Origin of the sequence: Mycobacterium sp., assembly GCF_004298145.1 — a bacterium.
Classification (GTDB): domain Bacteria; phylum Actinomycetota; class Actinomycetes; order Mycobacteriales; family Mycobacteriaceae; genus Mycobacterium.
In genome coordinates this window covers 1-55,733 of record NZ_SCRH01000026.1, presented here as the reverse complement: position 1 = coordinate 55,733, position 55,733 = coordinate 1, and the positions used below count along the sequence as shown (strand labels likewise).

Annotated in this window: 61 protein-coding genes and 1 pseudogene (1 of these 62 running past the window's edge); 25 read left to right on the top strand and 37 right to left on the bottom strand. The window is 65.8% G+C overall.

The features are described from left to right. The 4 genes from nusB to EPN51_RS09835 all read right to left on the bottom strand — a co-directional run. On the bottom strand, positions 1-464 hold the 5' portion of the coding sequence (gene nusB / locus EPN51_RS09850) for a transcription antitermination factor NusB (RefSeq protein ID WP_293041202.1). Its footprint begins 46 nt before the window's first position; the window shows 464 of its 510 coding nt (coding positions 1-464); it begins with the start codon at positions 462-464; its stop codon lies off the left edge, out of view. Next, positions 461-1,024 carry an elongation factor P gene (efp, locus tag EPN51_RS09845; RefSeq protein WP_293041200.1) on the bottom strand — a complete coding sequence of 188 codons (564 nt, stop codon included), beginning with the start codon at positions 1,022-1,024 and terminating at the stop codon, positions 461-463. Before efp ends, nusB begins: the two co-directional genes overlap by 4 nt. Before the next feature lie 126 nt (positions 1,025-1,150). Then, complete coding sequence (locus EPN51_RS09840) at positions 1,151-1,375, bottom strand: hypothetical protein (protein ID WP_293041198.1); 225 nt, start codon at positions 1,373-1,375, stop codon at positions 1,151-1,153. A gap of 52 nt (positions 1,376-1,427) precedes the next feature. Then, positions 1,428-2,546 carry a Xaa-Pro peptidase family protein gene (locus EPN51_RS09835; RefSeq protein WP_293041195.1) on the bottom strand — a complete coding sequence of 373 codons (1,119 nt, stop codon included), beginning with the start codon at positions 2,544-2,546 and terminating at the stop codon, positions 1,428-1,430. A 33-nt stretch (positions 2,547-2,579) separates the two neighbouring features. Between EPN51_RS09835 and EPN51_RS09830 the strand changes: the two genes are divergently transcribed. Further along, a complete protein-coding gene (locus EPN51_RS09830; RefSeq protein WP_293041192.1) occupies positions 2,580-3,269 on the top strand; it encodes a B-4DMT family transporter in 690 nt (229 codons plus the stop codon). On the opposite strand, the gene aroQ is transcribed toward EPN51_RS09830, so the two are convergent. From aroQ to EPN51_RS09780, 10 genes are all read right to left on the bottom strand, one after another. Then, on the bottom strand, positions 3,266-3,724 hold the full coding sequence (aroQ, locus tag EPN51_RS09825; protein ID WP_293041190.1) for a type II 3-dehydroquinate dehydratase: 459 nt from the start codon (positions 3,722-3,724) through the stop codon (positions 3,266-3,268). The two genes, EPN51_RS09830 and aroQ, sit on opposite strands and share 4 nt — an antisense overlap. After that, a complete protein-coding gene (gene aroB, locus EPN51_RS09820; protein ID WP_293041188.1) occupies positions 3,721-4,812 on the bottom strand; it encodes a 3-dehydroquinate synthase in 1,092 nt (363 codons plus the stop codon). Before aroB ends, aroQ begins: the two co-directional genes overlap by 4 nt. Then, on the bottom strand, positions 4,809-5,330 hold the full coding sequence (locus EPN51_RS09815; RefSeq protein WP_293041186.1) for a shikimate kinase: 522 nt from the start codon (positions 5,328-5,330) through the stop codon (positions 4,809-4,811). Before EPN51_RS09815 ends, aroB begins: the two co-directional genes overlap by 4 nt. After that, positions 5,330-6,535, bottom strand: a complete 1,206-nt coding sequence (gene aroC, locus EPN51_RS09810) for a chorismate synthase (RefSeq protein WP_293041387.1) — start codon at positions 6,533-6,535, stop codon at positions 5,330-5,332. Before aroC ends, EPN51_RS09815 begins: the two co-directional genes overlap by 1 nt. Before the next feature lie 33 nt (positions 6,536-6,568). Next, a complete protein-coding gene (locus EPN51_RS09805; RefSeq protein ID WP_293041184.1) occupies positions 6,569-7,024 on the bottom strand; it encodes an A24 family peptidase in 456 nt (151 codons plus the stop codon). Positions 7,025-7,034: 10 nt separating this feature from the next. Then, on the bottom strand, positions 7,035-7,853 hold the full coding sequence (locus EPN51_RS09800) for a shikimate dehydrogenase (RefSeq protein ID WP_293041384.1): 819 nt from the start codon (positions 7,851-7,853) through the stop codon (positions 7,035-7,037). After that, on the bottom strand, positions 7,840-9,084 hold the full coding sequence (locus tag EPN51_RS09795) for an endolytic transglycosylase MltG (protein ID WP_293041181.1): 1,245 nt from the start codon (positions 9,082-9,084) through the stop codon (positions 7,840-7,842). The genes EPN51_RS09800 and EPN51_RS09795 overlap by 14 nt, the downstream gene beginning before the upstream one ends. Then, the gene (gene ruvX, locus EPN51_RS09790; protein ID WP_293041179.1) at positions 9,077-9,622 is read right to left on the bottom strand and encodes a Holliday junction resolvase RuvX; all 546 of its coding nucleotides are present in this window, start codon (positions 9,620-9,622) and stop codon (positions 9,077-9,079) included. The genes EPN51_RS09795 and ruvX overlap by 8 nt, the downstream gene beginning before the upstream one ends. Beyond that, complete coding sequence (gene alaS / locus EPN51_RS09785; protein ID WP_293041177.1) at positions 9,623-12,343, bottom strand: alanine--tRNA ligase; 2,721 nt, start codon at positions 12,341-12,343, stop codon at positions 9,623-9,625. Positions 12,344-12,474: 131 nt separating this feature from the next. Further along, positions 12,475-12,864, bottom strand: a complete 390-nt coding sequence (locus EPN51_RS09780; RefSeq protein ID WP_293041381.1) for a secondary thiamine-phosphate synthase enzyme YjbQ — start codon at positions 12,862-12,864, stop codon at positions 12,475-12,477. Between the two features lie 164 nt (positions 12,865-13,028). Here EPN51_RS09780 and EPN51_RS09775 point away from each other — a divergent pair, with 164 nt between their 5' ends. Beyond that, the gene (locus tag EPN51_RS09775; protein ID WP_293041175.1) at positions 13,029-13,649 is read left to right on the top strand and encodes an antibiotic biosynthesis monooxygenase; all 621 of its coding nucleotides are present in this window, start codon (positions 13,029-13,031) and stop codon (positions 13,647-13,649) included. Positions 13,650-13,800: 151 nt separating this feature from the next. After that, positions 13,801-14,424, top strand: a complete 624-nt coding sequence (locus EPN51_RS09770) for a hypothetical protein (RefSeq protein WP_293041174.1) — start codon at positions 13,801-13,803, stop codon at positions 14,422-14,424. 96 nt (positions 14,425-14,520) lie between these two features. On the opposite strand, the gene EPN51_RS09765 is transcribed toward EPN51_RS09770, so the two are convergent. Continuing rightward, on the bottom strand, positions 14,521-14,856 hold the full coding sequence (locus EPN51_RS09765; RefSeq protein WP_293041173.1) for a hypothetical protein: 336 nt from the start codon (positions 14,854-14,856) through the stop codon (positions 14,521-14,523). A 6-nt stretch (positions 14,857-14,862) separates the two neighbouring features. Next, a complete protein-coding gene (locus EPN51_RS09760) occupies positions 14,863-16,218 on the bottom strand; it encodes a replication-associated recombination protein A (RefSeq protein WP_293041172.1) in 1,356 nt (451 codons plus the stop codon). 144 nt (positions 16,219-16,362) lie between these two features. Between EPN51_RS09760 and EPN51_RS09755 the strand changes: the two genes are divergently transcribed. Together EPN51_RS09755 and EPN51_RS09750 are read left to right on the top strand one after the other, a co-directional pair. After that, positions 16,363-17,319 (top strand): hypothetical protein, encoded by a 957-nt coding sequence (locus tag EPN51_RS09755; protein ID WP_293041170.1) that lies wholly within the window; start codon positions 16,363-16,365, stop codon positions 17,317-17,319. 66 nt (positions 17,320-17,385) lie between these two features. Beyond that, positions 17,386-20,049, top strand: coding sequence for a circularly permuted type 2 ATP-grasp protein (locus EPN51_RS09750; protein ID WP_293041169.1), 2,664 nt, complete (start codon positions 17,386-17,388; stop codon positions 20,047-20,049). 80 nt (positions 20,050-20,129) lie between these two features. On the opposite strand, the gene EPN51_RS09745 is transcribed toward EPN51_RS09750, so the two are convergent. The 3 genes from EPN51_RS09745 to EPN51_RS09735 form a co-directional block, all read right to left on the bottom strand. Then, positions 20,130-20,798 (bottom strand): DUF6629 family protein, encoded by a 669-nt coding sequence (locus tag EPN51_RS09745; RefSeq protein WP_293041168.1) that lies wholly within the window; start codon positions 20,796-20,798, stop codon positions 20,130-20,132. Positions 20,799-20,866: 68 nt separating this feature from the next. After that, positions 20,867-21,922 carry a putative zinc-binding metallopeptidase gene (locus EPN51_RS09740; protein WP_293041167.1) on the bottom strand — a complete coding sequence of 352 codons (1,056 nt, stop codon included), beginning with the start codon at positions 21,920-21,922 and terminating at the stop codon, positions 20,867-20,869. Then, complete coding sequence (locus EPN51_RS09735; protein ID WP_293041166.1) at positions 21,915-22,868, bottom strand: transglutaminase family protein; 954 nt, start codon at positions 22,866-22,868, stop codon at positions 21,915-21,917. Before EPN51_RS09735 ends, EPN51_RS09740 begins: the two co-directional genes overlap by 8 nt. A 103-nt stretch (positions 22,869-22,971) precedes the next feature. On the opposite strand from EPN51_RS09735, the gene EPN51_RS09730 reads away from it, so the two are divergent. Beyond that, positions 22,972-23,361: an MmcQ/YjbR family DNA-binding protein gene (locus EPN51_RS09730; RefSeq protein WP_293041165.1), complete on the top strand. Its 390-nt coding sequence runs from the start codon at positions 22,972-22,974 to the stop codon at positions 23,359-23,361. A gap of 3 nt (positions 23,362-23,364) precedes the next feature. Here the strand turns inward: EPN51_RS09730 and EPN51_RS09725 are convergent, their stop codons facing one another. Together EPN51_RS09725 and EPN51_RS09720 are read right to left on the bottom strand one after the other, a co-directional pair. Next, entirely contained in the window at positions 23,365-24,432 is a 1,068-nt protein-coding gene (locus tag EPN51_RS09725; protein ID WP_293041164.1) for an FUSC family protein, read from the bottom strand. 3 nt (positions 24,433-24,435) lie between these two features. Beyond that, a complete protein-coding gene (locus tag EPN51_RS09720) occupies positions 24,436-24,870 on the bottom strand; it encodes a nitroreductase family deazaflavin-dependent oxidoreductase (protein WP_293041163.1) in 435 nt (144 codons plus the stop codon). 471 nt (positions 24,871-25,341) lie between these two features. Here EPN51_RS09720 and EPN51_RS09715 point away from each other — a divergent pair, with 471 nt between their 5' ends. Both EPN51_RS09715 and EPN51_RS09710 read left to right on the top strand, forming a co-directional pair. Then, positions 25,342-26,016, top strand: coding sequence for a hypothetical protein (locus EPN51_RS09715; protein WP_293041161.1), 675 nt, complete (start codon positions 25,342-25,344; stop codon positions 26,014-26,016). A 117-nt stretch (positions 26,017-26,133) separates the two neighbouring features. After that, the gene (locus EPN51_RS09710) at positions 26,134-26,616 is read left to right on the top strand and encodes a hypothetical protein (RefSeq protein ID WP_293041160.1); all 483 of its coding nucleotides are present in this window, start codon (positions 26,134-26,136) and stop codon (positions 26,614-26,616) included. Positions 26,617-26,732: 116 nt separating this feature from the next. On the opposite strand, the gene EPN51_RS09705 is transcribed toward EPN51_RS09710, so the two are convergent. Beyond that, the gene (locus tag EPN51_RS09705; RefSeq protein WP_293041159.1) at positions 26,733-27,101 is read right to left on the bottom strand and encodes a hypothetical protein; all 369 of its coding nucleotides are present in this window, start codon (positions 27,099-27,101) and stop codon (positions 26,733-26,735) included. Here EPN51_RS09705 and EPN51_RS28990 point away from each other — a divergent pair. After that, positions 27,100-27,585 carry a DUF732 domain-containing protein gene (locus EPN51_RS28990; RefSeq protein ID WP_366509417.1) on the top strand — a complete coding sequence of 162 codons (486 nt, stop codon included), beginning with the start codon at positions 27,100-27,102 and terminating at the stop codon, positions 27,583-27,585. The two genes, EPN51_RS09705 and EPN51_RS28990, sit on opposite strands and share 2 nt — an antisense overlap. 23 nt (positions 27,586-27,608) lie before the next feature. Here EPN51_RS28990 and EPN51_RS09700 read toward each other — a convergent pair whose 3' ends face one another. From EPN51_RS09700 to EPN51_RS09685, 4 genes are all read right to left on the bottom strand, one after another. After that, positions 27,609-27,776, bottom strand: coding sequence for a hypothetical protein (locus tag EPN51_RS09700; protein ID WP_293041158.1), 168 nt, complete (start codon positions 27,774-27,776; stop codon positions 27,609-27,611). Between the two features lie 72 nt (positions 27,777-27,848). Beyond that, positions 27,849-28,184 carry a hypothetical protein gene (locus EPN51_RS09695; protein WP_293041157.1) on the bottom strand — a complete coding sequence of 112 codons (336 nt, stop codon included), beginning with the start codon at positions 28,182-28,184 and terminating at the stop codon, positions 27,849-27,851. Then, a complete protein-coding gene (locus EPN51_RS09690; protein ID WP_293041156.1) occupies positions 28,181-28,792 on the bottom strand; it encodes a DUF732 domain-containing protein in 612 nt (203 codons plus the stop codon). Before EPN51_RS09690 ends, EPN51_RS09695 begins: the two co-directional genes overlap by 4 nt. Position 28,793: 1 nt before the next feature. After that, positions 28,794-29,099, bottom strand: coding sequence for a hypothetical protein (locus EPN51_RS09685; RefSeq protein ID WP_293041154.1), 306 nt, complete (start codon positions 29,097-29,099; stop codon positions 28,794-28,796). 236 nt (positions 29,100-29,335) lie between these two features. Between EPN51_RS09685 and EPN51_RS09680 the strand changes: the two genes are divergently transcribed. From EPN51_RS09680 to EPN51_RS09665, 4 genes are all read left to right on the top strand, one after another. Continuing rightward, positions 29,336-30,946: a serine/threonine-protein kinase gene (locus EPN51_RS09680; protein WP_293041153.1), complete on the top strand. Its 1,611-nt coding sequence runs from the start codon at positions 29,336-29,338 to the stop codon at positions 30,944-30,946. Between the two features lie 16 nt (positions 30,947-30,962). After that, positions 30,963-32,660, top strand: a complete 1,698-nt coding sequence (locus EPN51_RS09675; protein ID WP_293041152.1) for a serine/threonine protein kinase — start codon at positions 30,963-30,965, stop codon at positions 32,658-32,660. A gap of 10 nt (positions 32,661-32,670) precedes the next feature. Beyond that, entirely contained in the window at positions 32,671-34,437 is a 1,767-nt protein-coding gene (locus EPN51_RS09670; RefSeq protein ID WP_293041151.1) for a hypothetical protein, read from the top strand. A gap of 191 nt (positions 34,438-34,628) precedes the next feature. Then, positions 34,629-35,213: a recombinase family protein gene (locus EPN51_RS09665; protein WP_293041150.1), complete on the top strand. Its 585-nt coding sequence runs from the start codon at positions 34,629-34,631 to the stop codon at positions 35,211-35,213. 12 nt (positions 35,214-35,225) lie between these two features. On the opposite strand, the gene EPN51_RS09660 is transcribed toward EPN51_RS09665, so the two are convergent. Further along, positions 35,226-35,975, bottom strand: coding sequence for a UPF0489 family protein (locus tag EPN51_RS09660; RefSeq protein WP_293041148.1), 750 nt, complete (start codon positions 35,973-35,975; stop codon positions 35,226-35,228). A gap of 416 nt (positions 35,976-36,391) precedes the next feature. On the opposite strand from EPN51_RS09660, the gene EPN51_RS09655 reads away from it, so the two are divergent. The 4 genes and pseudogenes from EPN51_RS09655 (at position 36,392) to EPN51_RS09645 (ending at position 40,501) form a co-directional block, all read left to right on the top strand. Beyond that, positions 36,392-37,483, top strand: a complete 1,092-nt coding sequence (locus EPN51_RS09655; RefSeq protein WP_293041146.1) for a hypothetical protein — start codon at positions 36,392-36,394, stop codon at positions 37,481-37,483. Between the two features lie 516 nt (positions 37,484-37,999). Next, a pseudogene (locus EPN51_RS28985) lies at positions 38,000-38,098 on the top strand (DUF2510 domain-containing protein); the annotation flags it as partial. Between the two features lie 132 nt (positions 38,099-38,230). After that, complete coding sequence (locus EPN51_RS09650) at positions 38,231-39,712, top strand: 3'-5' exonuclease (RefSeq protein WP_293041144.1); 1,482 nt, start codon at positions 38,231-38,233, stop codon at positions 39,710-39,712. A 297-nt stretch (positions 39,713-40,009) separates the two neighbouring features. Next, entirely contained in the window at positions 40,010-40,501 is a 492-nt protein-coding gene (locus EPN51_RS09645) for a hypothetical protein (protein ID WP_293041142.1), read from the top strand. A 203-nt stretch (positions 40,502-40,704) separates the two neighbouring features. On the opposite strand, the gene EPN51_RS09640 is transcribed toward EPN51_RS09645, so the two are convergent. The 5 genes from EPN51_RS09640 to EPN51_RS09620 all read right to left on the bottom strand — a co-directional run bounded on the left by EPN51_RS09640 (position 40,705) and on the right by EPN51_RS09620 (position 44,163). Beyond that, positions 40,705-41,448: a hypothetical protein gene (locus EPN51_RS09640; protein WP_293041140.1), complete on the bottom strand. Its 744-nt coding sequence runs from the start codon at positions 41,446-41,448 to the stop codon at positions 40,705-40,707. A gap of 367 nt (positions 41,449-41,815) precedes the next feature. Continuing rightward, positions 41,816-42,157, bottom strand: a complete 342-nt coding sequence (locus tag EPN51_RS09635) for a hypothetical protein (protein ID WP_293041138.1) — start codon at positions 42,155-42,157, stop codon at positions 41,816-41,818. Further along, on the bottom strand, positions 42,154-43,032 hold the full coding sequence (locus EPN51_RS09630; RefSeq protein ID WP_293041136.1) for an AAA family ATPase: 879 nt from the start codon (positions 43,030-43,032) through the stop codon (positions 42,154-42,156). The genes EPN51_RS09635 and EPN51_RS09630 overlap by 4 nt, the downstream gene beginning before the upstream one ends. Next, positions 43,023-43,895 carry a bifunctional DNA primase/polymerase gene (locus EPN51_RS09625; RefSeq protein WP_293041134.1) on the bottom strand — a complete coding sequence of 291 codons (873 nt, stop codon included), beginning with the start codon at positions 43,893-43,895 and terminating at the stop codon, positions 43,023-43,025. The genes EPN51_RS09630 and EPN51_RS09625 overlap by 10 nt, the downstream gene beginning before the upstream one ends. Before the next feature lie 67 nt (positions 43,896-43,962). Beyond that, on the bottom strand, positions 43,963-44,163 hold the full coding sequence (locus EPN51_RS09620) for a DNA-binding protein (protein WP_293041131.1): 201 nt from the start codon (positions 44,161-44,163) through the stop codon (positions 43,963-43,965). A gap of 107 nt (positions 44,164-44,270) precedes the next feature. Between EPN51_RS09620 and EPN51_RS09615 the strand changes: the two genes are divergently transcribed. The 3 genes from EPN51_RS09615 to EPN51_RS09605 are packed head-to-tail and all read left to right on the top strand — an operon-like array spanning position 44,271 to position 45,933. Further along, a complete protein-coding gene (locus EPN51_RS09615; protein WP_293041128.1) occupies positions 44,271-44,786 on the top strand; it encodes a helix-turn-helix transcriptional regulator in 516 nt (171 codons plus the stop codon). Further along, entirely contained in the window at positions 44,752-45,159 is a 408-nt protein-coding gene (locus tag EPN51_RS09610; protein WP_293041393.1) for a hypothetical protein, read from the top strand. The genes EPN51_RS09615 and EPN51_RS09610 overlap by 35 nt, the downstream gene beginning before the upstream one ends. Positions 45,160-45,174: 15 nt before the next feature. Continuing rightward, positions 45,175-45,933 carry a site-specific integrase gene (locus tag EPN51_RS09605; protein ID WP_293041126.1) on the top strand — a complete coding sequence of 253 codons (759 nt, stop codon included), beginning with the start codon at positions 45,175-45,177 and terminating at the stop codon, positions 45,931-45,933. A 27-nt stretch (positions 45,934-45,960) separates the two neighbouring features. On the opposite strand, the gene aspS is transcribed toward EPN51_RS09605, so the two are convergent. After that, positions 45,961-47,745, bottom strand: coding sequence for an aspartate--tRNA ligase (gene aspS, locus EPN51_RS09600; protein ID WP_293041378.1), 1,785 nt, complete (start codon positions 47,743-47,745; stop codon positions 45,961-45,963). Positions 47,746-47,789: 44 nt separating this feature from the next. Between aspS and EPN51_RS09595 the strand changes: the two genes are divergently transcribed. From EPN51_RS09595 to EPN51_RS09585, 3 genes are read left to right on the top strand one after another with little or no spacing between them, the layout of a single operon-like run. Continuing rightward, positions 47,790-48,677 (top strand): oxidoreductase, encoded by an 888-nt coding sequence (locus tag EPN51_RS09595; protein ID WP_293041375.1) that lies wholly within the window; start codon positions 47,790-47,792, stop codon positions 48,675-48,677. Positions 48,678-48,686: 9 nt separating this feature from the next. Then, positions 48,687-49,184, top strand: a complete 498-nt coding sequence (locus EPN51_RS09590; RefSeq protein WP_293041123.1) for an SRPBCC family protein — start codon at positions 48,687-48,689, stop codon at positions 49,182-49,184. Positions 49,185-49,193: 9 nt separating this feature from the next. Then, entirely contained in the window at positions 49,194-50,072 is an 879-nt protein-coding gene (locus EPN51_RS09585; protein WP_293041121.1) for a neutral zinc metallopeptidase, read from the top strand. Here EPN51_RS09585 and EPN51_RS09580 read toward each other — a convergent pair. Then, positions 50,069-50,950, bottom strand: a complete 882-nt coding sequence (locus EPN51_RS09580) for a dihydrodipicolinate synthase family protein (RefSeq protein WP_293041118.1) — start codon at positions 50,948-50,950, stop codon at positions 50,069-50,071. The genes EPN51_RS09585 and EPN51_RS09580 overlap by 4 nt on opposite strands. 36 nt (positions 50,951-50,986) lie before the next feature. Next, positions 50,987-51,784 (bottom strand): aldolase, encoded by a 798-nt coding sequence (locus EPN51_RS09575; RefSeq protein ID WP_293041115.1) that lies wholly within the window; start codon positions 51,782-51,784, stop codon positions 50,987-50,989. A 78-nt stretch (positions 51,785-51,862) separates the two neighbouring features. On the opposite strand from EPN51_RS09575, the gene EPN51_RS09570 reads away from it, so the two are divergent. Then, on the top strand, positions 51,863-52,408 hold the full coding sequence (locus tag EPN51_RS09570; RefSeq protein WP_293041112.1) for an XRE family transcriptional regulator: 546 nt from the start codon (positions 51,863-51,865) through the stop codon (positions 52,406-52,408). Here the strand turns inward: EPN51_RS09570 and EPN51_RS09565 are convergent, their stop codons facing one another. Continuing rightward, positions 52,409-52,852, bottom strand: a complete 444-nt coding sequence (locus EPN51_RS09565) for a hypothetical protein (protein WP_293041109.1) — start codon at positions 52,850-52,852, stop codon at positions 52,409-52,411. 155 nt (positions 52,853-53,007) lie between these two features. Here EPN51_RS09565 and EPN51_RS09560 point away from each other — a divergent pair, with 155 nt between their 5' ends. Beyond that, entirely contained in the window at positions 53,008-54,591 is a 1,584-nt protein-coding gene (locus EPN51_RS09560; protein WP_293041106.1) for a metallophosphoesterase family protein, read from the top strand. Between the two features lies 1 nt (position 54,592). Here EPN51_RS09560 and EPN51_RS09555 read toward each other — a convergent pair whose 3' ends face one another. Beyond that, entirely contained in the window at positions 54,593-55,627 is a 1,035-nt protein-coding gene (locus EPN51_RS09555; protein ID WP_293041104.1) for an Rv2578c family radical SAM protein, read from the bottom strand. Positions 55,628-55,733: the final 106 nt, after the last annotated feature.

Below are 55,733 nucleotides of genomic sequence, written 5' to 3'. Positions count from 1 at the left end.
CCCACCGCGCCCCGAACGGCCGCTGCGGCCGCCCTGATCTGCGGCGTCACCAGCATGACGTGCCCGAGCACCCCGTTGACGAAGCCCGGCGAATCGTCGGTGGACAGCTCCTTGGCCAGCCGGACGGCCTCGTCGACGGCGACCGGTTCCGGCACGTCGTCGGCATACAGCAGCTCCCACACCGCGACACGCAGAATGGCGCGGTCCACGGCGGGCAGCCGGTCCAGCGTCCAGCCCTGCAGGTGCGAGCTGATCAGGTCGTCGATGTGTGCCGCGTGTTCGCCGACGCCCCGCGCCGCCGCGGCCGTATACGGCTGCAGGGGCGCGATTTCGGGGTTCGCCTCAGCCAGCCCGGTACGGATGTCGACAACCTCCGCCGGGCTCAATCCACGCGCCTCGGCTTCGAACAACAGGTCGACGGCACGCTTGCGAGCCTGATGTCGCCCTTTAACGGGCCGGCTCACGCGTTGACACGTCCCAGGTAGCTGCCGTCGCGCGTGTCCACCTTCAGCTTGTCCCCGGTGTTGATGAACAGGGGCACCTGGATCTCGGCCCCGGTTTCCATGGTGGCGGGCTTGGTGCCGGCGCTGGACCGGTCGCCCTGCAGGCCGGGCTCGGTGTGGGTGACCTCGAGTTCGACCGACACCGGCAACTCGATGTACAGCGGCGCGCCGTTGTGGAACGCCACCTGCACGGGCAGGCCCTCGAGCAGGAAGCGGGCGGCGTCGGCGACCAGCGACTCCGGCAGCGGGTGCTGCTCGTAGTCCTGGCTGTCCATGAACACGAAGTCCGAGCCGTCGCGGTACAAATACGTGGTGTCGCGCCGGTCCACGGTGGCGGTCTCCACCTTCACCCCGGCGTTGTACGTCTTGTCGACGACCTTGCCCGAGAGCACGTTCTTCAGCTTGGTCCGCACGAACGCCGGGCCCTTGCCCGGTTTGACGTGCTGGAACTCGACGATCTGCCACAGCTGGCCGTCGATCACCAGCACCAGTCCATTCTTGAAATCGGCAGTGCTTGCCACGGTTCGGTATGTCTCCTCGAGGATGGACAGTGGTCTACGGAACTGTCTGTAGCTTGTCGGCCAGTTTAGAGTGCTCGCCTGCCGCGGCCCGCGGGCCGGGGTCGGGGGCCGACGGACGGAACGCCGCTAGCGGTGGGCCTGTTCGCGGTCGACCCGGGATGGCTCCTCAGGCGAGGGCAACGGCTTGATCATCGTCAAGAGCGGGACGCGCAGCGTGACCCCGCCGGCGAACGGAATGTGCACGGCGAAATAGACGATCTGCATTTCCAGCCGCGTCTCTCGTAGCGGCTGGGCGTACATGTCCCACCGGAAATCCCGCAGGCGTGCCAACCCCCGTGCCACCCCGTTCACGCACCCGACCTTACTCGCGGGGGCAAGCCCCCGGAGGGGCTCGCGGGCGTCGTCAGGACAGGACGGCCAGCTCCTTGGGGAACTTGGTCAGCAGCTCCGGGGCCTGCGCGCGGCCCTTTTCCGGCACCACCAAGGTGTCCTCGATGCGGACGCCGCCGCGCCCGGGCAGGTAGACGCCGGGCTCGACCGTCACCACGGATTCGGCCAGCAGTGTGCCGGTGGACGTGGCGCCGATGCCCGGCGCCTCGTGGATCTCCAGGCCCACGCCATGGCCGAGACTGTGGCCGAACTGCTCGCCGTAGCCGGCGTCGGCGATCACCTGGCGGGCCGCGGCGTCCACCCCGCGCAGGTCGGCGCCGGCGTGCAGCGCCTCCCGGCCGGCCCGCTGCGCCTCGGCGACCAGTAGGTAGATCTCCAGCTGCCAGGCCGCGACCTTACCGGCCTTGCCGAGCACGAACGTGCGCGTCATGTCGGAGTGGTAACCGCCGACCAGCGCGCCGAAGTCGATCTTGACGAAATCGCCGGCGGCCAGCGCCGCGTCGGTGGGGCGATGATGCGGGATGGCCGAGTTGGGGCCCGCGGCCACGATGGTCTCGAACGAGATCGCATCCGCGCCGTGGTCGAGCATCAGGCCCTCCAGCTCGCGGCTGACCTCGCGTTCGGTGCGGCCGGGCCGCAGGCCGCCCCGCGCCACCAGGTCGGTGAGTGCGGCGTCGGCCGCCTCGCAGGCCAGCCGCAGTAGGGCGACCTCGCCGGCGTCTTTGACCTCCCGCAACGCTTCGACGGTCCCCGCGGCCTTCACCAGCTCGGTGGCCGCCTTCCGGCCCTCCAGCTCACTGGTCAGCGCGTCGAATCCGTCGACGGTGACCACGTTGCTCTCAAAGCCCAGTTTTCGGGCGCCCGCCTCGGCCGCCTGGCCGGCCAGGTAGCGCCCCAGTACGCGCTCGATGGCGACTTCGAGGTCCGGCGCCTGCTCGGCGGCCTGGGTTCGGTAGCGCCCATCGGTCGCCAGCACGGGGCCGCGATCATCGGCGAACACCAGCAACGCACCGTTCGACCCGGTGAATCCGGAGAGGTAACGGACGTTGACCAGGTCCGTGACCAGCAGCGCATCCAGTCCGCTGGTCTCAAGCTGTGCCCTGAGCCTGTCTCGACGCTGAGAATGTGTCACGGGTCTTGACGGTACTCGCTACGCTTTTGGGCCATGAGTAACTGGATGCTGCGCGGATTGGTGTACGCCGCGGCGATGGTCGTCGTTCGATTGTTCCAAGGTGCGCTGATCAACGCGTGGCAGACGCAGGCTGGTCTGTTCAGCGTGGCGCTGCTGATTCTGTTCATCATCGCGGTGGCCGTGTGGGGGGTTCTCGACGGCCGGGCCGACGCCATTGCCAACCGCGATCCGGATCGCCGCGGCGATCTGGCGATGACCTGGCTGCTGGCCGGCCTGGTCGCGGGTCTGCTCGGTGGCGCCGTCTCCTGGCTGATCGCGCTTGTGTACAACGGCCTGTACACCGGGGGGCTGATCAACGAGGTGACGACGTTCGCGGCCTTCACCGCGCTGTGCGTCTTCCTGCCCGGCATCATCGGCGTGACCGTCGGTCGCTGGCGGGTGGACCGGCAGTTCGAGAAGACGCCGGAAAAACACCACGGCCTTGGCGCAAAGCAGCAGCGGGACAGTGACACCGATGTGTTCACCGCCGTTCGCGGCGATGACACTCCGACCGGTGAGATCCCAGCGGCCCACGCCGAAGCGCGGACCACTGCGGTCGCCACGGCCGAGCGCGAGGGGCCCACCGAGACGATCGCCAAGACCGAGGACGACCCGAAGACCGAGGCCATCCCGACGGCCGGCGACGAGCACACCAAGCCGGGCGGAGAGCCGAAGAAGGATTAGCCGGCGGCGTTGCCCGCCGCGGCCAGGTAGCGCAGGGCGAGCAGGTAGCCCTGCACTCCCAACCCCACGATCACCCCGGTCGCAACGGGGCTGAGGTAGGAGTGCCGCCGAAACTCTTCGCGCGCATGCACATTCGAGATGTGCACCTCGATGAGGGGCGCGCTCAATTCCGCGCACGCGTCGCGCAGCGCCACCGAGGTGTGGGTGAGCCCGCCGGCGTTGAGGATCACCGGATCTTTTGCGTCGGCGGCCGAGTGGATCCAGTCCAACAGCTGAGCCTCGTCATCGCTTTGTCGCACAACAGCTTTGAGGCCGAGTGCGGTGGCTTCCCGCTCGATTAGCGCCGCCAGCTGCTCGTGCGTCGTGTCGCCGTACACGTCGGGCTCGCGCCGGCCCAGCCGGCCCAGATTGGGACCGTTGATAACCTGCACGTTGACGTTCACCGTCGTGCTCATGACTCCTCCGCGAGTCCCGCGTAGGCCGCCGTCAGGAGCGACGGGTCGGGGCCGGCCAGCCGGCCCGGCTTGGCCAGTCCGTCGAGGACCACGAACCGCAGCACGCCGGCGCGCGATTTCTTGTCTCCGGCCATGTATTCCAGCAACTGCGGCAACGCGTCTGCGTCGTAGCTGACCGGCAGGCCGAGCGCGGACAAGATGGTGCGGTGACGTTGCGCGGTGGCGTCGTCGAGCCGCCCGGCAAGGCGGGCCAGTTCGGCGGCGAAGACCAGGCCTACCGACACCGCGGCGCCGTGCCGCCACTCGTAGTGCTCGCGGCGTTCGATCGCATGCCCCAATGTGTGTCCGTAGTTGAGGATTTCGCGCAGCTCCGACTCCTTCTCGTCGGCGGCGACGACCTCCGCCTTGACGGCGATCGCGCGGCGGATCAGCTCCGCGAGCACCTCACCCGAGGGGTCCACCGCGGCCTGCGGGTCGGCCTCGATGAGGTCGAGGATCACCGGATCGGCGATGAAGCCGGCCTTGACGATTTCGGCCATCCCGGCGACGAGTTCGTTGGGCGGCAACGTTTGCAGCGTCGCGAGGTCGACCAGGACCGCGCGTGGCTGATGGAACGATCCGACCAGATTTTTTCCCGCGTCGGTGTTGATGCCGGTCTTGCCGCCGACGGCGGCGTCGACCATGCCGAGCAACGTCGTGGGCACGTGCACGATGTCGACGCCGCGCAGCCAGGTGGCCGCCGCGAAACCGGCGACGTCGGTGGCCGCGCCGCCGCCGAGGCTGACCAACGCGTCCTTGCGCCCAATCCCGATGCGCCCCAGCACTTCCCACAAGAAGCCCACGACCGGAAGTTCTTTGCCGTCTTCGGCGTCCGGGATTTCGATGCGGTGCGCGTCAACGTCCTTGTCCGCCAACCGGCTTCGGATCACCTCCGCGGTTTCCGCCAGTGCCGGTTGATGCACGATGGCCACCTTGTGCCGGCCGCCGAGGAGTTCGTCCAGCTCGTCGAGCAGGCCGGTGCCGATGATCACCGGGTACGGCGGATCGACGGCCACCTCGATGGTCACGGGCTCACGGGGGTCGGTCATCGGGCGCCTGCCGGGGCCTGCAACCGCGAAACGATGTAGCGGACCACCGCGCCGGGATTGCGCCGGTTGGTGTCGACGCGGATGGTCGCCGCCCGCCGGTACAGCGGAGTGCGTTCGGCGATCAGCGCCCGGTATTTATCGGCGCGATCGGGCCCGGCCAGCAGCGGCCGAACCATGTTGCCACCGGTGCGGCGCACGCCTTCGGTGGCGCTGATCTCCAGGTAGATGACGGTGTGGCCGGCGAGCGCCTCGCGCACCCCCGGGCTGGTGACGGCACCGCCGCCCAGTGACAGCACGCCGTCGTGGTCGGCCAGCGCCGCGCGCACCACGTCCTCCTCGATGCGGCGGAATTCCCGCTCGCCGTCGGTGGCGAAGATTTCGTCGATGCGGCGGCCGGTGCGCTGCTCGATCGCCGCATCGGTGTCGACAAAGCCGACGCCGAGCGCCTTGGCCAGCCGCCGCCCGATGGTGGACTTGCCCGACCCCGGCAGGCCGATCAGGACCGCTTTGGGCGCCATCACGCGGTGCCCCGGGCGGCCGGCGACTCCCGCTCGGCGACCGCACGCTGGTAGGCCTCGACGTTGCGGCGGGTTTCGGCCAGTGAATCGCCGCCGAATTTCTGCAGCGCCGCGCGGGCCAGCACCAGCGCGACCATGGCCTCGACCACCACGCCGGCGGCCGGCACCGCGCACACGTCCGAGCGCTGGTGGATCGCGACGGCCTCGTCGCCGGTCGCCATGTCGACGGTGGCCAGCGCTCGCGGCACGGTGGAAATCGGCTTCATCGCGGCGCGCACGCGCAAGGCTTGGCCGTTGGTCATGCCGCCCTCGAGCCCGCCCGCGCGGTTGGTCGAGCGGACCACGCCGTCGGGGCCCGGGTACATCTCGTCGTGGGCGCGGCTGCCCCGGCGGCGAGCCGTCTCGAATCCGTCGCCGATCTCGACGCCCTTGATCGCCTGGATGCCCATGACGGCGGCGGCGAGCTGGCTGTCGAGCCGGTTGTCGCCGCTGGTGAACGAGCCCAGCCCGACGGGCAGGCCCAGCGCCACCACCTCGACCACACCGCCGAGGGTGTCGCCGTCCTTTTTGGCCGCCTCGATCTCGGTGATCATCGCCTTCTCCGCCGCCGCGTCATACGCGCGGACCGGGCTGGCGTCGATCGCGGCCAGGTCTCCGGGACCCGGCGGGGGCCCGTCGTAGGGCGCCGACGGGCCGATCGCGATCACGTGCGAGAGCACCTCGACGCCCAGCGCCTGACGCAGGAACGACCGGGCGACGGTCGCCGCGGCGACGCGGGCCGCGGTCTCGCGGGCGCTGGCCCGTTCCAGCACCGGCCGGGCGTCGTCGAAACCGTACTTGAGCATGCCCGCGTAATCGGCGTGGCCGGGCCGTGGCCGGGTGAGCGGGGCGTTGCGCGCGCTGTCGGCCAGCTCCCCCGGGTCGACCGGGTCGGCCGACATCACGGTTTCCCACTTCGGCCATTCGGTGTTGCCGATCTCGACGGCGATGGGCCCGCCCAGGGTGACGCCGTGCCGCACCCCGGACAGCACGCTCACCGCGTCCCGCTCGAATGCCATCCGGGCGCCGCGGCCGTAACCGAGCCGGCGACGGGCCAACTGTTCCGAAATGTCGAGGGAGGTGACCTCCACACCGGCGACCATGCCTTCGAGCACGGCCACCAGCGCACGGCCATGCGACTCCCCGGCTGTGATCCAACGCAACACGCGTCCCATCTTCCCATGTCTGCCCGGGTGGGCTTAAATCCGCGCTCCGCCGTCGAGAACCAGGCCGATCGCGACCGCGCTGGCCAGACACATCGACGGCCCGTGCGGCACCGCGGCGGCCGCGCCGTGGGCACCGCCGCGAAGCCGGGCGACCACCCCGACCAGCGCGGTCAACAGCGGCGCCGCCACCGCCGCCAGGAACCACACGCCGGCACCGCAGCAACCCGTCAGCGCGCCCAACCCGATGGCCAGCTTGACGTCACCGGCCCCCATCCCGCCCGGCGCCACCCCGTGGACCAACAGATAGACCGCGGTCAGCGCGGCGGCTCCGGCCAGCGCCGACGACCCGCACCCGGCCAGGGCGGCCACCGCCAGGATTACCCCGGCCCCGGTCAGGGTCAGCGCGTTGGGCAAGCGTCGTTCGCGGATGTCGTAGCAGCTCAGCGCCGCCAACCAGACCAGCACCAGACACACCGCCGCAATCCGCATGCGCGGCAGGCTAATCCGATGCCTCCAGCGCGCAAGTCATCGCCTCGCGCGGCGCCGGGAGCCCGGTGAACTGTTCCACCTGCGCGAACGCCTGATGCAGCAGCATCTGCACGCCGCTGATCACCCGGCCGCCGGCGGCGGTCACTGCGGCGGCCAGCGGTGTCGGCCACGGGTCGTAGACGGCGTCGAGCAGCACACCGACGGCGGACAAGGTGCCGGCATAGCGCGCGGCCACGTCGGCCGGAATGGTGCTGACCAGCACGTCGGCGGCCGCCACCTCGTCGGCCAGCCCGCCGCCGTCGAGGTCGCAGAACCGTGTCGCGACACCCATCGCGTTTCCGAGCTCCACCAGCCGGGCCGCCTTGTCGGGATTGCGCGCCACCACGGTGATGCCGCTGACGCCCAGCTGGGCCAGGCCGGCGACGGCCGCCGGCGCGGTGCCGCCCGATCCACAGACCAGCGCCCATCCAGAGGCGCTCCCGAGCGCCCCCGCGACGCCGTCGATGTCGGTGTTGTCGGCCCGCCAGCCCGTCGGGGTGCGCACCAGGGTGTTGGCCGACCCCACCCGCTGCGCACGGTCGGTGCGCTCGTCGGCGAACCGCAGAGCGGCGAACTTGCCCGGCATGGTCACCGACACCCCGACCCATTCGGGCCCGAACCCGCCGACCACCCCGGGCAGCCGGTCGGCATCGCATTCGATGCGCTCGTAGGTCCAGCCGGCCAGGCCCAGCGCGCGGTAGGCGGCCAGGTGCAATTGCGGGGACTTCGAGTGGGCGATGGGCTTGCCGAGCACCGCCGCTTTTCTGGGTGCGCGCTCAGCGGGCGGAATCGAGGACACCGTTGTGCTTAGCCAGCTCGATGTTGGCCAGATGCTGCTGATAATCCTTGGTGAACAGCGTCGTCCCCTGGCCGTCGATGGTGACGAAGTACAACCAGTCGCCGGGTTCGGGATGCTCGGCGGCGTTCAGGGCCTCGATGCCGGGCGAACAGATCGCCGTGGCCGGCAAGCCCTGCGACACGTAGGTGTTCCACGGCGTTTTCTGGGCGCGATCGCCGTCGGTGGTGGCCACCTCCCGGCGGTCCAGCGGGTAGTTGACGGTCGAGTCGAACTCCAGCGTGTGGCGCGCGTGCAGGCGGTTGTAGATGACCCGCGCGACCTTCGCGAAGTCCTGCGACTTGGACTCCTGCTGCACCAGCGACGCCACCACCAGGATGTCGTAGGGCGACAGACCCATCGCCTGGGCGGTGTCGATGAGCCCGGACTTCAGGTATTCCACGGCCCCCGCGCTGATCAGGTTCGACAGGATGGTCTCGGGCGGCGCGGACGGATCGACATTGAAGGTCCCCGGCGCGATCAGCCCCTCGATGCGGCGGTGGTCCTTGCCGAGCTCGGTGACCGGCTCGACGGCCCACGGCGGCACCGCCAGCGCCGCGGTACTGCTGTTGGTGGCGGCCGCGCGCAGGTCCCGCACCGGGACGCACCGCTGGTCCCCGTCGAAATCCACGCACGTGGCCCGCGAGATCAGCGTGAAGATACCGGGATTCACCACGTTGGTCTTCATGTCGGTGGTGTCGTCGAGCTGACGGCCCTCCGGGATGACCAACCGGCCCACCCGGCTGTTCGGGTCGGCCAACCGCGCGACGGCGTTGGCCGCCGGGATTTCGGTACGCATGCGGTAGAAGCCGGGCTGGATCGAGGAGATCTTGCTGTTGCCGTGCGCGGCGCTGACGAATGCGCGGACGGTCTTGATCACCTGCTCGTTCTGCAACGTCTCCCCGACCATGGTGGTCGAGTCACCGTCCTTGATCTGAATCACGATGTCGCGCTTGCCATTTCCGGTGTAGTCGTCACCGGGCCCGAACACGGCGTGCCACAGTTTGCCGCCCGCGAATACACCCGCCACCACGATCACGGCCACCAGTGCCAGCGCCGTCTTCAGGGCGACGCGCCGGCGCCGACGGCCCCGCTCCGCCTGATTCCGGGCCGAGCGGCTCGACCTGCGCCGCGGCGGACCCACGGCCTCGGGTTCGGCTCGTTCACGCCGTGCGCTGTCAACCATCGCTGCGCTCCCCCGGCGCCGGCCCAGTCGGGGTGGCGCGGCGTCGATCCAGCCAACTCTGCAGGATCGCCACCGCCGCCGCCTGATCGATCACCGCACGCTGCTCCTTGGCCCGCACACCGGCCGCGCGCAGCGATCGCTGCGCGGCCACGGTGGTCAGCCGCTCGTCGACCAGCCGCACGGGAGTCGGGGGAACTCGGCGGGCCAGCATTTCTTCTAGTTTGCTGGCCAGCTCGATCGCGTCGAGCGCCGAGGGACCGGTGCGGTCGGCCAGCGTGCGGGGCAACCCGACGACCACCTCGACCGCCTCGTATTCGGCGACCAACGCGGCCAGCCGCCGCAGGTGTTTGCCGGAGCGGTCGCGGCGCACGGTCTCCACCGGGGTGGCCAGGATGGCGTCGGGGTCGCTGCAGGCAACGCCGATGCGCACGGTGCCCACGTCGATGCCGAGGCTCCTCCCGGGTCGGGGTCTCCGCCCCGGATTGTCCTGGTCAGGATCGTCGGGCCGGTCGGGAACGCGGTGCTGTGCGGAGACCACTCAACCGACCCGCGCTATCGCGGCGATCTCGGAGCGGACGGCGTCGAGCGCGGCGTCGATGCCGGCCGCGTCCTTGCCGGAGCCCTGCGCCAGATCCGCCTTGCCGCCGCCGCGACCCTCGACCGTCGCGGCGAGCTGCTTGACCAGGTCGTCGGCGCGGATCCCCAGATCCTGGGCGGCCTGATTGGCCGCGACCGCATACGGCACGCTTGCGCTCTCACCCTCGGGCCCCGCGGAAATCACGGAGATCAGCGCGACCACCGCGGGATCGCTACCCAGCTTGCCGCGGATATCGCCGACCAGGGAGCGCAGGTCGGCCGCCGTCATCCCGCCGGACATGCGTTGCGCCACCACCCGGACGTTACCGATACGCTCCGCGCCAGCCGCGGCGTTGGTGGCGGCGGCCTTCGCGCCGGCCAGCCGGGCGCGCTCGAGTTCCTTCTCCGCCGCCTTGAGCCGCTCCACCAGGTTGGCCACCCGGGCGGGCACCTCGTCGGACGGCACCTTCAGCGACGACGCCAGCCCGGCCATCAGCGCACGCTCCTTGGCCAGGTGCCGGAACGACTCCAGCCCGACGTAGGCCTCGACCCGGCGCACCCCGGAGCCGACCGACGATTCGCCCAGGATGGTCACCGGACCGATCTGCGCCGAGTTGTGCACGTGGGTGCCACCGCAGAGCTCCAGTGAGAACGGCCCGCCGATCTCGACCACCCGCACCTCGTCCGGGTAGGCCTCGCCGAACATGGCCATCGCGCCCATCGCCTTGGCCTTGTCCAGCTGCTCGAGGAAGGTGTGCACCTCGAAGTCGGCCTGCACGGCCTGGTTTGTCACTTCCTCGACCTGGGTGCGCTGCTCGTCGGACAGCGGGCCCTGCCAGTTGAAGTCGAAGCGCAGGTAGCCCGGACGGTTCAGTGAGCCGGCCTGAACGGCGTTGGGCCCCAGCACTTGTCGCAGCGCGGCGTGCACCATGTGAGTACCCGAGTGCCCCTGGGTGGCGCCCTTGCGCCAGCCGGGGTCCACCGCCGCGACGACGGTGTCGCCCTCCACGAATTCCCCGGACTCGACGTTGACCCGATGCACCCACAGGGTTTTGGCGATCTTCTGCACGTCGGTGACCGCCGCGCGGGCGCTCCCGCCGGCCCCCGTCCCGCTGATGGCGCCCTCGTCGGCGATCTGCCCGCCCGACTCGGCGTAGAGCGGGGTGCGGTCCAGCACGAGTTCGACGCGATCGGCCCCCTCTGTGCCGTGCGTGACCACCGGCACCCGCTTGCCGTCGACGAAGATACCTAAAACCCGTGCCTCGGAAGACAATTCATCAAAACCCGTGAACTCGGTCGGGCCGGCGTCGACCAGTTCGCGGTACGCGCTCAGGTCGGCGTGCGCGTGTTTGCGCGCGTCGGCGTCGGCCTTGGCGCGGCGCCGCTGCTCGGCCATCAGTTCCCGGAAACCGATCTCGTCCACGCGCAGGCCGGCCTCGGATGCCATCTCCAGCGTGAGCTCGATCGGGAATCCGTAGGTGTCGTGCAGGGTGAAGGCATCCGAACCCGAAATAGCTTTCGCACCTGAGGCTTTGGTGGTGCCGGCGACCTCGTCGAACAATTTCGATCCCGCTACCAGCGTGCGGTTGAACGCGGTCTCCTCGGCGACGGCGATGCGCCTGATCCGGTCGAAATCGGCGGTGAGTTCCGGATACGACTGGCCCATCGCGTCGCGCACGGTGGCCATCAGGTCGCCGACGATGGGGCCCTCGATGTCGAGCAGCTTGGCCGAGCGGATCACCCGGCGCAGCAGCCGGCGCAACACGTATCCGCGGCCGTCGTTGCCGGGTGTGACGCCGTCGCCGATCAGGATGGCCGCGGTGCGGCTGTGGTCGGCGATGACCCGGTAGCGCACATCGTCGTCGTGGTTGCCGACGTCGTACCCGCGCGGCGCCCGCGCGGCCACGGTATCGATGACCGGCCGCATCAGGTCGGTCTCATAGACGTTGTGCACGCCTTGGAGGATGAACGCGACCCGCTCCACGCCCATGCCGGTGTCAATGTTCTTGCGGGGCAACGGCCCGAGGATCTCGAAGTCTTCCTTGCCCGTGCCCTCGCCGCGCTCGTTCTGCATGAACACGAGGTTCCAGATCTCGATGTAGCGGTCCTCGTTGACCGCCGGCCCGCCCTCGACCCCGAACTCCGGTCCCCGGTCGTAGTAGATCTCCGAGGAGGGGCCACAGGGCCCGGGGATGCCCATCGACCAGTAGTTGTCGGCCATGCCGCGACGCTGGATGCGCTCTTCGGGCAACCCGGCGATTTCCTGCCACAGTTGCACGGCCTCGTCGTCGTCGAAATAGACCGTCGCCCAGATCCGTTCGGGATCCAGCCCGTAGCCGCCCCGCTCGACGCTGTTGGTCAGCAGAGTCCACGCCAGCTCGATGGCGCGGCGCTTGAAATAGTCGCCGAACGAGAAATTGCCGGCCATCTGGAAGAACGTGTTGTGCCGGGTGGTGATCCCGACCTCGTCGATATCGGGGGTGCGGATGCACTTCTGGATGCTGGTGGCAGTCGAGTATTCCGGGGTGCGAGCGCCCAGGAAAAACGGTACGAACTGGACCATGCCCGCGTTGACGAACAGCAGGTTGGGATCATCGAGGACCACCGACGCGCTCGGCACCTCGGTGTGGCCCGCCTTCACGAAATGATCAAGAAACCTTTTCCTGATCTCGTGTGTCTGCACTTTCGGAGTCCGCTTCTTCCTGTTACTTCGACGTCTTGTTCCCAGCCTATTCGCCGGGGTATGAGAAGCCCGTCTCACGACGCATTTCGACCGCTCACAGTACCTGCTCCGTGGCACCGGCTACCGGGCCGCTAACCCTGAAGAAAGCTCAGCCGAACCGAGCGTTGCGGGTTGTCGCGGTTCAGATCGACCAGCACGATGCTTTGCCAGGTGCCCAGCATCGGCTCCCCACCCGAGACCGGAACCGTCACCGACGGCGCGATGAGCGCCGGCATCACATGGTCGGCTCCATGGCCCTCGGAGCCGTGCGCGTGCCGGTAACGGTCGTCGCGCGGCAGCAGCCGTTCCAGCGTGTCGACGAGGTCGTCGTCGGAGCCGGCCCCCGTCTCGATGATGGCCACGCCCGCCGTGGCGTGCGGGATGAACACGTTGCACAGACCGTCCCCGCGCGACCAGCAAAACCCGCGCACCGCCTCGGTGAGATCGACGATGCGGCGGCGGGAGGTGTCCACGTCCAGCACATCGGTATGCATCCGAACCAGCCTACGGCGCGGGCGTCACGACCAGCCAATCGTTTGTGAGCGCCGCCACAGTTGAGCATTGCGGCGCGCAACCGGCAGGAGGAAGGTGGTTCATGACCGGTGGCGCCACCGGGGCGCTGCCCCGAACAAAGAGGGGGTGGATCGTGTACGCACGCTCTACCACAATTCAAGCGCAACCCTCGTCCATCGACGCCGGAATTGCGCATGTTCGCGATGAGGTCATGCCCGCGCTGCAAGGCATGCCGGGGTGCGTCGGAGTGTCCCTTTTGGTCGACCGTCGCTCTGGCCGGTGCATCGCCACCAGCGCCTGGGAGAGCGACGAGTCCATGCGTGCCAGCGGTGAAGCCGTGACGGGAATCCGTGATCGGGCGGCGGAAATGTTCGAGGGCACGGCGAACGTCGAGCAGTGGGAGATCGCGGTGCTGCATCGCGACCACCGCGCACCCGAGGGGGCGGGCCTACGTGCGACGTGGGTCACGGTGCCGCCAGAAACCATGGATCAAGGCATCGAGTACTACAAGTCGTCCGTCCTGCCCCAGCTCGAGAGCCTCGACGGGTTCTGCAGTGCGAGCCTTCTGATCGACCGCACCTCCGGGCGTGGCGTGTCCTCCGCGACGTTCGACAGCATCGATGCGATGGAGCGGAACAGGGAGCAGGCAACCGCGCTGAAGAACTCCTCGATGCAAGAGGCGCGCGCCGAGGAACTCGATGAATGCGAGTTCGAGCTGGCGCTAGCGCACCTCCGAGTGCCCGAGCTGGTCTGATCGAGATGGGCGGTAGACCGGCCGAACCAGGCATTCGGCCGGTCGCCGATCTGCCCCCGAAAGCATTGCGGCGCGGAACCGGCAGGAGGAAGGTGGTTGGTGGGACCGGTGGCGCCACCGGGGTGCTGCCCCGACAGAGAAGGGGTCAACCGTGTACGCACGCTCTACCACCATCCAGGCGCAACCCCTGTCGGTCGACATCGGAATTGCGCATGTTCGCGATGTCGTCATGCCTGCCCTCAAGGAGATCGACGGGTGGTTGGGGTTGTCGCTGTTGGTTGACCGGCAGTCCGGCACCTGCATCGCCACCAGTTCGTGGGAGACCATCGAGGCGATGCGCGGCAGCGCCGAGCGGGTCGCGCCCATCCGTGACCGGGCCGCGCTGATGTTCGACGGCAGCGCGCGATTGGAGGAATGGGACATCGCCCTGCTGCACCGCGACCACCCCTCCGGCCAGGGCGCGTGCGTGCGCGCCACCTGGCTCAAAGTGGTGCCGGATCAGCTGAGCAGGTCGCTGGACTTCTACCGGATGGCGGTGCTGCCGGAAATGGAGCACCTCGACGGGTTCTGCAGCGCCAGCCTGCTGGTCGACCACCCCACCTGCCGCCGGGCGGTGACCTGCTCGACGTTCGACTCGATGGACGCGATGGCCCGCAACCGCGACCGCGCCACCGAGCTGCGCAGCAGGCGCGTCCGCGAGCTGGGGGCCGAGGTGATCGACGTCGCCGAGTTCGAGCTGGCGATCGCGCAACTGCGGGTGCCCGAGCTGGTCTAGGCCACCCGCCAGCCGTGCCGAGTGTGCGGCCTGTGTGCTGCCTGCGCGGGCCGACCTGCGGCGGCCAGCCGTGCCGAGTGTGCGGCCAGCTCCCGGTCAGGGCAGCGCGTCGCCGGCGAATCCGCGGCAGGTGTGCACCTGGTAGACGAAGACCCCCGCCGCCACCCCGGGGTCGTCGGCCATGATGGCGGCGGTCTCGTCGACGGTCGCGGCGAACACTCCGATGCCGCAGACATCGGACTCGTCGGTGACCGGCAGCACCACCGCGAGCACTCCGTCGTCGCGCAGCCCGAAGTTGCGCCGGCCGTGCTCCCAGATGATCGCCGGCGACGACTCGTCACCGAATCTCGGGCCGCGCATGAGGATGACGACGCTGTAGGGCTTGGCGGTGGGCAGCAGTTGGCCCATCTCCTCGTCGGTGAAGGTTTTCATCCCTTTTCAACCCCGCTTCCTGCGAATGATCGCGCGCAGCCGCTCCAGTCGGCCCGCCATCTCCCGTTCGCCGCCGCGACCGGTCGGTCCGTAATAGTCGACACCCACCAGCTCATCCGGCGGATATTGTTGTGCGACAACACCATCCGGGCTGTCATGGGAGTACTTGTAGCCCTGCGCATTACCCAGCGCCTCCGCACCCGAATAGTGCCCGTCACGCAGATGCGGCGGCACGGGGCCGGCCTTTCCGGCCCTGATGTCGTTCATCGCCGCGCCCAGCGCCGTGGTGACCGCGTTCGACTTGGGCGCGGTGGCCAGACGAATCGTGCAGTGCGCCAAGGTGAGCTGCGCCTCGGGCATGCCGATCAACGCCACCGTCTGCGCGGCCGCGACCGCGACCTGCAGCGCGGTCGGGTCGGCCATGCCGATGTCCTCGCTGGCCAGGATCAGCAGCCGGCGCGCGACGAACCTCGGGTCCTCCCCCGCGACGAGCATGCGGGCCAGATAGTGCAGCGCCGCGTCGACGTCCGAGCCGCGCACCGACTTGATGAAGGCGCTGATGACGTCGTAGTGCTGGTCGCCGTCCCGGTCGTAGCGCACCGCGGCCTCGTCCAGGGACTGCTCGACGGCGGTGACCGTCAACTCGCCACCGGGTTCCACCGACTCGGCGGCGACCTCCAGCGCCGTCAGAGCACGCCGGGCGTCACCGGCCGCCAACCGCACCAGCAGGTCGATGGCCTCGGACGCGACCGCGACCTGCCCGCCCAGGCCGCGCGGGTCGTCGATCGCGCGCTGCACCACGGTGCGGATGTCGTCGGCGCCCAGCGGCCGCAACTGCAGGATCAGCGAGCGGGACAGCAGCGGCGCCACCACCGAAAACGACGGGTTCTCCGTGGTCGCCGCCACCAGCAACACCACCCGGTTCTCCACGGCCGACAGCAGCGCGTCCTGCTGGGTTTTGGAGAACCGGTGCACCTCGTCGATGAACAGCACCGTCTGCTCGCCGTGAAGGAGTGCGGTGCGCGCCTTTTCTATCACCGCCCGAACGTCTTTGACGCCGGCCGACAACGCCGAGAGTGCCTCGAACCGGCGGCCGGTCGCCTGTGAGATCAGCGCGGCCACCGTGGTCTTGCCGCTGCCGGGTGGCCCGTACAGGATGGCCGACGCCACGCCGGAGCCCTCGACCAGGCGGCGCAGCGGAGACCCGGGCGCCAACAGGTGGTCCTGCCCGACCACCTCGTCCAGCGATGCCGGGCGCATGCGGACGGCCAGCGGCGAGCCACCCGACACGCCCCGGCCATGATCGTCTGGCTGTGGCGCGCCGGGCAGGTCAAACAGACCGTCGGGCACGGCTTCAGGCATACCACGAGGGACGGACGTCCATGCCGAGCCCGGCAATCCGCGCGGCAAGGCCGCATCTTTGCTAAGTTCGGCGTTTGCCAAGTTCAGCGCGCGTTCCCTCCTAGGAAACTTCAGACACGAGGAAATCCGAGAGCAAGGACGGACATGAGCCAACCCCCCGAATATCCAGGCACCCCGGCCGACCCTCAGGGCGGCGGTCAAAATCCCCCCGGCTACCCCCCGCCGCCTCCGGGTTACGGCCCGCCTCCGGGTTACGGCCCGCCTCCGGGTTACGGCCCGCCCCCGGGTTACGGCCCTCCCCCGGGTTACGGCCCTCCCCCGGGTTACGGCCCTCCCCCGGGTTACGCCGCACCCCCGCCCGGGTACGGGGGCCCGCCCAAGCCGGCGTTCAGCATCGGTGACGCGTTCGGCTGGGCATGGAACACGTTCACCAAAAACGCTGCCACACTGGTCGTTTCGGCTCTCGTCTACTTGGTGCTGATCGGCGTCGCCTCCGCCCTGATTGGCCTGAGCCAGAACGTGGGCACGACCACGTCCGGCTCCGACGACGACTACTTCACCTTCACGGCGAACCTCAATGGCGGCGGGATGACGCTGCTCATCCTCGGCTACCTGGCCGCGTACCTCGTGTCCGCGTTCGCCCACTCCGCCTTCCTATCCGGCTGCCTGGATCTGGCCGACGGACGCCCGGTGACCATTGGCTCGTTCTTCAAGCCGCGCAACTTCGCGATGGCGTATGTTGCCGCGTTGATCGTCGGCATTCTCACCTCGATCGGCTTTTCCCTCTGCTTCGTCCCCGGCCTCATCGTGAGCCTCTTCGTCCAGTTCACCATCCTGTTCGTGGTGGACCGTTCGGAGTCGGCAATCAAGGGCTTCAATTCCAGCTTTTCGCTTGTCGGCTCGAACTTCGCCAACGCACTGCTGGTGTGGCTGGTGGTGCTGGCGGCGGCCTTCGTCAGCCTGCTGACGTGCGGCCTCGGCGCGCTGGTGGCGGTTCCCGTCGGTGCACTCGTCCTGACCTACGCCTACCGCAAGCTCGCCGGCGGACAGGTTGTCCCGCTGGGGCAGGCGGGTTACCAGCCCGGCCCGCCGCCGGCGTAACGCTCGGCGCGGATTCGGCGAGCCGGGCGTCCTCGCTTCGCGCCGCGTGCGTACCGTGCAGCAGTAATGGCGTTTGCGGACATGACATTCGGGACCGGTGCAGCCTCGACGGGCGCTGGCGGCCACTACGACGCCGACCGCCTGCTGGCCGGCTACCGGGCCGCGCGTGCCCAGGAAGCGCTCTTCGATCTGCGGCGCGGCCCGGCAAGCGGCTATGACGAATTCGTCGACCGCGGCGGCAACGTGCGGCCGGCGTGGGCGGAGGTGGCCGACGCCATCGCGGAGCGCGGGCGCGCCGGGCTGGACCGGCTGCGCTCGGTGGTGCACGGGCTGATCGACAACGACGGCATCACCTACACCGACGTCGAGCCCGGCGGTCGCGGCCAGGAGCCGAGGCCCTGGCAGCTGGACACCCTGCCGATCGTGCTATCGGCGGTCGACTGGGAGGTGCTGGAGGCGGGGCTGCTGCAGCGGTCCCGGGTGCTCGATGCCGTGCTGGCCGACCTGTACGGGCCGCGCAGCCTGCTCACCGACGGCGTGCTTCCCCCCGAGCTGCTGTTCGGTCACCCCGGTTACGTGCGTGCCGCCAATGGAATCGAGATCCCCGGGCGCCACCAGCTTTTCATGCACGCCTGTGATGTCAGCCGGCGACCGGACGGCGCCTTCGTCGTCAACGGCGACCGGACGCAGGCGCCCTCGGGCGCCGGCTATGCACTGGCCGACCGGCGCGTCGTCGCGCACTCGGTCCCCGACCTCTACGAAAGGATCACGCCGCGGCCGACAACACCGTTCGCTCAGGCCCTGCGGCTGGCGCTGATCGACGCGGCGCCCGACGATGCCCAGGATCCGGTGGTAGTGGTCCTGTCCCCGGGCATCTACTCCGAAACCGCTTTCGACCAGGCCTATCTGGCCACCCTGCTGGGCTTCCCGATGGTGGAGAGCGCGGACCTGGTGGTGCGCGACGGCATGTTGTGGATGCGCTCGCTGGGCACCTTGAAACGCGTCGACGTGGTGCTGCGCCGGGTCGATGCCGACTATTCGGACCCGCTGGATCTGCGCGCCGATTCCCGTCTCGGGGTGGCCGGCCTCGTGGAGGCCCAACACCGCGGAACGGTGACCGTTGTCAACACGCTGGGCAGCGGGATCCTGGAAAACCCTGGGCTGCTGCGCTTCCTGCCCGCGATGGCCGAGCACCTGCTGTCGGAAACCTTGCTGCTGCCCAGCGCGCCGGTCTACTGGGGCGGCACCGCCGCCGAGCGCTCCCACTTGCTGGCGAACCTGTCGTCGCTGTTGGTGAGGTCCACCGTCGACGACAAAACGCTTGTCGGACCGACACTTTCGTCCCGGCAGCTGGCACAGTTGGCGGCCCAGATCGAGACTGCACCGTGGCAGTGGGTCGGCCAGGAGCTGCCGCAGTTCTCGTCCGCGCCGACCGACCACGCCGGCGTGTTGTCGTCGGCGGGAGTGGGTATCCGGTTGTTCACCGTCGCACAGCGGGGCGGCTACGCGCCGATGATCGGCGGCATCGGTTACGTGCTGGCGCCCGGGGACGCCGCCTACACGTTGAAAACCATTGCGGCCAAAGATGTCTGGGTACGCCCCACGGAGCGGGCGCGGGCCGAGGCGATCAGCCTGCCGAGCGTGGAACCGCCGGTGAAGACGGCCGCGGGCACCTGGGGCGTCAGCTCTCCGCGGGTGCTGTCCGACCTCTTCTGGATCGGCCGCTACGGCGAGCGCGCCGAGAGCATGGCGCGGTTGCTCATCGTCGCCCGCGACAGGTTCCACGTGTACCGGCATCACCAGCACAGCGAGGAAAGCGAATGCGTGCCGGTGCTGATGGCCGCGCTGGGCCGCATCACCGGAACCGACACCGCGGCCGACGGCGACGGCGCCGGTGACGGGGCCGAAATGATCGCCGTCGCTCCCTCAACGCTGTGGTCGCTCACCGTCGACCCGCACCGGCCCGGCTCCCTGGTGCAGTCGGTGGAGGGCCTGGCACTGGCCGCCCGGGCGGTGCGTGACCAGATGTCCAACGACACCTGGATGGTGCTCGCAGCGGTGGAACGCGCGCTGGCACTCGACAGCGAACCGCCGGACTCGCTCGCCGAGGCCGACGCCTCGCTCACCCGGGCCCAGACACAGACGCTGGCCGGGATGCTGACCCTGTCCGGGGTGGCCAGCGAGTCGATGGTGCGCGACGTGGGCTGGACGATGATGGATATCGGCAAGCGGATCGAACGCGGCCTGTGGCTGACGGCGTTGTTGCAGGCGACGCTGACCGTGGCGCGCGGTGCCGCCGCCGAACAATCCGTCATCGAGTCGACGCTGGTGGCGTGCGAGTCCTCGGTCATCTACCGGCGCCGCACCGTGGGCAAGATCAGCGTGGCAGCCATGGCCGAGCTGATGCTGTTCGACGCGCAGAACCCGCGGTCGCTGCTGTACCAATTGGACCGGCTGCGCGCCGATCTCAAGGACCTGCCCGGATCTTCGGGGTCGTCGCGCCCGGAACGGCTGGTGGACGAGATCGGCACCCTGCTGCGCCGGTCCCATCCCGCCGAGCTGGAACGGGTGAACGACGACGGGCGGCGTGCCGAGCTGGCGGACCTGCTCAGTTCGGTACACACCGAGCTGCGCGCCCTGGCCGAGGTCATCACCACCACGCAGCTGGCGTTGCCCGGTGGCATGCAACCACTTTGGGGCCCCGACGTGCGACGGGTGATGCCCGCCTAGCCGTACGACGATGCAGCCCGCGAAGCGGGGTGAGAAGGAGTACGGCAATTCCGCCTAGCTTCATTCTCTCCCTACATCTTTCACACATTCAATGCCACCCGATCCGCGGCGACGCCGTGGTAGCGGTGCGGATCGGGCAGTCGCCGACGCCGCACCATGTGCACCAGCGCCAGGACCGACAGCGTGGCGGCGTAGATGCACCACAGTGACGCGAACGCATGCACGTAGAGGAGAGCGACCACGATCAGCCCCACCAGGTTCGCTAATCCGAACACCACAATGGAGCGATAGCCCGACATCAACGCCGGCCCGATGACCGCGATGACGTAGAGCCCCGCCCACACGTAGCCGCCGTCGACGCCGGTCTGGTACTGCAGCGCATGGGGGCCCCTGGTCACTTTGACTGGTTCGGTGAGCACGACGACAGCCAGATAGACCGAAACGACGATGCCGAGCACCGCAAAAGGCGCCACCCGTAGCCGGGCGCCACACGGTTCCAGCATCAAGATCGCCCACGGAACCAACGCGGGAAGCAGCGGCAATGCGATGAAGACATATGCGAGCATCGCCAAGTGGGCCATCCCGGGGGAGACAACGCTATTGGGCCACACGGCCGCCTCGATGAACTGGTGGACTGCGAACACCGTCGGCAACAAAGCAAATGGCACTTCGCGCCAGTGCTTCACCTCGCGCAGGGTCGCGACCGCGACCGGCACGAGCCCAGCCCCCACCACCAGATCCGCCGTCATCGAGAAGCACATCGTCGCAGTATTCCCGTTTGTGCCGTCGCGAATCGCGTTACGGTCCCGAGCGCGACTCAGCCCCCCACGGACGCGGGACCCCGGGACTCCGACGTCGCGTCGTCGACGACGGCGTGGATGAACTTCATCTTCTCCAGCACCGCGGCCGGCAGCACGAACGGGTACAGGTCGTCGTGACCCATCGACCGGTTCACCATGTTCAGTGACCACGACAACGGCAGCCACATGTCGATGATCGTCTGAAAAGCGCTGGGCCCCAGCGCCGGCCGATCGAAGGTGGCCGACGCCGCCGCCAGTCCGCACCACGCCGAGGTGTCCAGCGCGTCCCGGATGTGCAGGTAGTGGGCGAACGTCTCGGCCCAATCCTCGCTCGGATGCATGGTGGCATAGGACGAGACGAAGTCGTCCCGCCAGCCCTCCGGTGCGCCCTCGCTGTAGTGGCGGTCAAGCGCCTCGGAGTAGGAGGCGTCGGGGTCGCCGAACAGCTCGTTGAACCGCTCCAGGTGGTCGCGGTACGGGGCGATCAGCCGGTAGAAGTAGTAATGCCCGATCTCGTGGCGGAAGTGCCCCAGCAGGGTCCGGTACGGCTCGTCCATCTCGATCCGCAGCTGCTCGCGGTGCACGTCGTCACCCTCGGCCAAATCGATTGTAATGACGCCATTCTCGTGCCCGGTCAGCACGTTCTCGTGTGCGCTGGACAGCAGCCGGAAGGCCAGCCCGTAACCGGGATCCTTGTCACGCCCGACGATGGGCAGCTTCAGCTCGTGCAGCTCGGCGAGCAGTCGTCGTTTGGCCGCCTCCGCCCGGGCGAACCCGGCCAGCCCGACGGTGTCGGCGTCGTTGGGCCGCTCGGTCGTCAGCGCGCACGACGCGCAGAGCAGCCGGGGGGTGTTGACCGGTACCAGCCAATTGCATTCGGCCAGTTGTAGATTGGCGCACAGCTGATACTCGCCGGCGGGTACGACGCCGGCGTGCTCGGTTGCTTCGTCGTCAGAGATCACCAGCAGCGCCATCCGGTCGAGCGAAAATCCCAGCGCGCCGCCGCAATTCAGGCAGGTCGAGTTCTCGAACGTCAGGCGCTGGCCGCAGTTGGGACAGGTGAAGTCACGCATGCAAGACGTCGCCTTCGCGCGGGTCCGGGTAGGGCACCACATCGACCGCGACGTCGATCACGCTGTGCTCCGAGTCGGTGTAGATGATGCCGCGCAGCGGCGGGACATCCGCGTAGTCGCGGCCGCGTCCCACCACGATGTAGCGCTCGTCGACCATCTGGTCGTTGGTGGGATCGAGCCCCAGCCACTCGAATTGGCCGGGATCCTGCGGAGTCCACACCGCGGCCCAGGCGTGCGTGGCGTCGATGCCGATCATCCGATCCTTTCCGGGGGGCGGGTCGGTGGCCAGATAGCCGGACACGTAGCTGGCCGCCAAACCGTTGGCGCGCAGGCAGGCGATCGCCAGCCTGGCAAAGTCTTGACATACCCCTTCCCGGGCCGCCAGAACCTCGTTGACCCCGGTGGAAATCGTCGTGGAGCCGGACCGGTAGGTGAAGTCGGTGAAGATCCGCGACGCCAGGTCGCGCAGCACCTCGATCAAGGGCCGCCCGGGCGTGAAGCTGGGGGCCGCGTACTCGCGGACCTCGTCGGTGATCTCCGGCGGGTTCAGGTCCAGGGTGAATTCGGTCGCCAGCGCCCCGATGCGCCCGGCCGGCCGGGCCGCCTCCCACGGCCGGACCGCCGGTCCGCCGGCGTACAGGCCGGGCGCCGGCGGGTAGACGTCGACGATGGAATCGCTGACCACCGTCAGGACGCTGTGCGGCTCGGTCACGTGGAAGTAGGAGCTGATGTTCCCGTATGTGTCCGTGCTGGTGGAACTGTCGGCGGGGGCCGGCTCGATGGTCAGTTGGTGTGCGACGCGACGCTGCCGCAACGAGTCGCGCGGGGTCAGGAAACCGCGTCCGTAAGAGCTGGTCACGACGTCGGAGTAGCGGTACTCGGTGCGGTGGGTGACCCGATGCCGGCGGGCGGCCGCGGCATCGACTTCCCTCGGAGCTTCGGGCACAAGGCCGATCACATCACATGCCACGGCGCCGCGCGGGCCGTCGGGTCACCGAGCGTTTGCCGATACGACGGCGACCGCGCCGAAACGGGAGCACAATCGAGGAGTGGCCACGTGGGACGAGGTCGCCCGCATCGTCGGCGAGCTGGCCCTCACCTCCGAGCCGTCACCGCACGACTGGCGGGTCGGCAAGAAGTTGCTGGCCTGGGAGCGGCCGCTGCGGCCCTCGGAGCGCGAAGCGCTGGCCCGCAACGCCCCGGAACCGCCGCGCGGCGACATCCTCGGGGTTCGGGTGTCCGACGAAGGCGTCAAGTTCGCGCTGATCGACGACGAGCCGCGAACCTACTTCACCACCCCGCATTTCGACGGCTACCCCGCGGTGCTGGTCAACCTGGCCGAGATCTCGGTGCGCGACCTCCAGGAGCTCATCACCGAGGCGTGGCTGACGCAGGCGCCGCGGAAATTGGTGCAGGAGTTCCTGGCCGACTCGCGGTGAGATTCACACGTGCCGAAGGTCGATGACCCGTTGCAGGTCGTCGATGCAGGTGCTGACCTCGTCGGCGAGCATCGCTGGGGTTTTCCCGCCGCCACCGGACCGCAACCGCGAAGCGTGGTGACGCGCCGACGCGGCGTACGCGCGGGCGCCGGCGGGATCGGCTTCGGCGAGGGCGGTCGCGGCCGCGAGCACGACCAGCACCGTGTGCACGCGCTGCGCAGGCCGCTCGTGGCCGCCGTCTTCGGTGGGGGCGACCGCACGTGCCAGCTGCAGCACCGAACCGGCCAGCAGCGCCACGTGCACGGCGTGGTGATCGGCCGCATCGACGGCGTCGCGCAGGCCCCACCGCCGCGGCGCGATGGTGACGACGTGGCGGGCGGTGGTGCGCGCCTCGAGCAGGCCGCTGAGCTGTTCGTGCACTCGATCGACGGCCTTCAGCGGCCAATCGGGTGGGGCGGCTTTGCGTCCGGCGGCGATGTCGGCGGCACGCGACAAGACGTCGTGCAGCACCGTCAGGACGCCGACGCGCGCGGCGCGCAGCACTGTGCGCGGGTCGGCGGGAAACAGCACGACCGCGAAGACGATGGCCACCGCACCGCCGATCAGCGCGTCGAAGATGCGTTCCAGTCCCACACCGCCGTGATAGAGCGCCAGCACCAGGATCGCCGACACCGCAGTCTGATTGGCGAACATCATCCCGTGCCCGATGAAGCCGCCCCCGATGAACACCGCGGCACCCAGCGCCACCAGCGCGGCGACGCCGATGGGCAGGTCTCCCGGCCCGAGTAGCCCCTGCACCGCCGAGCCCAGCCCGATCCCGAGGGTCACTCCGATCATCATCTGGATGGCGCGTTGCGCGCGGAGCACGTTGCTGGTCGACAGCGACACCGCCGCGGCGATCGGCGCGAAGAACGGCTGCGGGTGACCGAGGACGTCGTGCGTCAGGAACCAGGACGCGCCCGCGGCCACCGAGGTCTGCACCAGGTTGAACCACACCGCGCGCAGCCGCTTGCCACCCGCGCGCGCGGCGGCGAGAACCAACGAGGGCACCGCCGTCCGCGAGGCGCCCACCGGCTAGGTCCGGACGAGCTCGAACAGCGGAATCATCCTGCTGGTCTTGGCCTGGTACTCGGCGAACCCGGGCGCCGCGGCGGTGACCTTGTCGAAGAGGTCGCCGCGCTCGTCGGCCGGCAGCTCGCGCGCGGTCACGTCGAATTGGTCGGCGCCGACCTCCACGCGGGCCCGCGGGTCGGCCCGCAGGTTGTGCACCCAGGCCGGGCTGACCGGGGCGCCGGCGAACGATCCGATGACGATGAGCTTGCCGTCGATGCGGAAATAGGCCAGCGGCGACACCCGGGGCCGGCCGGACTTGGCGCCGGTCGTGTGCAGCAGCAACAGGTCGGCGTTAGCGAACTGACCGCCGACCTTGCCGTTGTTGGCGCGGAATTCGTCGGCGATGGTCTTGTTGAATGCGTTGATCGTTTCGGTGTCCGGGAACTGTTGAGTCATGCCTCGTCAACCCGCTTGGGTTTGGCGTCTATTCCGGATTCCTTGCTGGGCGTTTGTTGCCGTTAGCTCTGACGGCTGCGCAAGAAACACGCTGGTCAGGTTAGTTGGTTCTGACGGGAGCCGAAAGTTCCATTGAATCTACTGCGGACTGACTGCGGACCGGGACTAAAACGGCGCCGTCCAGTTACTGGCCAGAGCCCGCTGCGACCGTCGTGGGAAAGAAGAGATCGCCCCGGCCGATGCCATGACGGAAGCATCGCGAGATGCCGGTGATATTCGGCAGAGCGGAACCGTCGGCACCCTTGCGGCTCATCGGCACGGTTCCCCCGCTGCGCTCATGCCGAGCTCTAATCCCGATTCGATTGACCAACCTTGGTCCCTACCCTGTCCGGAAGGCACGTGGTTGCTTAAAAGTGCAGGGAAGTACCGCAAAAAGCCCACCGCCCGATCCGGAGTTAAGGAGCGATAGCCATGTCCCTGCCCCAGATGATCGACGACTCGGTCAAGTTGGTCCCAAACATCACCGGCTTCCACCTCGTTGAGCCCCGATGCCGTGTTTGCAGCGATGACGCGGTGCGGAAGAAGGTCAACGATCTGTTGGCCACCGGTTCCAGCTACGCCATGATCTTGCGCGCCCTTGGAGACGACAAAACCGCGGCGGGAAAAACGGTGACGATTGACTCGGTCCGCAACCACGCTGCCCGGCATTTTCCGGTGCAGCAGGTCGCCCGTGCCACCTACAGGGAGATCGTCGAGCGCCGTGCCCGCGAAGCCCAAATCGATATCGTGAACGGCGTGGCAACAGCTCTCACGCCGATGGCCCTCTATGAATGCATCATGAATGAGGCGTTCAGTCGACTGGTCAATGGCGACGTGGACGTCAGCATCGACACCGGGCTACGGGCAGCCGAGAAACTACAGGCGATGATTGATGCTCGTGCCCAAGGGACAGATATGTCCACCATCATCGCCGACGTTGGGCGCATCATCGAGGTCATACGAACCTTCATTCCCTCCGAAAAATGGCCGGAGGTGCAAGCGGCGCTGCAAGGAGATCGTTCTGAACAACGCCAACAGCTGCCTTCTTCGCCCGAGGATATCCGCGTGGTGGCCATCTCCGACAACTCCGATGAAGATGACTACTGAGCGCTATGGCCTTGCCGCTATGGGTGCCGCTAACGTAGCCAGGGCACTGGCAAATCGTCGTGAACGCATTACTGAAATTGCTTCGCCGCGATTAGCGCCGCGCTAACATTCCCGTATATGTCCACTGACGACATTCGTCCGATTGAAAATCCGCCCGGTCCGGCCGACGGCACCACTCAGAACAGGATCGTCGGGTGGTGGAAGGAACGGTCGGGTTTAGAGAAGATTTTAATCTGCGCGGGAATCGTGATCGCGATCGCTGCTGCTTGGCACTTCCTTTCTCAGCGTGAAGACAGCAACCGGGAAGCAGCGGTAGCCAGCGAAGTCAAGGCCTCGATGCAGCAGAGCTTTGACACTGATCAACGCTTCGCGCAGTACCACCTGGTGGTGAGCAAGGTCGACGTGATGCACAAGTCGGGTAATGAGTACGAGGGGCTGGCCGTCGTCCACAGCTCCAAAAACGTCGATCACAATGTCGCGGTCCACGTCACCGCCGAAGGCGATCGCATCATGTGGCAGTCCGATCCTGGCGCGCTCGCTTGGGCGGCGTTCGAACAGTTCAATTTGCCAGCATCGACCACCGCTACTGCGCCGCAGTAAAGAGGTCGCAGTCCAAGCCGAACGTCATCATGCCGCGCTTGGGGCTGGCACCGACGGCGTCATGGTGAAGGCACCTATTCGGCACGTCGATCTGCACGACACCGTCTTGGGTGGCGTCACGCCAACTGATCTTGTGGTATCGGTTCGGGCAGCATGTTCGCTTTGGTGGTCATGTCGCGGCATTCGCCGTAGATCGTGATCGACCCTCCCGAATTCTGGACTGAGGAGTACGGGTCAAAGACCGCCGTGACGCCCTGTTTGCTCAGTGCGGAGGCATGGGTGTGGAAATCTCCTGGCCCACCCCAGCCGTGTTGTTTGAGGACCGCGATCATCTGCTGGATCTCAGCTTTGGATGCTTCCAGCGTCGGTGCATGGTCGTATGCGAGCCCGACGATGCCGCCACACCCGTATCTTCCTGGGGGCGTCTGAGCCTGAATCAGGGGTGTTACCAGCGGGTTTGACCAATTTGAAGAGGGCGCAGCCATGACCATTACTGCCCGCCGGGCTCTTGCGTTACTCGCTGTCTCCGCCACACTGGCTATTCTGTCGGCTCCGGCTGCCCAAGCTGATGATGACAGCTATCTCAGCACGCTGGCGGCTCACGGCATCACCTCCGCCAATGGTCCTGGTGCACTGATCAAGGTAGGCCATGCAATCTGCGACAGCCTCAGTCATGGATATACGCCAGCGCAGGACGCCATGATCGTCCGTGACAATTGGCGCGGTGGTGCTGACCACGGGGGACTCACACCGTCCGGTATTCCTGGCGCGGTCAATATGAGCCAGGCTTCTGCTTGGGTGAACGCCGCGGTTGTCAACTACTGCCCGACTCCACACCCAGGTGGGCAAATCGTTGGTCCTGGCCCGTTCGGAGTGATACCACCGGCACCCGGATTCAACGAGACTCCGATGAACCCCGGTGCTGAATCTGGTCCTTGGCCCGGTGCCGGTGGTCGCGAGTTTCCCTGATTAAGCCCCGCCCTCGGTGGATCTCAACGTCGAACGGTGCGAAGGATCGCGCCGACGATGCCCACTACCGTCACCACGATGCTGGCCAACCATGCCAAGAACATGGCGAATCCGCCGATTTGGAACACCAGCCTTCCGGAATGGGCGGTGTCGGCGGCGCCAAAGGCCAACTGCATCAGGATGTACGTCACGAAAAAGAGGACGGTCCGATAATCGCCATGATGACGAATGGCCGCGGGGACTTGGTCATTTCGGTTCTCCCGTCAGAACGTCGCAGGCTTCACGGTCAAATGGATTTCCTGCGTCCGTGAGACCAGCGTCCCCGCAGGCGGATTCATGCTGTTGATCTGCCATTTGTAGCTGTCATTTACCGGGTCATTCATCACGTCGTGGCCGTCAGGCGCAGTTGCCGTGATGTTGGTCAAGCACTCCAAGGTGGTGTCCTGATCGATCACACCCAGCGATGAGCCCACGGTCGGAGGCAACGGCATCGGCCAATTCAGCTTCGTATTGCAGAACTCGTCGAATGTCTGTGCCTGGACACCTGGTGCACAGCAGATCCCGGCGGTAACCAGTACTGCGGTAATCAGCAATTTCATGATCGAGTCGCCTGAGGGCAGTAGACGTTAATGGCGGCATCAACTAGGTGCTCACCGTCGGCACGAGAAAACCGCATCATGTGACCACCATCATCGACATTTTTGTTTTCGGACTTCACGATCGTGTCAACCTCGGGCTCCCGAAGCTGAGGTTCTGGGGGCAACAGCCGATAGCAGATGTAATGGGCCAGCTGCATGAAGTAATGATTCGCAGCGCTCAGGTTGCCCGCACTGATTCCCTGGTCGGCGAGCTCGGCGATGAACCGATCATCGGGTGACGGCGGTGGGGGTGCAGCGACAGTGACGGTGGTGACCGTGTGACTCACTGGCTGGTGATGATCAATCCAGAGGAACCCTGCAATGGCAATAACGACTGTCAACAGGGCAATGGCGAATAATACTGGCGATGACTTGGCCAACCTATCCCGCCAACCACGCGGGTAGTCCAAATCCGTCGTGCTGCCCGTCTCCGGGTAGTCCTCCCAGGCGGTGGGTGCAGCTGCTTGGACGGCCGGGGGCACCAGCTCGGTCTTGTCGGCCTCGGCACCGTCGCCGGTCCACTCGGTGGCCTTTGCCGTCTCGGTGGAGTCTTTGACATCGTCGGTCATATCACCAGCTCCGAGCAGCCCAGTCGATCAGCCAACACAGTAGGGCCGCCGCGGTATCGGCCTGGGCAAAACAGATGCCGCTCGGGCCCACGATCGCGTAGCCGGGTTCAGTCTGGATCATTGCCCCTTTGCGGGTCAGCAATTCCATGGGATTGGCCAGCTTCGGAGCCTTGGCGGCGATCTGGTTGTGGTTCCAGTCGCCGTCCAAAAACTGGTCGCAGACCCACTTCCCGTCGGCTAGGAGGTCGTGGTCGGCACCGGCCATCCCGACGGCCCTGATGGCGGCAATGAAGCCCGCCTCGTCCATCGATACCTGGGCGAGGTCGGGGCTACCCCGTAGCCGAGGGCGAACAACGGGACCACAAACAGGATGGCCGTCCGGCGGGCGCGATCGACTTCGCGGCGGTTCATCGGCCTCCTCCTTGACTGCCTTTCCAGGGCACGACTTTCGACACCAAACCAGCCCCTGGTTAGAGGTTGTCGCTGCATAATGTTGCCCTGAACAACCAACTGAAGTGCCGGGCAGAGTGGGACAAGGTGTAAATGGAGGAAGAGCCAAGGACTTCCGACAGCCTGCACGGCTTGCAAGCAGGATCGCGGTTTGGCCGTTACCGGCTCAGGCGGTTGCTCGGTAGAGGCGGCTTCGGTTACGTGTGGGAGGCCGAAGACACCGCGAAGGACCGCGTAGTCGCGTTGAAGCTACTTCGGTCGGACTATTCGGAGAACGAGGCATTCCGGCAGCGGCTGTTTCGGGAGGCTCGCGCCGCGGGACGCTTGCATGAGGTGCATGTGGTGCCGATCCACGATTACGGCGAGATCGATGGGCAGCTGTTTATCGATATGCGGCTCATCGACGGCACCGACCTAGAAGCCGTGCTATCGCAAGGGGGTCCGATGGCTCCGGCGCGGGCGGTCGCCGTAGTGCAACAGATTGCCGCGGCCTTAGATGCTGCTCATAACGTCGGGTTGACGCATCGCGATGTTAAACCGGCCAACATCGTGCTCACCAGCGACGATTTCGCGTGCTTGCTTGATTTCGGGCTAGCCAGTGCGGCCTCCGATGCGAAGCTGACCAGCACCGGCACCACTGTTGGCACGTTTGCCTACATGGCTCCCGAGCGGCTCCGCACCGGTGGTGAGATAGACCATCGTGTCGATGTCTATGCGTTGGCCTGCGTGCTTTATGAGTGTTTGACGGGATCTCGACCCTATTCGGGTGATATGCCCGCAGTGATCAGCGCGCACCTGACCGATCCTATCCCGCTGCCAAGCCGACAACGTCCAGGAATCCCTATCGCTTTCGATGCCGTCATCGCGCGGGGCATGGCTAAAAGCACCGCTGATCGCTACAGCAGTGCTGGTGATCTAGCCCGTGCCGCCCAACATGCACTCACCGGTGGAGAACAAATTCAGGCCGAAACAATCGCGGCGAGCGCTCCCTTCTGCGATCAGCCCGACACTGAGTTCGCGGCGAGCCAATCACCAACCGTCCACGCCCCCCGCCCTCGCCCACCGGTGGGTACCCGACAATTCTCGGCCCGATGCCCCAATCCAGACGGGAGCGGAGAAACCCCGTACGCCGACAATCTGCACGCCCCGCCACCACCGGAGCGCAAGGTCGGGCATTGGCGACTGGTGCTGGTTGCCGGAGCTGTGGCTGCGTTCGTGGCCGCCGCGCTGATCGCTGCATTGCTGATCTTGCGAAACAATCAAGAGCCGCCACCGAGCGCTTCCGACGCAAAGGTGCCGACAGCACCGACTACTGGCGCCATAACGACGAAATCATCGACTCTCCGAACGCCTTTGGCGACGTCGAGACCTCTATTCACCTTGCCGGATGCCGACGGCCAGGGGTTCCTGGGCTATCCAGCCGGTCGGTGTGATCCGGGGAGTACACCAGCGGTGATGGGGCGCACCACTCAATCCCTGGTGGTGGTTTGCGAGGACGGACCCGCCAATTACTACTATCGCGGCGTCCGGCTCAGCGACAGTGCCAGCATCGAACTGGCCAACGCGGTGCGGTCTTCGGGCGGATTCGACGTCACCAACCCGGTAGACGGAACCCGCTATCGGGTGCGCCCCACCGGCATCTCAATCACGTCACCAAGCGGACAAGTGTTCTCCGAACCAATGATCGAGTACTGGCCACAGTGATCTTGAGGATGCGTTCATGCCATTGACCAACGGCCAGATTTTCGCCGGGTACATCATCATTCGGTTGCTGGGGTCTGGCGGAATGGGCGAGGTGTATCTCGCTCAACACCCGCGGCTCCCACGCCGCGACGCCCTGAAACTGCTGCCTCGCGAGTGGTCCGCAGACGAGGAATTCCGAGCTCGCTTCGATCGCGAAGCCGACCTCGCTTCCACGCTATGGCACCCACACATCGTCGGAGTGCACGACCGGGGGGAAGAAGACGGACAACTCTGGCTCTCCATGGATTTCATCGACGGATTCGATGCTGCCCGTCTCCTGGCCGAGCGATATCCGTCCGGCATGCCCGTGAAAGACGTCGTTCGTATCATCACCGCGGTCGCCAGCGCGCTGGACTACGCCCACAAGCAAGAACTTTTGCATCGAGATATCAAGCCCGCCAACATCATGCTGACCCATCTCGATGACGACGGTGAGCAGCGAATCCTGCTGACCGACTTCGGGATAGCCCGCAATATCAACGACATCAGCGGTCTAACGAAGACCAATTTCACTGTAGGAACAGTGGCATACGCAGCCCCCGAACAACTTTTGGGTGAAGACCTCGATGGCCGGGCCGATCAGTATTCGTTGGCCGCCACGGCATTTCACCTCTTGACCGGTTCGCAATTGTTCCCGAACTCCAATCCTGCGGTAGTCATCAGCCGCCACCTCAATGTGCCACCGCCAGCACTGGCGGACAGCCGACCAGGGCTTTCAGCCCTAGACCCCGTCCTGGGAATTGCGCTCGCCAAGGACCCCGATGCCCGATTTGCCGGATGTTCGGATTTTGCCCGGGCTCTCGCTGAACGAGCCGTTGTTGGCACCACGACCAGTGCCGCTCCGACTAAACCCGCTGCGGCAAGCGGTAAATCATTATCCTCGCCTGCGAGCGGTTCTGGGCGAAGTTCGCAAGCCGACCATCCAGGCAAGCGCTGGCTCAACGTGGCTGTCCCGTTGGCTGTAATTGCGTTGGTGGCCGCCGGTGCGATCATCTGGCATCCATGGCAACGGGGACCGGAGCAACCGCCGAGCACGCCGACCTCAAATCGTCAGCCACTCGGGCCACTGGTTGCATCGCCGACAACCAGCGCAGCCGCAACTCCTCCACCAGGCTCGCCGACCAGCACTGGGAGGACCGAGCTCATCACCGAAGTCGCCGTGGGGGCAGATGGACAACCTACCAACGGTTACACCGAAGTGCCTGCAAACAACAGCATGCCGCTCGGGGGTTGTGACACTCCATCCCCATCGGCTGTCAGCGGAAACATCTACAGCTGCTATCCATCCGCGGCCGCAGCCAACGTCTGCTGGCCGTCGGCCCCCTCGTCCATGTTGTGCATGGCTAATCCGTGGGACAAGGAAGTCCGCCGCCTCTCGTATGACACCAGCCTTTTGACGACGGTGCAACCCCCCAAAAACCCGAAACCCTTTGCGCTGATGCTTGATAACGGTACCCACTGCAACTACATCAGTGGCGGGGCCCGACGTGGTCGCAACGACGGATACGTCCCTGACTACGCCTGCGGAGCAGATCTGATGTCAAGCGTTCTCGGCAATGGCAGCGGCAGCGATCCGATCAACCGGACCACCCCACTATGGACCGTCACATTTGAACAACCAGGCTTTCAAACCCAAGTGCGATCGGTGACAACAGCATGGTTCGCTGGCGACTGAGCGGCATTCGATGAGCGAAGAGCTTGGTGCCTCAGCCGCCGAAGATGAAGTGCAGCAGTGGGTTTCTGTGCTATTAGCTGCAGCGATCGGAGGTTCGGTTGTCGACGGGTCTGATGGACAGCCGATGCCGTCGCTAGATGCGCCTTGGCCAGAAGCGCGGACGATCCCGGCCGCAGCGCTGAGGCAGACGCTGTTGTCGGCACGAGACCATCGGTTCGATCCTCAGGGCTTACGCATCACCGGGATGGCGCTCGACGATCTAGTTGACTTGCGGCACATCGAGTTTCCTTACCCGTTGCACCTTGTCGGTTGCCGCCTCAGTGAGGGTCTGGTGATGGACCGCGCATCCTTCAAGGACATCCATCTGACCGGCTCCCAAGTGGCAGGCCTGCTACTGGATCGGGCTTCCATTGATGGGAATCTATTTCTTGACAACGGGTTCACGACAATTCATGGTGTGTCTCTATCGGGCGCGAGTATCTCGGGAGACATCAACCTCTGCGGCGCAGTCTTACGAAATCACAAGGGCTGGGCATTACGACTGGATGGAGCTGTTGTCGCGGGTTCAGTCTTCGGGCAGCGGGGGTTCGCAGCAATCGGAGGTATACGGGCCTACGCAGTACGTATCGGCGGCCAGCTACGGATCTCTACTGCGGTGCTCCGAGCCCATGCCGGGATAGCTCTCGGGATGGACATGGCAAAAATTGACGGCGGCATCGACGCAGAGAGAATCAGCGCCGCGGGTGCAGTCGTCGCGACGCGTGCAGAGGTCTTAGGGGAATTCAGCCTCGATGGGGCCGCGATCCGAAATAGGGGAGCCATCGCACTTGCTCTTGACGGCATGCATCTCAAGGGCAGCTTGTACATGAGGGCTGGGTTTATGGTTGTCGGCCGGGTCCACATATCGTCGGCGCGGATAGATGACCAGTTCGCCCTCTACGGCGGAACATTCGTTCAACCGACTGGGCTTGCATTGGCACTCCAAGGAACAACTATCGGCGGCGATCTCATTTTTGCGGCACCGGCACTCGGGGGTGCCGGCAAGTCGGTCATCGTCAGCGGCATCGTACAGATGATCGGTGCCAACATCGGTCGGGTTGTGCTTTCGGGTCGGGGCGCATTACCCACCGTTGATGCCACGGGATTTACTGTTACCGATGTTTATGGCGATCTTCGCGATGACTGGCGGTTTGCGAGGCGTTGGTTGCGCAATTCGCCACCGGAGGCGATTTCAGCGCAACCTTGGCATGCGGTGGCTGCCGTCTACGCACGCAACGGTCACCCGGATATGGCACGTCGCCTCCGCTTCGCCGCCGCCCAGCACCTGACCCGCAATTCCCCATGGAGCGAACGAGTTTGGCGAGCTTGCTACGGGGCGATCGTCGGCTACGGATACCATTGGTGGCGGGCTGGTGTGTGGCTTCTGGCCACAGTCGTTGCAGGCATAGTGATTGTTTCACTCAATGGCAAGTGCGTAGTTCCCACAGATCTAGCGGGTGCGCGAGCGGCCGTAGCACACCACTACCAGCAGCGTCACGAACAACCATCCTCGTTGGATATCACGGCCGATTCCTCCTGCGAGATGCTCGGCGATTACCCATGCCCATCCAAGGCCATGTTTGCGATCTCGGTCCTTGCGCCCGCCCCGTTGGGCGTGGCTCCTGGCTGGACCGTGGTGGGCTGGCTAGCAATTGCCATGGCTGCACTCAAAAGCGCAATTTGGGCACTCGCCGCCGTGTTCCTCGCCGGTATGACCGGAATCCTTCAGAAGCTCTGATCTCGGGCCACCATATTTAGATGCACTGAAGCCGAGGTTCGCTTCGTCTTCGACGTCTCAAAAGAGACCATATTCGAGACACCGAGCGGTGGGTCTGACTCGGCCGCGTTCGCCGACGTCGAACTGTCTCAAAACCTTGTCTCGGAAATAACTTTCGCAAATCTGCGATTTCCATACTTATGAGTCATGAAATGGGCGTCGACCAAGCCCCAGTCGGTCAACGAGTCGGCTACACCCGCGTTTCGACCGTCACCCAAACTCTCGATCAGCAGGACGACGCACTCGCCGCAGCCGGGGTGTCGAAGACGTTCTCCGACATCATGTCCGGTGGGCGCGATGACCGCCTGGGCCTGGCCGCGCTGATGGCTTACGTCCGTGAGGGCGATACCGTGGTGGTCTGGAAGCTCGATAGGCTCGGACGCAACACGCTGCACATCTTGGAGACGGTCAAGGCCTTGACCTACCGCGGCGTCAAATTGATTTCCACCAGCGATGGCATTGACTCGTCAACTCCCGCAGGACGCATGATGATCGGCGTGCTCGGGTCGCTAGCTGAGTATGAGCGGGAGTTGACCAGAGAGCGAACGGCATTAAAGCGGCATGCTTCTCGCGCTAACGGGACCAAGTTTGGGCGGCCTCGGAAGGTTGACGACGACGCGCACATCGCCACCGCCAAGCGGATGAAATCCGATGGCCACTCGGGGAAGACGATTGCCAGGTACCTCGGTGTCAGCAGGGCGACGTTGTACCGGTACTTCGCCGACGACACGACCTGATCCCCACCGCGACTAAATCGGGTCGATAAAGTTGTCGACGATTGCGTCGTACAGAGGATCTGCAGTTGACGGCGTGTAAAGCGGTGACCTGGTGAGGCAGACGAAGTCGTAGGGAGAGTCGGCGTAAAAGCGCTCGCGTGGACCGTGTTCGTACGGTATCTCGGGCTCAAAATGCTCGACGGCGACGTTGTGCCTGAAGCCGCTGCTAATCGCTCTGCTCAGATTCTTCTTCGTCATGGCGGCTAGACGAATCGCATTGGCGTGAAGGTCGAAATCGCGCATGACGGGTGCGATCTCGTCACTTCCGCCACCCGGCCCGTAGACGTACTCGAGACTATTGATCCATCTACACGCGATCGCGAACAATAGGAAATTGACCTCGGTCAAGCCCACCTCACCTTGGGCCGGGGAGGGGAACTGGCGCTCCTCGGGTGTGGAGAACAGCAACGACGTCATGACGTATGCGTAGCCGTTGTCGCCATTGCCGAGATCGGCGTGGGCATCGACGTGGGTGACGTGAAACGGGGGAACGAGAATTCCGTCAGCGATCGCCTTGCGCCACATCAAGAACAGTTGGTCGTGGGTCTCAGTCAGAAACCCTCGCACTGGACCTTGAAGACCGCATTGGTGCCGTAGGAAGTCGAATGCGGCATTGCCGGTTTGCACCGAGTACTCAGTCGGCGATGGCCTACCTGTGTCCCCAGGTCGATAGACCGGCGGAGTCACGAAGAAGTCGAGATCGATGTCCAGGACGCGCTGCACGATAGCGACGGTACCGTCGGGGAGTGTTCATCGAGGGTAATACCGACAGACAAGGCGGATGGGAGTAACAAGGCGCGCCGGGCGATAATGATGATGACCACATCGCGAAGAAGGTAGCCACCATGACTGAGTTGAAGCAGGCCGAATTTGCCGAGGAGTTGGGCACCGGCCCTGCAGCGGCAAGGGGCTGGACATGGACGTGGCAGCGGTGTGGCCGCTATGGCTACCGAAAGTGCTTGACGCACTCGACCAATCCTGATCACCTGGTCGCGAAGGTACCGTCTCCGACTCGTATGCCCTCCCTGCGAGTCGTCAACAGGTATGTCGGAGTGAGCCCCACGATCCGTGAAGCCTAGAAGGCCGAGGGTGCCGAGTCGCGGCCAAGCTCCGTCAGCATCGAATGCGATACTTCGGCGATGTCAAAGTGGCTCTCCGCCAGTGATCGCGTACGGCTCGCATCTCAACTGGTTTCCGAGCTTGAGAACCAATTCTCGACGGCTGTGCACGCAGCGGTGATCAAGCAGTTCGGCATTCAGACGAAGCGGTCACCCGACCACCTGTTTCACACCCTCTTGGAGGACGCCGACGACGACAGCCTCGCTGCGCTAGGGCGGCATTTCACCCTTGACGTACCTGAGAAGCCGCACGACGAGACAGCCGGAAGCCCTTCTTCCGATGTCGACGCCTATGCAGAGCTCGTCTCCGCAGAGACCGCACTGCGAGAGGTGATCAGGCTCGCTGTACCGAAGTGGATCGACGACCTGACCCAAGATGAAGTCGCAAAGTTACAGGAAAAGCGGACCGAAGAAGACAAGCGCCGCGACGGCATCACGGTGACCCAGGACATGCTTGATTACACCGAGATCTACCAGCTCGAAAAAACCATCAATAAGAACTGGGACGCAGTGAAGCCGGTCCTTCAAGACAAGAAGCGGACCGATGTCTACATCAGCATCATCTTGGACGTCCGAAACTCGATTGGTCATTCCCGCCCCGTGTTTGCTGCTGAGCGACTGTTGCTGGCCGGGGCAGCGGGGCAAATTCGAAACCAATTGGCTCGTTATAAGGCCATGAACGATGGGCCGCATCGCCACTACCCCTCTTTGAACTCCGCTCGCGACGGCATGGGGGTGGTCGCTCCGTCGAACCCGTCATTGTCTGTTTCTCAGGTGGATCCGTTCAACCCACCGCCGCGGCTCGAAGTCGGCAACACGGTGACGTTCGAATTGGAAGCTACCGACCCGCGCGGGCGCGAACTCATCTGGACGGCTTATTCGGTCCCCGGCGATCAGACGCCCTCGATGGCAAGCCACGGAGATTACTACCCCGTGATCGCAGACATGAGAGGCGAACGAGTCAGCTTCACCTGGACTGTCAGCGAAGACGAGGTGGGCGAGAGTCGCCTGATTGCTGTCACCGTAGCCAATACGGGAAAGTATCATCGCCAACGGAAGTGGGATGACGGCTGTGTCTTCCAGTACCACGTCAATCCCCCACCAGGCGCATAACCTCCGCCGCGCAACATTCTCCTGGATTTCGGCTTCGGCGCTGCCAATCCATCGAAACCCGCCATATTGCCCGCAATCGTTGGTGTTGATGACGGGCAAAGGCGGGCCGCGGTAGTTGCTCGAAGTTGTCGTTGACCAAGCCCGGCGGGCCGAATCTCGTCAACATGTCCACACCGACGATCATGTCGATCACGTGGTCGGTGAAGTTAACGTTGGCCTACGTCCTACGCCCAGCAGCGGCTGCTATCCACGATCGATGAATCGGGTCGGCTGCCGGTGCCTGATCAGTGGTGTGAAGCGGCAGCTCCCCTCGGACCAAATCGACAGCCCGTCACCGCCGCCGGTCATCAGGCGAACGTGCCGTCACCGCCATGGGTGGCCGCGCTACAAAGCACGGTCGACGAAGACAGACAAGATCATGGCTCCGATTTGGCCGAATTGCCGCATGCGCTGAGCCGTCCTCTGTACGGTCACACCACCGAATATCGATGTTGAGCACCGGACGGGGGTTGCGGCGTGTCTGCACCGGCTAACTGGTATCCCGATCCTTGGCGCAGGGCGGAGCTGCGATGGTGGGATGGCGCACGGTGGACAGGATGGACACACCCCCCAGCGCCACAGGCAAGGCCCGAACCCAACAACGAAAGTTTCCCTCCGGGTCGAGAAACGGTCAGGTCGACAAAACGTGTCCCGGCCGAAGTTGATGATGCCCGAACAAAAATCATCAACCGCAGCGGTCTCGAAAACGTGCTAGCCGGTGTCGATCGCGTAGCGGTCATCGATGTCGAGACCACAGGCCTTTACCGGACCGACCGCGTCGTCGAGATCGCCATCATCGTCATGGAGTCCTCGGGGCGGGTGATCGACGAGTTCGACACCCTGGTGAATCCCTACCGCGATCCGGGGCCGACCTGGATCCATGGCATCACCGCCTCAATGCTGGTCGATGCTCCGGCGTTTGACGACATCGCTGGACATGTCGCCGCGCGCCTGACAGGGAGCGTTGTTGTTGGTCACAACTTGCGCTTTGACACTCGAATGCTGGGCCATGAGTTGGTCCGTGCGGGCATCGATGTTGATTGGGGACAGGGATTAGACACCCTGGACGCCACCGGTTGCAAACTTGGAGTTGCGTGCGCTGAATACGGCATTGCCCAGCAGGGTGCACACCGTGCTCTGTACGATGCCCGGTCTACCGGCCAGCTTCTGCTGGCCGTGGCTGAGGCGTTTACGACAACTTGTCACCCGGTTGTTGCCCGACCTGTGCAGGACGAGGTCCCCCGGCGCGTACTGACCCGCGACGGATTTACCGAGGCCAGAGTCGAGGCCCCCTATCTCGCCGACTTGGCCCGCGGCGTTTGCAGCCACTCCGACGTGGCACCGTATGTGACCTTGCTCGACCGGGCAGTAGCAGACTTGCAACTCACCGCGGCCGAGCGACGTGAACTGGCCCATCTCGCCGACGAACTCGGCCTAGATACCGCTCGCCGTGAGCGGGCGCATCGTGAGTTCCTCAACGGATTGATCGATGCCGCACTGGAAGACTCCATCGTCACCGACGTTGAACTCGATCAGCTCTGCAGGCTAGCGGCGCTGCTCGACCTCGACGATCAGCTGGTAACCCGCCGCACCACCCCCTACCGGCTGATCGAAGACAAAATCACGCTCCAACCTGGGATGCAGGTGTGTTTCACGGGTGCCGCGGTCGACGGCGCAGGCAACTTGATCGACCGTGAGACCGTTTTATACCCCCAAGCCCGCGAGCACGGCCTCATTGCCAAAGACTCGTTCACTAAATCATGCGGCCTGGTCATTACTGCTGACGTCGCCTCCCAATCGTCCAAGATTAGCAACGCTCGCCGTCACGGAACGCCGGTCGCCACTCTCGCCGACTTCCGTCACTCACTGACCACTGGGGCTCCGCTGGCCGTGACCCGATTTTCGACTACCGGTGTCGCCGAGGTGTGCAGAGAGTGCGGCACCTCGTGGATGGCGGCCCGCCGCTCCAGCAATCCCGTATGTCCCGGATGCCGCGGAGCGGCACGAAAGACGGACCCGACGGCGAAACGTCAACTGCTCATGGACAACGTCGCTGCGGCGCCTCCGCCAGCCATGCAAACACTGGTCTGCACAGACTGTCTGGAGACCTGGGAGCGCCCGCGGGTCCGCGGCCGCCAGCCTCACCGCTGCCCAGCTTGTGTCAGTCGGGATGCCGGGGTGCTGGCGTAATGCAGATCCTTGCTGTCGTCGACGCGAACGCTGCAGCGAATACCTAATACCGTCATCGTGTGCCACGTCGATGTCGGCTCTCAGCGCCTGGCATCAGTCGGATGTGTGACGATTGGGTGTTGACTGACCAGCAGGACAAGGTCCAGCTGCTTACCCGGGTCGGCCCCATCACCACGGCCGGACCATTGAGACCAAGCCCCTCTTGGGGGGCCCCGGAGCAACTTCGTCAAAACCGACAGGCTTCCGTTCCCGTGCGATAGACAGAGCTGCGGAACTTCGCGCGAAAGGATCTCTGCTTTGACAGTCTTCGTTGGAATCCTCGGCGTAATAGTCGGTGCGATGCTTCAAGTCGCGCGCGATCAATGGCAACAGCGGCGAGAGCAAAAAGCCAAGCTGCGCACAGCTGTTCGACTGGTGACCAGCGATTTATACGTTGCTAAAGCGATCGTCGCGCCGATATCGGCGACCGGCAGCTGGGGGCCAGAGCAGGATGTCTTGCCCACGACTAACTTGGCCGAGCAGGCTGGCGTACTGGCGGCAGGGCTTTCGACTCATGATTGGAAGCTGTTCGAGGGTGCTCTATTGGGCATCCAACACATCAATCGGATACGAGCCCGGCTCGAACAGTCGGGTGGAACGTTTACCGAATACGAGCTGAAGAGGGCAGCCGCGATACACGACCACGTCGTGCTAACAATCGACGCCTTCGAGCAGGCGCTAGGCGGGGCTCCGGAGATAGCCGCACCTTCCCATCCCGCGATAGCGGACAGGTTGGGCGAGGTGCAGTAACCGTGCCGTTGCTGGTGTCCGAGCTGGGGCGATAACAAACCGTGCTCGGATCATCCTTTGGGCGGGGAAGGATCGTTGCCGTACGAGTTTTTCTCGGCTATCTGCCCATCGTCCCCACACGACGACCTGCCCAACTCCGCGGGTTAGATGAATCCGCGGCGGACAGCGTCTGAGATGAAGACTGATCCGCAGCTTGATTGCGCCTATTCAATCGGACCGAGAAAGTGCTGCCAGTAGCCGCCGTAAGGGTCGCCACGGTGAATCGGCTCGCAGCTGATTAGGTAACCATCTGTCGAACGCGACACGTTATCGACGCGCACATCGCACGATGTGCCAGTTTGATGGACGCCAGTTGTCATCGGCGGCGGCTCTGCCCACTCCCAAGTTGGCGGCGTGCTGGGCGTCAGCGCCTGGTTCACGCAGACTTTTTCCTTGCCCGTGTTTTTGTCATAGCTGATTCTGGCCGCGTTCCTCGCACTGCAGCGGAAATCTGATGCACCAGCGGGAGGCAGGTCGCTGGTAGGTGGTTCGGTTCCCGTAGTTGTCCTCGGTTTGGTAGTTGTCTTCGACGACGACGGCGGCAATGCTGGTGCGGAAGCAACGGGCAGCGAGGTCAACGGAGGAGCGGTGGGTGACGTCGTTGGTTTTGGTGTCGACCGGCCCTGGAAGTAGAACACCATCGAGAACCACACGACGGCGGCGACGGTCGCGCATAGGAGCGCCATCACCCCGGCCCACCGGAGACGCCCGGGCCATCGGCTCTCGACAAAAGGGCCCTCGCCGTGCTCGTCGAGTGACCAGGCTTGGACAGATTCAGGCTCGCTCCTCGTAGGCGTAGCAGCTGTGTCCATCTCCTCGGTGAGACCGGCGTTTGAATTGATGGCCGTCTCGTCGCCGTCAGATGCGGCAGCCGCAGTCGGTTCGGCGTCAGTGTCGTCGTCGGCCAATCTGTCTAACTCCTCACGGTCGCGCGTCGCACAGATTACTGCGCTACGGGCCTGACCGGCCTGAAATCTGGATTATTCTGTTTGCGGCATAATCCGCTGCGGCACCGAACTTTCGGTCCCTGATCGGTTACTGCCCGCCATGCGGTCGGAGTGGGCGGGCGGTGTCAACGATGTCGTCAGGCGGGGCACCTTGGAGAAACATGGCAGGGTTGTCCTGTATGAGTTCACTACCACTGCTAACTGGGTGACTGCGCCCCTAAGGGGCGCAATCGTTGCACTCAGTGACCGCACTCGGTGCTGCGGCAGGATACATGTGCCCTGATCAAAAGGGCCACAACCGATTGCGCCGATGAGTCCGACTGCGCACTCACTCATCTGTCGGCTCGCAGGCGGGATGGATACCGCGGGAAAGTCCTGTAATCGGTCGTGAACATACCGAGCAGGGATTCGCCAGGGAGTACATGTGAGCATTTCGGCGTCCAGCGGCGCAGGTCAGAATGCCCTCGCGAACGCCGTGCGTCAGTGCTGGGTCGATGGTGCGGGCGGAGCGCCCGTACTTTTTGGCCGCAGAGAGGACGCCATTCCGGCTCATCTCGGTGCCCTCGCCATTGACTCGGTGTTCGACGAGGATCTCGATGATCTCGTTGAGCACCTCCTCCTCATCGGCTTTACGCGCACGAGCTTGGCGGGTGCCGTCGGTGTATGTCAACCGGCGGTGTCGTAGTCGAATTCCAGATAGCCCTCTGGGATATCGACGTCACGCCCGTAGGCGGTGAAGTACACGGGCGAGTCGGGTTCGTCTTTCTCGCGGACCAGTCGCCAGAGGGCATCGGGCCAATCCTGCAGCCGAGAGTCACCACGGGCTCGTTCGCCGGAGTGGCCCATATGGTGCACCACCAGGGCTTCATTGATTCCGGATTCCGCCAACAGGGCGTCGAAGGCAACCAGAAACCGCCCGGCATCGTGGTTTTCATCGAGGCCGAGAGCGTCCAGCACCGGCCGCAGACAATCAAGAATCAGATAATCGGCCCCGGAGAGGAGTTTGGCCCACTCCGCCCGCACGCCCTCATTCAGGATGTTGAACGCGCCAATACGACCCCGCAAGGCGACGACATCCACGCGGTCGGTGTTGATAATGCCTTGGTCTCGGAGCCAGCGACGCATGGTGTTCTCCGACAGTTCGTTGTCGATGAGCACGGCGCGCTGCGATCGAGTGGTCACCGAGAACCGGTCTAGAAATGCGTCGCCGTCGGCAAGAGACCGCAGTAGGTTCCCAACGATGGTGCTTTTGCCCGCCTTGTATTGGGCCGACAGCAACACACGTCCTTGGGCTGGTGCCAGTCGATCAATGCGGTACTGAGCATCGGTATCGGGCTCGCCAAGCAGGTCAGTCAAGCAGCGCAACGCAGGGACGGGAGACGTCTGGTGGATCTCGTCTTCGAATCTCAGCTTCGCCTCGTGCTTGGCGCGCAGTTGGACGAGGTGGTGCTCGATCTCCTCCTCTAGGTCGCCGCCACCGACTGAACCGTTCCTGCTGCTCATAGTCTCGAACTGCATCTCGCGGCAGGCCCCGGTTACCGCCACGGCCCCTCCTGCATGAGGACTGCGGCAATCGCGTCGGCGATGGTTCGTTCGATCTCACCTGAGGGAAGCCCAGCACCCGAAGCGGCGTCGGCCAGCGCGGCATAAATGGGATCGTCGTCGTTGAAGAGGCCTTCGTCAGCAGCACGGCATGCCGCCCAATACAAGATCGAATGCCTTTGGCCTTCAGCGGCATTCTCAACAGCACGTACCAGGCCCCGGCACTTCCGTCGAGCTGCACTGGGAGCCAATCGTCTGGCGTAATGCGGGAGCCGACGGCGCGACGATGGCCCGGGGTCGGCAGCCATCTCGCTCAGCCATTGGGGGGCGGCGGCAACGTCGGCCACCGGCATCTTGAACGTGTAGGGCTCCTCGGTTAGCCCGTGCAGGCTGGGCGGCATGACGACGAAATTTCGCTCGTGGCTGAGGATCTCGACGCCGAGACAGAGCTTGCTACGCACCCGCGCGTGAACGCCGTCGAACCATAGGTGGCGACCACCATCGCCGCGGCCGCTGAACGTAGTCATCGTCTCCGGCAGCGAGCCAAACGTGGCTTCCAACTGGGCCAGAGCGACGTCGCCACCGTGCCGCGGATCAACATCGAGGACGATCTGGGCTGGGTGCGGCCGAACTCCGATCCCATGGTCGGGATGCGTGGTCCAGTAGCGGTACGCCCAATCGACGTCAGTATTGGCGTCGTAGAAACCGTGGCCCAGCAATCCACATTCGCCGCGGCACTTTCGACTCTCAGAGCTGAGCCAGTGGTGCGGGTTGCGTATTGCAGGGACCTTGCTCCGCGGGAGGAGCGGAATGGTCGCGAACCCGCACTCCCGGTAGGCGACGGCTGCTTCACGGTTGTTCGGCACGATGGGCCAAATTGTCATCGCTTTCTTCCCGGCATGCTGGCTTGTTCGCGGTTACCTGGGGATAGGTTCATTGGCGTACACCGCCAGTCACCGTCGTCGACTCCTGTTCCGCGAGCCATGCCATCACGCGGGATTTTTTCCACACCCGACGCCTGCCGAGCTTGAAGCTGGCCGGTCCAGTGCCGATGCTGGCCCAGTACCGCCAGGTACTGGCCTTTGTACCGGTCAGCTCCTCTAGGTCGAGAGCACCCACAAATTCCTGATCCATCCCGCCACTCCTCTCTTCCCAATACGTCATATTCTCACTTCCAGGAATAAGCTCAGTGTGAGCTGCGCCTGCCATACTGGTCAAACCAAAATAGAAAAGTTGCGGAAATGGGAATACAGAAATGGATTAATGTACGTTTTGGGAAGAAGGTCAAAACCTTGCGGGAGAACCGACACTGGTCCCAAGCCACGTTAGCGAAGATGTTGTCGGACAGAGGAATTCAGCCGATTCATCCGACAACTGTGGCGAAGATCGAGTCCGGTGACCGCTCTGTGCGGATCAACGAAGCGGTTGGCATCGCCGATATATTTGAGGTCTCTCTAGATTCTCTACTGGGCCGCAAGGCGGGCACGCAGGACAGTGATCTGACATACCGGGTGGGCGCCTTATCGGCCAGCGCCCACGAGTCGTACCGACTGCTAGCAACGGTCATCGGGATGATTCGCGAACCCCTAGAGGAACTTCCGGATGATTTCGAAGGTATCGAGAGCCTCCAATCTGCGGGCTTAAACACATTGAGCGGCCTGGGATCAGCGCGAGAGTCGTTAGCGGAGTTATTGTCAGTCTCGGGCGATATCTTGCTAAAACGTGAGCAGGTCAGGCTTGGTAAAGCGCAACCGTAGAGCCGGAGTCGAGGATCGCTGGACCAAGACCGTCCGCGGCCTAGATGGCACCACGCGCAGTGTGCCAACCATCCGGCACGGCAAGGGACTTCGGTGGCTGGCCCGCTACGTCGACGAGCGCGGGCAAGAGCATACGAAGTCGTTCAGGCGCAAGACGGATGCAGCAAAATGGCTCGACGGGCAGACCGCGGCGGTGGTATCGGGTACCCATGTCGCGCCACGAGATGCGCAATTGACCGTGAAGCAGTGGTGCGACTTATGGCTTGAGGGCTACCAGGTGCACCGACCTGCGTCGGTGAAGTTGGCCCGCACCCATATTCGGCTGATCTGCGGCGAATTCGGCAGTATGCCACTCACGGCAGTGCGGCCGTGACAGATCAAGGCGTGGGTGGCACGGCTGCAAGCCGAGGGTTTGGAAGCGTCCTACATCTACCGGACGCACTCGCGGTTCTCGCAAATCTGCACAGACGCCGTGCACGACGGCGTGCTTGGACGCAACCCGTGTTCGCGGCGGACCTCGCCCCCGATGGGCAAATCCAAGGTGTATGTGGCCACGACAGAACAGGTGTGGGCGATCCATGATGAGATGCCCGACCACCTGAAAGCGGCGGTGCTCCTCGGCGCGTTTGCCGGGCTGCGGATTTCCGAGGCGTGCGGGCTGCGGGTCACCGATGTCGATTTCATCCGCGGCGTGGTGCACCCCAAACGGCAGTGGCCGGATCGACCGCTCAAGACTGAGGGCAGCAGTCAGCCGATACCGATTCCGCGGGAATTGGCGTTGCTTCTGTCAACGTCGGTGCGCAAGTATCCCGCCGACATGATGCTCACCGCGGGGCCAGGCACCGACCGGTGCAGCGTATGGACGCTTGAGAAGGCGATGCGCACCGTCCGCGGCAAGGTGGAGGGCCTGCCAGAAACGTTCACTTTTCAGGATTTGCGGCACTACCTAGCATCGCTGCTAATCGCCTCGGGCGCCGATATCAAGACGGTGCAGGCGCGGATGCGGCACGCCAGCGCCACCACCACGCTCGACGTTTACGGCCATCTGTGGCCCGATGCCGACGAATCCACCCGCACGGCTATCCGTGCGGTGATCGCGGAGCGGATGAACACCACTGCGGACCAGCTGCGGACCACGAGCACCTGAGCGAGCCGTTCGCCGAGGTCAATGGGGTTAGCCGGGCTCCGGCTTGGCGTCTATTCCGGATTCCTTGCGCTGCTGGGCGGTGATCGGCGCGGGCGCATCGGTGAGCGGGTCGACGCCGCCGCCGGTCTTCGGGAACGCGATCACCTCACGGATGGAGTCGACCCCGGACAGCAGCGCGTTGATCCGGTCCCACCCGAACGCGATCCCACCGTGTGGAGGTGCGCCAAAGGTGAACGCTTCCAACAGGAATCCGAACTTTTCTTCGGCCTCGGCGTGGTCGAGCCCCATCACCGCGAACACCCGCTCCTGGATGTCGCGGCGGTGGATACGAATCGAGCCACCGCCGATCTCGTTGCCGTTGCAGACGATGTCGTAGGCGTCGGCGAGCACGTTGCCCGGATCGGTATCGATGGCGTCCTCGTAGCGCGGCTTGGGCGAGGTGAAGGCGTGATGCACCGCGGTCCACGCGCCCGAGCCGACGGCCACGTCACCGGCGGCGGTCGCGTCGTCGGCGGGTTCGAACAGCGGCGGGTCCACGACCCAGACGAACGCCCAGGCGTCGGGATCGATGAGGCCCAGCCGATGGGCGATCTCACCGCGCGCCGCCCCCAGCAGGGCCCGCGACGGCTTCGGCGGGCCCGCCGAGAAGAAGACGCAATCCCCCGGCTTGGCCCCCACGTGCGCGGCCAGGCCGCCGCGTTCGGTGTCGCTCAGGTTCTTGGCCACCGGGCCAGAAAGCTCACCGTCGTCGCCGACGAGCACGTAGGCCAGCCCCCGGTGGCCGCGCTGCTTGGCCCATTCCTGCCAGCCGTCCAGCGTGCGCCGCGGCTGCGAGGCCCCGCCGGGCATGACGACAGCGCCGACGTACGGCGCCTGGAAGACGCGAAATGTGGTGTCTTTGAAGAACTCTGCGCACTCGACGAGCTCGAGTCCGAAACGCATGTCCGGCTTGTCCGAGCCGAACCGCCGCATGGCGTCGGCGTAGCTGATCCGCGGGATCGGTGTCGGAATCTGGTAGCCGATCAGCGCCCACAGCGCGGAGAGGATCTCCTCGGAGATGGCGATGACGTCCTCGGCGTCCACGAAGCTCATCTCGATGTCGAGCTGGGTGAACTCCGGCTGGCGGTCGGCGCGGAAATCCTCGTCGCGGTAACAGCGCGCGATCTGGTAGTAGCGCTCCATCCCGGCCACCATCAGCAGCTGCTTGAACAGCTGCGGGCTCTGCGGCAGGGCGTAGAACGAGCCGGGGTGCAGCCGGGCCGGCACCAGAAAGTCGCGCGCGCCCTCCGGGGTCGAGCGGGTGATCGTCGGCGTCTCGATCTCGACGAAATCGTGCTGCGTGAGCACCGCGCGTGCGGCGGCATTCACCTTGGAACGCAAGCGAATTGCGTCCGCCGGGCCGTCGCGGCGCAAATCCAGGTAACGGTATTTCAGCCGCAGTTCCTCGCCGGCGGGCTCGTCGAGCTGGAACGGCAGCGGCGCGCTCTCCCCCAACACGGTGAGCGCGGTGGCGTTGACCTCGATGTCGCCGGTGGCGATCTCGGGGTTGGCGTTGCCTTCCGGGCGGATCTCGACCACGCCGGAGACCGCGACACAGAACTCGGCGCGCAGCCGGTGCGCCTGGGCCAGCACGTCGTCGGCGCGGAACACCACCTGGGCGATTCCGGAGGCGTCGCGCAGGTCGATGAAGATGACCCCACCGTGGTCGCGGCGGCGGGCCACCCAGCCCGCGAGCGTCACCTGTTGCCCGGCGTCGCTACTTCTCAGCGAACCGGCGGCGTGGCTGCGCAGCACAAAAACACTCCCCTTCAGGTTGAACGACTGATCAGTCTAAGGGGCGGTGTAATTTCGCTCCTATCGCCACGAACATCGCCCTCGTCGGTCCCGGTGCCGTCGGCACGACGGTCGCCGCGCTGCTCTATCGGGCCGGACATTCGGTCGTGGTGTGCGGCCGCACCCCGCGCGAGAGCATCGAACTGCGGCCCGACGGTGCGGACCCGATCGTCGTCCCCGGCCCGGTGCACACCGATCCCGGCGAGGCGCCCGGGCCGGTGGATGTGGTGCTGCTGGCCGTCAAGGCCACCCAGAACGAGCAGGCGGCCGGCTGGCTGGCCCGCCTGTGCGACGTGCACACCATCGTCGTGGTGCTGCAAAACGGCGTGGAGCAGGTCGAGCAGGTGCGGCCGCACTGCCCGCAATCCCCCGTCCTGCCCGGCATCGTGTGGTACTCGGCCGAGACCCAGCCCGAAGGCTGGGTGCGGCTGCGCGGCGAGGCGGCCCTGGTGCTGCCCAGCGGCCCCTCCGCGGAGGCGGTCGCCGAGCTGCTGCGCGGCGCCGGCTGCCGGGTGGACTGCGACCCCGACATCATCACCGCGGCCTGGCACAAGCTGCTCACCAACGCGCTGGCCGGGTTCATGGCGCTGTCGCGGCGGCGGTCCGGGATGTTCCGCCGCGACGACGTCGCCACACTGTCGCGCCGCTATGTCGCCGAATGCCTGGCCGTCGCGCGCGCCGAGGGCGCCCGGCTCGCCGACGGCGTCATCGACGAGTTGGTCGACATGTTTCGCAACGTTCCCGAGGACATGAGCACGTCGATCCTGACCGACGCGGACAATCACCGCCCGATGGAATGGGATATCCGCAACGGCGTGATCGTCCGCAGGGGCAGGGCCCACGGCCTGGCCACACCGATCAGCGACGTCGTGGTGCCCTTACTGGCCGCGGCCAGCGACGGTCCCGGCTAGATTAATTTCATGTTCCCCTGCGAGCGCGTCGACGTGGACTTCATCCACAAGGCGCCATTTGCCTTCCGCAACAGCGTCGACCTGGCCATCACCCCCGAGCAGCTGTTCGACGTGCTTTCCGACGCCGGATCCTGGCCGCGCTGGGCGAAAGTGATCACCAAGGTGACCTGGACCAGCCCCGAGCCGCGCGGCGTCGGGACCACCCGCACCGTCGAGATGCGCGGCGGCATCGTCGGCAACGAGGAATTCCTGGCGTGGGAACCCTTCACGCACATGGCATTTCGCTTCAACGAGTGCTCGACCAAATCCGTGGCGGCCTTCGCCGAGGATTACCGGGTCGAGGTCATCCCCGGCGGCTGCCGGCTGACGTGGACCATGGCCCAGAAGCCGGCGGGGGCGGCGAAGCTGGCAATGGTCGTGGTCGGGCCGCTGCTGAACCTGGCGTTGCGCCGATACCTGCGCAACCTGCGCAGCTACACCGACTCCCTTGCGACCCGGCAACGTTAGGAGCGCGTCATGACCTTCAACGAGGGCATGCAGATCGACACCAGCAACGCATCGTCGTCGGGTGGCGGCGGGATGGGGATGGCCGTCGGGGGCGGCGGGCTCGGGCTGATCATCCTTCTCGGGGCGTTGTTCTTGGGGGTCGATCCCGGCCGTGTCATGAACCAGCCGCAGACGAACACCCACGGCTACTCGGCGCCGGGTTTCGACCTGAGCCAGTGCAAGACCGGCGCCGACGCCAACAAGTACGTGCAATGCCGCGTGGTCGCCACCGGCAACTCCGTGGACGCCGTGTGGCATCAGCTGATGACGGGCTACACCCGTCCCCATGTCCGGCTGTTCACCGGCCGGGTGAGCACGGGCTGCGGAGCGGCCACCACCGCGGTCGGGCCCTTCTACTGCCCGGTCGACCGGACGGCGTACTTCGACACCGACTTCTTTCAGGAACTGGTCGATCGATTCGGTTCCAGCGGTGGGCCATTCGCCCAGGAGTATGTGGTCGCCCACGAGTACGGCCACCATGTGCAACAGCTGCAGGGCCTGCTCGGCCGCTCCCAGCAAGGCGCGCAGGGGGCCGGCGGCAACGGTGTGCGCACCGAGTTGCAGGCCGACTGCTACGCCGGTATCTGGGCCCACTACGCCTCAACGGTCAAGCAGGAGAGCACCGGCGTGCCCTACCTGGAGCCGTTGAGCGACAAGGACATCGCCGATGCCCTCTCGGCCGCGGCGTCGGTGGGCGATGACCGCATCCAGAAGGAAGCGACCGGTCGGGTCAACCCCGAGTCCTGGACGCACGGTTCCTCGGAGCAGCGCCAGCATTGGTTCACCGCGGGCTATCAGACCGGTGACCCGAAGCAGTGCGACACCTTCTCCGCGACGGATTTGGGTTAAGCCAGTAAGCGTTTCAGCTCGGCGCGGCCCTGCTCGTCGAGCGGCAGCAGCGGCGCGCGTGGGTCTCCGACTGGGAAATCGAGCAGCTCCAGGCCGGCCTTCACCGTGGTGGCCAGGCCGCCCGCGACGATGAACTGCAGCAGCGGCTTGAGATCGTCGTAGAGCTTCTGCGCCGTGTCGAGGTCGTTCGCGCGCACCGCCTCATAGAGGTCGATGCACGGCGCTGGGCGCAGATTCGGTGCGGCCGTGCACCATCCGGAGGCGCCGGCCTTCAGCGCGTCGAGCACCAGCGGGTTGCTGCCGTTGTAGAAGGGCAGCCGGTTGCCGGACAGCTCGGCGATGCGCTGCATCCGGGTCAGGTCGCCGGTGGACTCCTTGACCATGGTGACGTTGTCGATGGACTCGAACATGCGGACCAGCAACTCGGGGGGCATGTCGACGCCGCTGGTCGCCGGGTTGTTGTAGGCCATGATCGGGATGGAGATGGCGTCGCTGATGCTCCGGTAGTGCGCGAAGATCTCCCGCTCGGTGAGCTTCCAGTAGGACACCGGCAGGATCATCACCGCGTCGGCCCCGGCCTGCTGGGCGTACTTGGCGCGCCGAATGGTCTTGGCGGTGGTCACATCCGACACACCGACGACCACCGGCACCCGGCCCGCGACGGTAGCCATGGTGGTGTCGACCACAGTGTCGAATTCCGGTTCGTCGAGATAGGCCAATTCGCCGGTGCTGCCCAGCGGTGCGATCGCATGAACGTCGGCGGCCACCAGGCGGTCGACCAGCGCGGCAAGCCGTGCGGTGTCGATGCCATCGCCGGTGAACGGAGTCACCGGGTAGGCGATGATGCCGTGGATCTTGCGCTCGGACGTTTGCGCCACAGGTAGGCTCCTCGGATTAGGTTGGCGGATAACGGTTTAGCCGGTCAGCACGTCCGGGTGCCGGGCCAGCGCCCGGCGGGCGTAGTAGGCGAAGTTGGCCCTGCTGCGCAGCGGTAACAGCGTCCAGTTATGGGCCTCGCGGGCCAGTTCTTCCGGAAGTGCTTTGACGGTGCCGGCGGCCATCGCGGTCAGCTGCAGTTCGGCGGCGCGCTCGATGAGGATTCCCAACGAGCACGCCTCCTCGATGCTGGCGCCGGCGATGACGTGGCCGTGATGGGCCAGCAGGATTGCTTTTTTGTCGCCGAGGGCGGCGGAGATGATCTCCCCCTCTTCGTTGCCGACCGGCACGCCCGGCCATTTGGCCAGAAACGCGCAGTCGTCGTAGAGCGGGGTGGTGTCCATGTGGGACACGATCAGCGGAACTTCCAGCATCGACAGCGCCGCCACGTGGAACGCGTGGGTGTGCACGATGCATTGCACATCGGGGCGGGCGCGATAGATCCAGCTGTGAAAACGGTTGGCGGGGTTGGCCATTCCCTCACCGTCGAGGACGTTGAGGTCCTCGTCGACCAACAGCAGGTTGGCGTCGGTGATCTCGTCGAACCCCAGGCCGAGCCGCTGGGTGTAGTAGGTGCCGTCCGCCTCGGCGCGGGCGGTGATCTGTCCGGCCAGCCCGGAGTCATGCCCGGCGTCGAACAGGGCGCGGCACGTCAAAGCCAACTTCTGACGGGTGGTCAACTGCCATTCGGCGGCATCTTTGGCTTGGAAGGCCGTCAACTGCTCGGCGGCGCGGCGCATCAAGTCGGATTTCGAATCGGTGAACGTGCTGGCCATAATCGGCTCCCTCGGCGCGCGAACGTGTGACACAATCGTATCACTATAGGAAACCTTGTGTCATGAGAGGGGTGGTCGGTGACCGCACTGCTGCGCGCGGTCCGCAAGCAACGCGGCCTCACCCTGGAGGCGCTGGCCCAGCAGACCGGGCTGACCAAGAGCTACCTGTCGAAGATCGAACGCGGGCACAGCACACCGTCGATCGCGGTGGCACTCAAGGTCGCCAAGGCCCTGGATGTCGACGTCGGGCGGCTGTTCTCGGAGCAGGCGGCGCAGGAGAAGATCGCCGTCGAGCGCGCCACCCGCAACACCCAGGGCGAGCGCTACCGGGTGCTGGCCGCGTCGCTACTGGGAAAGTCGATGTCGCCGTTCGTGGTTTGCCCGACGGAGAAGCTGTCCGACGATCCACACCCGGAGCATGCGGGCCAGGAATTCATATTCGTGCACGCCGGGAACGTCGAACTGGACTACGGCGATCAGACGTTCACGCTCGGGACCGGCGACAGCGCCTACTTCGACGCCTCGATCAGCCACAAGATTCGGGCGGTCGGTGCCGAACCGGCCCAGGTCGTCGTCGTCGCGCACGCCGAGCCCGCGAGCAGCCCGGCCGGGTGGTTGGGCTGACTACCAGGGCCGCGTCGAACAGGTGACGCCGGTGGTGGCGCTCTGGGTCACCACCACCTGGCCGTCCACCGCGATCTGGCACTGAATCTGCGGCATGTTGGACGAATCGCAGTCCGGCCAGTGGCACCCGCCGCTGGCGTTGACGAACGCCCACTGGTTGGGGTCTGTCAGGGTGGCGTTGTAGACGAGCGGCTGCCCGGCGGTGAACGCCGTCTGCACGGTGCTCAGGAACTGCGACGAGTTCGAGTTGAAGGCCGCCTGGCTGGGCGGATCGCTGTTCATGTACCTGACGTTGCCGGTCAGGTTGCCGGTGGCGGTGACCGTGTACGTCACCTGGTGGCCGGCGGGATCCGCATGTGAGGGCGCGGACGCCGTCGTCATCGCAGCGGCCGCCGCAAATGTCGCCGCCGCGATCCCCGTGGTCACTGTTCGCACGTTCGTCATATCTCAAACGCTACCGAATCCGTTACCGCCGTACCCGCGAAACAGCTCCCACCGTGCATCGGCGCCCGTCGGTATTCGCGCTTTCCGGCGCGGCCCGACCCGCCACGAGCGGGGCGTTCACCTTCAGGTGGCTCGGTTCCGGTATGAAGCATTGAGTGAGCAACGATTCGGAGCAGGCCGGCATCAGCCGCCGCCGGTTACTCACGTCAAGTGCCGCCTCGGCGGTTCTCGGCGGCGTCGGGGTGGGTGGCGCCACCCTGCTGTGGTCGCAGTCCGCGAGCTCCCGTGGCCCCTCGACGTGGCTCCAGCCCGACCGCAATGGCGCACCGCCGGTCGGCGGCCTGCACCTGCAATTCGGTAAGAACGCCGGCACCGAGGTGGTCGTCTCCTGGCACACCACCGACGCCGTCCGCAATCCGCGCGTCATGCTCGGGACGCCGAGCGCCGGGTTCGGCCGCACCGTGGCCGCCGAGACCCGCACCTACCGGGACGCGAAGTCCAACACCGAAGTTCGCGTCAACCACGCGCGGCTGACCAACCTGACCCCGGACACCGACTACGTGTACGCCGCAGTGCACGACGGCGCCGAACCGGAGCAGGGCACCGTGCGAACCGCCCCGTCGGGACGAAAGCCTTTGCGTTTCACCAGCTTCGGTGATCAGTCCACCCCAGCGCTCGCCAAGATGCCCGACGGCCGTTACGCCACCGACAACATCGGCTCGCCGGCGGCCGCCGACACCACCATGGCCATCGAGCGCCTCGGCCCGCTGTTCAACCTGGTCAACGGCGACCTGTGCTACGCCAATCTGGCCCAAAACCGGATCCGCACCTGGTCGAACTGGTTCGAGAACAACACCCGCTCGGCGCGCCACCGGCCCTGGATGCCGGCGGCCGGGAACCACGAGAACGAATTGGGCAACGGGCCGATCGGTTACGGCGCCTATCAGACCTACTTCGCGTTGCCCGACTCCGGGTCCAGCCCACAAACCCGCGGCCTGTGGTACTCCTTCACCGCCGGCTCGGTGCGGGTGATCAGCCTCAACAACGACGACGTGGCCTACCAGGACGGCGGCAACTCCTACGTGCACGGCTACTCCGGTGGCGAGCAAAAGCGCTGGCTGGCAACCGAACTCGCCGCCGCCCGCCACGATCCGGACGTCGACTGGGTGGTCGCGTGCATGCACCAGACGGCGATCTCCACCGCCGACAAGACCAACGGTGCCGACCTGGGCATCCGTGAGGAATGGCTGCCGCTGTTCGACCAGTACCAGGTCGATCTGGTGGTGTGCGGCCACGAACACCACTACGAGCGCTCGCACCCGTTGCGCGGCACGCTGGGGACCGACACCCGAACGCCGATACCCGTCGACACCCGAAGCGATCTCATCGACTCCACCCGGGGAACGGTGCACCTGGTCATCGGCGGCGGCGGCACCTCGGCACCCAGCAACGCGATGTTCTTTCCCGAGCCCCGGTGCCGGGTGGTCACCGGCGTGGGGGCTTTCGACCCCGGGCGGGGGCGCAAGGCGCCGATCTACGTCCTCGAGGACGCGCCGTGGTCGGCGTTCCGCGACCGCGACAACCCTTACGGTTTCGTGGCTTTCGACGTCGACCCCGGCCCACCCGGCGGCAACACCTCGATCAAGGCAACCCATTACGCGCTGCGCGGCCCGTTCGGCGACGTGGCCGTGATCGACGAATTCATCCTGACCAAGCCGCGCGCCGACAAGGCCGGCTAACTCAAAACAACGTCTGCTGAACGGGTTCCGGCGCCCGGCTGGCCGAAACCGCCTGAGAGAACGGGCGGTGATCGCCGGCCAGCCGGTACTTGGCGATCAGTGGGGCGGCGCGCTCCCGCAGCAGGTCGCGATAGCCCTGCGGCAGGTAGGCACCGCGCCGGTACAGGTCGCGATAGCGGCCGACCAGTTCGGGATGTGAGCGCGCCAGCCACGACATGAACCATCCGCGGGTGGAGCCGCGCAGGTGCAGGCCGAACACCGTCGCGCTGCCGGCACCGGCCGCGGCGATCTGGCCGAGCAGCCCGTCGAGATGCTCGACGGAATCGGTGAGATGCGGCAGCACCGGCGCGACCATCACATGACAGTCCAGCCCGGCGGCGCGGATCGCGCTGATCAGACCCAGCCGTGCCTGCGGCGTGGGCGTGCCGGGCTCGACGTCGCGGTGCAGCTCGGGATCGCCCACCGCCAGCGACACCGCGACCGAGACCGGAACCCGCGTCGCGGCCTCGGCGATCAGCGGCAGGTCGCGCCGCAGCAGCGTGCCCTTGGTCAGGATCGACAGCGGGGTGCCCGATTCGGCCAGGGCGCTGATGATGCCGGGCATCAGCGCGTAGCGCCCCTCGGCCCGCTGGTAGGGATCGGTGTTGGTGCCCAGGGCCACGGTCTCGTGCTGCCATGACGGCCGGCGCAGCTCGCGGCGCAGCACCTCGACGACGTTGGTCTTGACGACGACCTGGGTGTCAAAGTCGTTGCCGCAGTCCAACTCCAGGTATTCGTGGGTGGGCCGGGCGAAGCAGTACCGGCAGGCGTGCGAGCACCCGCGGTAGCCGTTGACGGTGTAGCGAAACGGCAGGGCCGCCGCGTTCGGCACCTTGTTCAGCGCGGACTTGCACAGCACCTCGTGAAACGTGATCCCCTCGAACTGCGGCGCGCGCACGCTGCGGACGAAGCCGATGCGCTGCAACCCCGGCAGTGCCCCGTCCTCCACCGGCTTCCCGTTGACCGCGACGGCCTGGTTCGCCCTGTCATCTACCAAGACATCGGTGACAGTTCTGTGTCAGGACATCGGTGATAGTTTGGGCGGTTTTGGTGGTGACACTTCTGCCCCAGGGTTCGGGTGGTGGCTGTTAATGAACCCATCG

Coding starts and splice junctions, on each gene's coding strand:
- EPN51_RS09830 (WP_293041192.1), top strand. CDS start 2,580: ATGAGTAACTGGATGCTGCGCGGATTGGTGTACGCCGCGGCGATGGTC.
- aroQ (WP_293041190.1), bottom strand. CDS start 3,724: ATGAGCACGACGGTGAACGTCAACGTGCAGGTTATCAACGGTCCCAAT.
- aroB (WP_293041188.1), bottom strand. CDS start 4,812: ATGACCGACCCCCGTGAGCCCGTGACCATCGAGGTGGCCGTCGATCCG.
- EPN51_RS09815 (WP_293041186.1), bottom strand. CDS start 5,330: ATGGCGCCCAAAGCGGTCCTGATCGGCCTGCCGGGGTCGGGCAAGTCC.
- EPN51_RS09805 (WP_293041184.1), bottom strand. CDS start 7,024: ATGCGGATTGCGGCGGTGTGTCTGGTGCTGGTCTGGTTGGCGGCGCTG.
- EPN51_RS09795 (WP_293041181.1), bottom strand. CDS start 9,084: ATGGTTGACAGCGCACGGCGTGAACGAGCCGAACCCGAGGCCGTGGGT.
- EPN51_RS09765 (WP_293041173.1), bottom strand. CDS start 14,856: ATGAAAACCTTCACCGACGAGGAGATGGGCCAACTGCTGCCCACCGCC.
- EPN51_RS09760 (WP_293041172.1), bottom strand. CDS start 16,218: ATGCCTGAAGCCGTGCCCGACGGTCTGTTTGACCTGCCCGGCGCGCCA.
- EPN51_RS09755 (WP_293041170.1), top strand. CDS start 16,363: ATGAGCCAACCCCCCGAATATCCAGGCACCCCGGCCGACCCTCAGGGC.
- EPN51_RS09750 (WP_293041169.1), top strand. CDS start 17,386: ATGGCGTTTGCGGACATGACATTCGGGACCGGTGCAGCCTCGACGGGC.
- EPN51_RS09745 (WP_293041168.1), bottom strand. CDS start 20,798: ATGACGGCGGATCTGGTGGTGGGGGCTGGGCTCGTGCCGGTCGCGGTC.
- EPN51_RS09740 (WP_293041167.1), bottom strand. CDS start 21,922: ATGCGTGACTTCACCTGTCCCAACTGCGGCCAGCGCCTGACGTTCGAG.
- EPN51_RS09720 (WP_293041163.1), bottom strand. CDS start 24,870: ATGACTCAACAGTTCCCGGACACCGAAACGATCAACGCATTCAACAAG.
- EPN51_RS09715 (WP_293041161.1), top strand. CDS start 25,342: ATGTCCCTGCCCCAGATGATCGACGACTCGGTCAAGTTGGTCCCAAAC.
- EPN51_RS09710 (WP_293041160.1), top strand. CDS start 26,134: ATGTCCACTGACGACATTCGTCCGATTGAAAATCCGCCCGGTCCGGCC.
- EPN51_RS28990 (WP_366509417.1), top strand. CDS start 27,100: ATGACCATTACTGCCCGCCGGGCTCTTGCGTTACTCGCTGTCTCCGCC.
- EPN51_RS09705 (WP_293041159.1), bottom strand. CDS start 27,101: ATGGCTGCGCCCTCTTCAAATTGGTCAAACCCGCTGGTAACACCCCTG.
- EPN51_RS09695 (WP_293041157.1), bottom strand. CDS start 28,184: ATGAAATTGCTGATTACCGCAGTACTGGTTACCGCCGGGATCTGCTGT.
- EPN51_RS09690 (WP_293041156.1), bottom strand. CDS start 28,792: ATGACCGACGATGTCAAAGACTCCACCGAGACGGCAAAGGCCACCGAG.
- EPN51_RS09685 (WP_293041154.1), bottom strand. CDS start 29,099: ATGGACGAGGCGGGCTTCATTGCCGCCATCAGGGCCGTCGGGATGGCC.
- EPN51_RS09680 (WP_293041153.1), top strand. CDS start 29,336: ATGGAGGAAGAGCCAAGGACTTCCGACAGCCTGCACGGCTTGCAAGCA.
- EPN51_RS09675 (WP_293041152.1), top strand. CDS start 30,963: ATGCCATTGACCAACGGCCAGATTTTCGCCGGGTACATCATCATTCGG.
- EPN51_RS09670 (WP_293041151.1), top strand. CDS start 32,671: ATGAGCGAAGAGCTTGGTGCCTCAGCCGCCGAAGATGAAGTGCAGCAG.
- EPN51_RS09665 (WP_293041150.1), top strand. CDS start 34,629: ATGGGCGTCGACCAAGCCCCAGTCGGTCAACGAGTCGGCTACACCCGC.
- EPN51_RS09655 (WP_293041146.1), top strand. CDS start 36,392: ATGTCAAAGTGGCTCTCCGCCAGTGATCGCGTACGGCTCGCATCTCAA.
- EPN51_RS09620 (WP_293041131.1), bottom strand. CDS start 44,163: ATGGATCAGGAATTTGTGGGTGCTCTCGACCTAGAGGAGCTGACCGGT.
- EPN51_RS09615 (WP_293041128.1), top strand. CDS start 44,271: ATGGGAATACAGAAATGGATTAATGTACGTTTTGGGAAGAAGGTCAAA.
- EPN51_RS09590 (WP_293041123.1), top strand. CDS start 48,687: ATGTTCCCCTGCGAGCGCGTCGACGTGGACTTCATCCACAAGGCGCCA.
- EPN51_RS09585 (WP_293041121.1), top strand. CDS start 49,194: ATGACCTTCAACGAGGGCATGCAGATCGACACCAGCAACGCATCGTCG.
- EPN51_RS09575 (WP_293041115.1), bottom strand. CDS start 51,784: ATGGCCAGCACGTTCACCGATTCGAAATCCGACTTGATGCGCCGCGCC.
- EPN51_RS09565 (WP_293041109.1), bottom strand. CDS start 52,852: ATGACGAACGTGCGAACAGTGACCACGGGGATCGCGGCGGCGACATTT.